Origin of the sequence: Halanaerobium saccharolyticum (genome assembly GCF_003053565.1) — a bacterium.
GTDB lineage: Bacteria > Bacillota > Halanaerobiia > Halanaerobiales > Halanaerobiaceae > Halanaerobium > Halanaerobium saccharolyticum_B.
Window position 1 is genome coordinate 1 of sequence record NZ_QAXS01000027.1, and the last position, 43,326, is coordinate 43,326.

A 43,326-nucleotide genomic window follows, 5' to 3' on the forward strand; every position below is an offset into this window, starting at 1 on the left:
ATAGGGGTGTTTTTGTATTTTTTATGACTACTTTTTTGAGCTTCTTCCTATGTTTATCAAGGTTTTATTACTAAAACCTAACGCCGAAAGTTGAGTTATTAATTAAATTAAGTCAATCATTACTGATAAATTTTTGCAAAATAATATAATAAATGTAAGATAAACTACAATTATTTTCTTTCTGCATCAGTTATATAATCAAATATTTTATGAGCCAGCTTTTCTTTTTCAAGCAGTGGCAATTTTGTACTTCCTTCTTCACTTAAAATTGTAACCTGATTTTTATCACTGCCAAAAGCTATATTTTTATTACTGATGTCATTTGCAATAATATAATCTGCCCGCTTTTTTCGTAATTTAGCCTGAGCATTTTCCAGTAAATTTTCACTTTCAGCAGCAAAACCAATTAATAACTGGCTTTTATTTTTCTTTTCCCCCAGTTCTGCAAGGATATCTGTTGTTCTTTCCAGCTCCAGTTTTAAATTACCATTTCCTTTTTTAAGTTTCTGTGCACTGTATTCCTGTGGGCAATAATCTGCTACAGCTGCTGCCATAATTATAATATCTGCTGTTTCGGCTTCCTGAAAAACCGCTTTTTTCATTTCAGCAGCAGTTTCTACCCGGCTGAGTTCGACCCCCAGAGGAGCCGCAAGTTCTGTCGGACCAGAAATCAATTTCACTTCAGCACCTCTATAGGCTGCAGCCTGAGCTAAAGCATAACCCATTTTACCGCTTGAATGATTTGTTAAAAAGCGGACCGGGTCTATAGATTCTCGGGTAGGCCCAGCTGTAATAAGAATTTTTTTATTTTTAAGATCCTTTTTGAAAAGTTCTTTTCTCACTTCTTCAACCAGTCTCTCCGGAGCAGGTAAGCGCCCCTTACCTGTATAACCACAGGCCAAATAACCTGCCTCAGGTGTAATAATTTTATAACCTAAGTCCTCTAAAGTCTTCATATTTCTCTGAACTACAGGATTCTCAAACATATGCACATTCATAGAAGGGGCAATCATAATTGGTGCTTCTGTAGCCAGAATCACTGTAGTCAGCAAATCATCTGCAATCCCGGCTGCTGCTTTGGCAATAAAGTTTGCTGTTGCAGGTGCAATTAAAAATAGATCAGCTTTATCAGCAAGTCCAATATGTTTTACCTCACTGGTAGTTGTACTGAAGAGCTCACTTTCTACCGGTAGATGTGTTAAAGAATGAAAAGTAATTGGATTAATAAATTCAGCTGCAGACTCAGTCATGATTGTGTAGACATTGTGATTTAATTTTGTTAAACTGCTTGCAACCTGCAGTGATTTATAGGCTGCTATTCCTCCGGTCACACCTAAAACAATATTTGCAGACATTTTCCTACCCCTTTATATATTAATATTTTCTCGAATTATTCTCAGCTGTAAACTACCTGCTTATAAACTGCCGATTTAATTCTGATGTCTCTTTTCATAAGTTATTTTATCTTTTTCAATTTCTTCTAAACTTCTAGAAACCAACTTATGGCTGCGGTATTCTTCTAATATTTCCTGACCGCTTTCATTAAGATGTCTTGCCCTTTTTGCTGCTAAAATAATAACTGTATATAAACTATCAGCCTTATCTACCAGCTGTTCTGCAGAGGGTTCAGTAATCATTTTGAATCTCTCCTTTTTTGTTCTTTAATAATAATTTTTTTAATTTCTCTAACCGCATCTGATAAACTATCATTAATAACTTCGTAATCATATTTATGTACTTCTTTTAATTCCTGTCTAGCATTTTTCAAGCGTAAATTTTTACTTTTGTCACTCTCTGATCCTCTTTTATCCAGTCTGTTTTCCAATTCTTCCAGAGAAGGTGGGACCAGAAAAATATAAATAGCTTCCGGATATTTTTCCCGAACCTGCTTTGCACCCTGAGTATCAATTTCCAGAATTATGTCTTCTCCCTCATCTAATTTCTGATCAACAAACTTTTTTGGAGTCCCATAATAATGACCGTGAACTACTGCACTTTCAATAAAACCATCTTCTGCCTCAATTTCCTTAAATTCTGCTTCTGAAATAAAGAAATAATCCTCTCCCTCAACTTCACCTTCGCGCCTTTCTCTGGTGGTTGCAGAAACAGAATAGGAAACTCCTTCAAAATTTTTAAATAGCTTATCCAGTACAGTATTTTTCCCCACACCTGATGGCCCGGATAATACAAATAATATACCCTTTGACATGAAATTATACCTCCACTTTATTTTTCGTCTTCTAAACGGTGTGAGACGGTTTCTGGCTGAATTGCAGACAGTACAACATGATCACTATCTGTAATAATAACCGCTCTTGTACGACGTCCATAGGTAGCATCAATTAGCATTCCTCTTTCGCGTGCTTCCTGAATAATTCTTTTTATAGGTGCTGATTCTGGACTGACTACTGCAATCACCCTGTTTGCTGCAATAATATTACCAAAACCAATATTAATCAAATTAACATCCATTATTTCTACCTCCCAAAATCTTATTTATCTAAAATAACTTCGCTCCTTATCTTTATTAATGATACCACAGCATTACTTTTTTGACAAGGGTTGAGCTCAGTCTCGTTAACAAACAGATGTTTATTTGATTGACTCTAAGCTTAGTTTCTTTTATACTTAAAGAAATATATTAAAGAATGGAGTGATCTGAATGGCCTTTGATGGTATTATGTTATCTGCACTTAAAGATAATCTAAAAGAAAAAATTATCGGTGCTCGAATTGAAAAGGCTTATCAAATAGATAAAAAATACTTAATTATTCGCTTAAGAAACAATAATCAGAACCTGGAACTGTTAATTTCTACCGATCCCCAGGGAGCCAGAATTAATTTAACTGAATTAGATTTTGATTTCCCCTCCTATCCGCCTGATTTCTGCATGATGCTCCGAAAATATTTAAAAAATTCCTATATTCAGGATATAGTCCAGCCTGAATTTGAAAGAATGGTTAGAATAGACATTGAAAAAAGAGGAAAAAAGTTTTCGCTAATTGCTGAATTAATGGGTAAATACAGCAATGTAATTCTCTTAGATGATAATGAGATGGTTTTAGATGCTATGAAGAGAATTACCGAAAAACAGAATTCAGAGCGTCAGCTCTATCCGGGAATTAATTATCAAAAGCCACCGGCACAGGATAAATTAAACCCGCTTAAGCTTGAAAACAGAGAAGAATTTAGACAGGTAATTGAAGAGGACTTTTCTCAGGCTGCTTTCCGAGCAGTAATGTATAATTTTAGAGGGATCGGCCCCTATTCGGCCCGCGAAATTGTCTTTAGAGCCGGCATAGACCCAGCCGAAAATTATAATAATTTAACTGATTCTGAAAAAAATAAAATTGCTGAGTCAATGATAAAACTTTTTTCTCAATTTAAAAAAGGGAAGTATAAACCGATAATTGCAACCGAAGCGGGAGAAGTTGATTATATTTCTGCTTTTATTCTACAGCACAGAAATCCCGAAAAAATAGAAGAATTTGATGACCTTGACCGGATGATGGATTATTATTTTAAAGAATTTTTAAAAGACAGGGAACTAAATCGAAACATTAGAGAATTAAACAAAGTAGTTAATACCTATTTAAATAAAAATCTAAAAAAACAAAAAAAATTAAGAAAACAGCTTGAAGAAAGTAAAGACGCCGAAAAATATAAAAAAATGGGAGAACTTATTACGGCAAATATTTATCAGATAGAGCGTGGTGATAAAAAAGCTGTAGTTAAAGACTATTACAGTGAAAAGCAGGAGGAAATTGAAATCAAGCTCGACCCTTCTAAATCTCCTTCTGATAATGCCCAAAAATATTTTAAAAAATATAATAAATTGAAAAAAAGTGTAAAACATTTAAAAAGAGAAATTGCAAAACTCAGACATGAGGAAAAATATTTAAAACAGGTCAGTATGAATATTGAGCAGGCTGAAACTTTAGATGATTTAGAAGAAATCAAGGAAGAATTAAAAGAAGAAAATTATATAAAAAAACAGCAGCATAACAGAAAAAATAAAGGCAGCAAAAAACTGCCGCCCCGCAAATTCATCTCCAGTGACGGCTATCAGATCCTGGTGGGGAGAAATAACAAACAGAATGACAGGTTAACCAAAAAAATTGCCAATGATGGTGATATCTGGCTGCACACCAAAGTTATTGCAGGTTCGCATGTAATAATCAAGAGAGATACCGAAAAAGATATTCCTGATAATACTCTTAGTGAAGCAGCAGCAATTGCAGCTTATTTCAGTAAGGCAAGAGAATCAACAAATGTTCCTATAGATTATACACCCGTAGAAAATGTTAACAAACCAAAAGGAGCAAAACCGGGACTTGTCTATTATGAAAAATACCAGACTATCTATATCGATCCAGCTGACAGAGAATTATTAAAAAAATTAGCAGCAGATTAATTTCTGCTGCTCCATTTATTCTTAATTAAAATAATCAGCTTAATGATAACAACTAAGCTAAAGATGGCTGTCAATATTATAATTATCCGCAGTGGATATTTTTGATAATAAGCCTGTCCTTTATTTAAAGTTAAATTTACTGTCTGACTTGAATTAACCAGCCTGCTTTTAAAAGCTGTTTTTCCTTTTTCGGTTATATAACCACTAAAGCCACCTCTGACCACTCTAATTAAGTCAGTGCTGCTTTCTGAAGCTCTAAAAACTGCAGCAGCAAAGCTCAGATTATTATAAACCCTGGATTTAAAGTCTCCCTCTGCAGCTGAATGGACAATCAAATTTCTATCCTCAGCCCTATTCTGCTTTCTGTCTACCAGCGGTATAAAAATTTCTTCTGCAAAAAGATTAAGATAGGCCAGATCATTTATATTTACTTCAGCAGTTGAAGCTGTTTTTTTGGCTGAGCCTGGATTAAAGTTTAAGTAATCAGACATCAATCCAGTTACTTCTTCCAAAAAAGGAAAGTTCATTTCTGTCATGATATTACCCTGTTTATTACTCCTTTGAATAACTTCCATTTCTTTTGATAAGAGAAACAGAGAATTATATACCTCGGATTTATAATTTTTATTTTCAGCAGCTGCTGCACCAAGCTGCAGATATGAAGCTGCTAAATTATTCTCTAATTTTGCAAAGAGCTGATCTCTGTAATAATTGTTTCTGATCAAATCAAAGCTGAGGCTCTTCTCCGGTGTAAAAATTATTTCATTTTCATTATTTTTAATCAGATTCGTTAAATTGGCAATTTCCTTTTCGATTTTTTCGAAATTATTATCAGCTGCAGCGGGCTCAGCTACCAGTAGATCAACTGACTCACTAACCACTTCTTCCTTAAAATTTATCTTTGCAAAAAAAGGAATTAATGCTAACAAAAGAAATATAAAGAGCAGCGGTATCAGCTTTTTCCAGTCCGGATCCAGATAAATTTTAACCAGATAAGAAGCGATTAAAACTGCAATAAATGAAACAAGGAAAATTCCGCCATAACCTGCGTACTGAACAATTAAAGAAAAATCACTCTGAGTATAGGCGAAATAATTAAAGGGATTAAAATTAAAAAATTCAAAACGCAGATACTCTAAAACACTCCAGCTTAAAGCAGCAATGATTGGGCTGTAAGAATATTTGGGCTGCAAAAATTTATTAATAATAACCCAAAAAACAAGCGGAAGTGCTGATATTAAAAAATAAATAAATAAAATAAATAAGTTAAAAGAAAATGGCATTTTTAAAGCAAAATTTAGCGGCTGATAAAGCCAGTGAAGTGTAAACACAGAATTCAAAAAACCAACGAGCAGGGCAATTATCAAAGAATGACTGTAATCATGTTCTCTGACAAGATAAATCAGGGGAATAAAAGCAAACCAGCTTAAAAAAAACAAAGCCGGAAAATAATAGGGTGCTGTAAATAATAAAGATGATAAAATAATTAAAATAAATTCCATATTTCTGCCTCCAGAAATTATTATATACTATAAACTAGAAAAAGGCCAGCTGTAATAGCTGGCCTCATTAATTTCTTAAAAATTTAGGACTTTTCTCTATTAACCTGCTCAATTATTTTATCACTGATATCTCCAGGAACTTTATCATAATGGGAGAATTCCATATCAAAAGAACCATAACCACCAGTAATTGACTTTAACTCTACAGCATAGTTAAACATTTCTGCCTGAGGTACCTTTGCTTTAATAATCTGAACTCCATCCTGAGGATCCATTCCTTCAATTCTACCTCGCCTTGAATTAAAATCTCCCATGATGTCTCCCATAAAATCCTGAGGCACTGTAACTTTTACAGTCATTATTGGCTCCAAAAGAACAGATCTCGCCTGAGCTAAAGCCTTTCGAAAGGCTTTAGAAGCTGCAATTTTAAAAGCCATTTCTGAAGAGTCAACATCATGATAGGAGCCATCATATAAAACAACTTTAAAATCAACTACTGGATAACCTGCGAGAGCTCCATCGTCTTTAGCTTCTACAATTCCTTTTTCAACGGCAGGTATATACTGTCCAGGAATTGCTCCACCAAAGATTTCTTCTTCAAATTCAAAACCTCTGCCTCGAGGTAGTGGCTCAACCCGCATTAGAACATGTCCGTACTGGCCGCGGCCACCGGACTGCTTTTTGTATTTTTCTTCAACATCAGCTTTTTTCTGAATGGTTTCCTGATAAGCCACCTTAGGCTCCTGAGTTGTAAAATCAACATCATATTTGCGCTGGCACTCTTCCTTGATCATAATAAAGTGAATGGTACCCATTCCATCACAAATTAATTCTTTTGTTACTTTATTATAATTAACTTTAAAAGTAGGATCTGAATCACTGTAGCGCTGTAAAGCAGAAGCCATTTTTTCTTCATCAATACCATCTACTGGATAAGCGGCCCGGCTGTACATTGGTTTTGGAAACTCCAGCTCATGATAATAAACATCTGTTTCAGGATCTCGCATAGTGTAAGAGGTTACCAGTTCATCTAATTTGGCAACAGCTCCAATCTCACCTGCAGTCAGATCATCTACATTATCCTGATCTTTACCATCAAGCTTATAAAGTTTGGTTACTTTAATTTCCTGATCAATATTTGGAATATAAATCATATCGTCACGTTCTAATTTACCGGAAAAAATTCTAAAGATCGATAATTTACCGATATAGGGATCAACCATTGTTTTACAGACCTGAGCACTAAATTTGCTCTCTGGCTCAGGAGCTAGAGCCTCTCCTGATTTAACCAGATGATCAGAATGAACCTCTGCTGCTGAAGGAAAGATTTTTGTTAAATCATCCAGGAATTTTGCCACCCCACAGTTTTCTATGGCTGAACCTGCAAACACCGGAACTAACTCCTCACTGGCAACTTCTTCTTCAAATGCTTTTGTTAATTCCTTGATAGTAATTTTTTCCCCATCGAGATATTTAATCATCAGATCTTCTTTTAATTCAACTATCTCTTCAGTGAGCTTTAGTTCATAGTCTTCAACTCTTTCCCGTTCTGACTCGGGAACTGGAAAAGCTTTTGGCTTCCCATCAACATTTTTATAAAGTTTTTCATCTAATAAATCAATTATCCCTTCAAACTTACCATCTTCATAATAAGGAATAGTAACAATCGCAAAACTATCATCATATGTAGAGCGAAGTTCTTCTACAACTCGATCAAATTCAGCATCTTCCTTATCTACTTTATTAATAAATACAGCCTTTGCCAGGTCGTTTTTTTCAGCTAGTTCCCAGACATAACCTGTATTAACCTCAATACCGGCCGCAGCATCTACCAAAAGAACTGCACTTTCTACCATTCTCAGGGCACTGATAACCTCACTGCGGAAGTCTGCATATCCGGGTGTATCAATAAAATGAAATAATTTATTATGCCATTCAAAATTAAAATAACTGTTGTGAACCGAATGTTTGTGTTCTTTTTCAACTGCACTAAAGTCGGAATGAGAATTTCCTTTATCAACACTGCCGGGTTCATCAATTACACCTGCATTGTAGAGCAGCATTTCAGACAGTGTTGATTTACCCGCACCTCCATGTGATATAAAGCAAAAGTTTCTAATGTCTTTACTAGTAATTTTACTCAACTTTTCCACCAACCTTTCATTTTATTAATGTTTATTGAATTTGATGTCAGGATAATTGGTTTAAATATTCTGACATTATACTTTAAAATTTTTTCTGTATTTTATTACTTCTACAATAGTTATTTAAATTCCTTTAATTTTTTGAATATTATTTTAAAAAAATTAATCTACTCTTGCTTAATCGAACTTAATCGAATCTGCAGGCAAAATCATACAGAAATTAAGAGTAGATTAATTTTTAATTTAACAATTCAAATCGATAATTAACATTTATCTTTAACTGTCTCCGCTACATTTTTACCTAAGAGATAACATTTTTCTAAAATATCTCCACCTGGTGCAAATTGTGATTCAATCACCGGTTCTACCAGATCACAGTGAACTGTTTCTTTAAATTCTTCCAGACGATCTAGGGCACCACCACTCCAGCTGTAGGAACCAAAAATCCCAAGCACACGATCCCTTAAATTCCTGCTTTCTAAGCTTTTCAGCAGATATTCCATCGGTGGAAAAATTTCTGTGTTATAAGTACAGCTGCCCAAAACAATCCCTTTATATTTCCAGATATCATTAATTATAAATGATATATCCTTGCGTGAAACATCAAATAATTTAATCTGTTCTATTCCATTTTCAGATAAAGAACGGGCTACTGCTTCAGCCATAATTTTTGTGTTGCCGTACATTGAACCATAAACGACAACTACCCCTTCTTCTGTCTGCTGCTGGCTCCACTTATCATACTCTTCGATAATATGAGCAGGATCCTCTCTCCAGACAAGTCCATGTGTAGAAGCAACCATTCCAATTTCCTCGATTTCATTTCTCAGTCTGGAAATAGTTTTATGCACCACCGGGCCATATTTCCCAATAATATTGGAAAAATATCTTCTAATCTCATCTTTAAAGTGCTCAACATTAACCTCATCATCAAATAAGTAGCCGTTTAAAGAACCAAAACCACCAAAAGCATCTCCTGCAAATAAGATTTTATCTTTCTGATCAAAAGTCATCATTGTCTCCGGCCAGTGAACCATTGGAGTTAAATAAAATTTAAGTGTTCTGGAACCCAAATCAAGTTCATCTCCATCTTCAATGACCATTGTACCATCAGTAATACCATAAAAGCCCTCTAAAAAATTCATCGTTTTAGCATTACCTACAATTTTCATTTCCGGATAAGCCTCACGCATTGACTTAATAGAACCTGAATGGTCAGGCTCCATATGATTAATAATTAAATAATCAACTTTTTTATCACCAATTACATCCTTTACCTTTTCTAAATATGTATCTGTATAATTGATTTTTACTGTATCTATTAAAGCCACCTTATCATCATTGATCACATAAGAGTTATAAGATATCCCTTCTGGCAGAGGCCATAAAGACTCAAATAAATCAGTTTCTTTATCATTTACTCCGACCCAGTGCACCTTTTCGCTAAGTTTAATTGAATTATACATAATAATCGCCTCCTAATTTATTTTTCTCTTAAAATTATAATTTTCCTGCAGTAATCTACTTTTCTTTTCTTAATTGACTAAGAACTGATTTGAAATCCGATTTTAATTCAGCCTCAAACTTCATTTTTTTCCCAGTAATTGGGTGAGTAATAATTAATCTTTTAGCATGTAAAAGCTGTCTTTCCGCTCCCAGTTTATTCTGAGAACCGTATTTTTTATCCCCAACAACCGGGTGGCCTAAATAAGAAAAATGAACTCTAATCTGATGAGTTCGTCCTGTTTCAATTTTAACTTCCACCAGAGTAAAATTTTTAAATTCTTCAATGATTTTAAAGCGGCTGACAGCATTTTTGCTGTGGCGCTTACGAACTGCCATTTTTTTGCGGTTATTTGGATCTCTGCCGATGGGGGCATCAATCTTCCCCTTTTTATAAGCAAGATTTCCTTCAATCAAGGCGTAATAATATTTTTCGACACTTCGATTTTTAAACTGCTGGGCCAGTCCTTTATGGCTTTTATCATTTTTAGCTACTATTAAAAGACCTGAAGTATCTTTATCAAGTCTGTGGACAATTCCCGGCCTCTTAACTCCATTGATTGCCGATAAATTATCAACATGAGCCAGCATTGCATTCACAACTGTGTCATTGTAGTGGCCTGGAGCCGGATGGACAACTCGATCAGCATTTTTGTTAATTACAATTATATCCTGATCTTCATAAACAATATCAAGCTCCATCTCAACTGCTTTAATCTCACTCTCTTTAGCCTCAACCTGAATTTTTAAAAAATCACCACTACTAATTTTATAACTTTTATCAATTTCACTATTATTTACTTTAATTTTAGTTTCTCTGATCAGTTTTTGAATAAATGAGCGAGATAAATCCTCAAATTTTTCTGCCAGATATTTGTCAATTCTCTTACCCTGATCCTCTTTTTCTACTGTAATACTGTATTCGTCCATTTAAACACCTCTATCTGCGGAAAAAATTAATTGATAAATTAAGATTAAAACTCCAAAAAATATAAATATATCTGCGATATTGATAACCGGAAGCTGGTAAAAATCAAATAAATCAAAAGCAATAAAATCAGTAACATAGTGCAGCATTATCCGGTCAATCAAATTTGCTGTACTCCCTCCCAGCAAAAAAATAAGGGCAATTCTGGCAGAAAGAGTATCTGATAATTCTTTTCTGTAAAGATAAACTATAAATATCAAAAATAATATTGTAACCAAAATAAAAAAGCTCCGCTGACCGCTTAAAATTCCGAAGGCAGCTCCCCTATTTTTAACAAAAGTTAAATATAAATAATCTTTGATAATAAATACTTTTTTAAATTGCACAAAATTACTCCGAATTAGAAATTTACTCAGCTGGTCAATCAAAATTATTAATGCAGAAAAAATAACAATATACATAGGCTCAACTCCAAATATAATTTTAACATATAGAAATAATTTAGACAATTAATAATTACTCTTTTATATTTTTAAATTATATGCTAAGATAAGAGATGGATGGTAACTTTATGTCCTCTCACATCCAAAAAATATATAAATATAAATAAAGGATGAAAGATTATGAAACTAGAATTAACTAAAAACAGCAGTAGACGAGCGAAAACGATTTTTATGCTTGCTTTACCGGCCATGCTTGAGATGTCTTTAAATACTCTTGTTGGAATGGCTGATACTATTATGATCAGCCGCTTTGTAGGTAAAGAGGCTCTAGCAGCAGTTGGCTTTGCCAACCAGATTATTTTTACTTTAATTTTTGTTTTCTCTGCTTTTAATGCAGGTGCAACAGCAATGGTTTCCCGCAGTTATGGAGAAGGCAATAAAAAAAGAATGAATAAGATTATGAATGAAAACCTGACTCTGAATCTTATTTTGGGAATCATTGTAACTTTATTTACTTTCTTTTTTGCGGATTTAATACTGAATGTTTATGATATCACAGCAGTAGTTAAAGCATTTGGAACAACTTATTTAAAATATATTGCAGTCGGGCAGGTATTTATGTTCATTTCTTTTGCTTCAGCTGCTTCCTTACGCGGTGCTGGAGATACCAAAACTCCTATGTATATTACAGGAATTGCCAACATCTTAAATATTATCGGAAATTATGTTCTAATTACAGGATTCTGGATCTTTCCTGAACTGGGTATTGCAGGTGCAGCTATTTCTACAGCTTTTGCCCGCTTCATTGCAGCAGCTCTCTATTTAGGCTTATTTGCCAGCAACCGAGGTATTTTGAAACTCCATCCCAGCTGGATGAGAATCAGCAGTAAGATCTTTAAACCGCTTATTAATTTAAGTTATGCTGCCGGGATTGAGCAGCTATTTATGCAGGTAGCATTTTTTGTTAACGGTATTTTTATTTCAAAACTGGATACTACAGCAGAGGCTTCATTTAGAATACTCTTAAATATTGAGTCTCTATCATTTATGCCGGCCATCGGAATTGCCATAGCTGCCACAACAATAGTTGGAAAACATCTGGGAGAAGATAAGGCAGAAGAATCCCTGAAAAGTGGTTTAACAGCTGCAGTTATGGGAGCATTACTGGGAAGTGGCCTTGCTTTAATATATCTTATCTTTCCTGTCTTTGCCCTCAAAATTTTTACAACAGATGCCCAGGTTATTAATTATTCGGCCCCGGTTTTAAGAATTGTTGCCTTAAACCAGGCATTTCTGGCTTTTGTAATTATTATGGTAGGAGCATTAAGAGGAGCAGGTGATACAAAAGGAGCTATGTATATCACAATAATCAGGCTCTGGCTGATCTTTATTCCACTTTCCTATTACTTAATTGTTGTTTCAGATTATGGAGTTGCAGGAGTCTGGATTGCCGAAATAATTTCATTCTTAATTATAGCCTTAATTGTACTGAGAAGATTCCTTAAGATGGAATGGGCAGAAATTGAGTTTTTTGAAGAAAATGAATTAAGTGATACAGCAGAAGAATATTAAGCAAAAAAAGCAGCCTCTTTAAAGGCTGCTTTTTTGCTAATAATATATTTTTTATTCAGATTCTATAACATCAGCACAGCGCTGACAGATGTCCTGATGTTCTTCAATTTCGCCAACTGTCTCATCATACTTCCAGCAGCGGTCACACTTTTCTCCTCTTGCTTCACTTACTTTTACTAGAACTGAACTCTCTTCACCCTGATGTGCATTTTCTGCAGTCAGCTGCTCGTTTAGTTCAGCCTGAGAAACTATAAATAAATCAGCAAGCTGATCTATTTCAGCCTCTAATAACTGCTGCTGTTCCTCATTTACTCCTTTTAATTCAACCATTGCTTCTAAAGAATTCCCTATTTTCTTTTCAGATCTGGCAATTTCAAGAGCTTTAGAAACATCTTTTCTTAAAGCCAGCAGTTTATCCCATTTATCAATTAATTCCTGGTCATAATAACTTTCCTTTACTTCCGGCCAGTCAGTTAAAAATACACTTTCCTCAGATCTCATCTTTTCTGGTAAGAACTGCCAGACTTCTTCTGAGGTATGAGGAAGTACCGGTGCTAAAATAACAACCAGACCCATCATTATATCATAAAGGGTGCTCTGAGCAGAGCGTCTGCTTAAGGAATCAGTGCCATCTGTGTAAAGACGATCTTTAGTAATATCCATATAAAGAGAACTCATCTCAACAGTACAGAAATTATGAACATCGTGATAAACACGGTGATATTCGTATTTTTCAAAAGCAGATGTCACTTTTTCGATTAAATCCTGCAGGCGGATCATAATCCAGCGGTCTAATTCTCTGCGATCTTCATATTCTACATAATTCTGATCACTATCAAAATCACTGATATTACCCAGAATAAAGCGGTAGGTATTTCTAATTCTTCTGTAAGCTTCAGAATTCTGCTTTAAGATATTATCTGATACTTTAATATCATTTTTAAAGTCAGAAGAAGCAACCCACAGTCTTAAAATATCAGCACCATACTGATCTATAACTTTATGAGGGGAAACTACATTTCCCTGAGATTTAGACATCTTATTTCCTTTTTTATCTACTGTAAAACCATTGGTAATCACTTCATTATATGGAGCTCTACCTTCGGTTGCCACAGCAGTAAGTAAGGAAGAGTTAAACCAGCCGCGATACTGATCTGTACCCTCAAGATATACCTGAGCCGGCCAGGATAAATTATCTCTTGTTTCTAAAACAGCTTTATGACTGGAACCTGAATCAAACCAGACATCCATGATATCTTCTTCTTTGGAAAAGTTCTGGCTGTCACAGTGAGGACAGCTGTATCCTTCTGGTAATAATTCTTTAGCCTCACGCTCATACCAGGCTGCAGAACCTTCTTCTGCAAAAATTGCTTTAACAGAATCTAAAGTGTCATCATTAATTACAGATTCTCCACAGTCATCACAGTAGAAAATGGGAATAGGCACACCCCATTTTTTCTGACGGGAAATACACCAGTCAGAGCGTTCAGAAATCATATTACTCATTCTTTCTTCACCCCAGGCCGGATACCAATCTACATCGGCAATAGCCTGCAGAGCTTCCTCTTTAATTGCATCAATAGATGCAAACCACTGATCAGTTGCTCTAAAGATTAGATTACCCTTACAGCGCCAGCAGTGAGGATACTGGTGATCTATAAAATCAAGATTCATCAGTAAATTCTTTTCTTTTAATTTATCAGTTACCATAATATTTGCTTCATCATAATGCTTGCCGGCAAAATCACCAGCTTCTTCTGTAAAGTAACCTTTGTTATCCATTGGTGCATAAACATCAAGGTCATATTCCTGGCCCACTACAAAGTCATCATGACCGTGACCGGGTGCGGTATGCACACAGCCTGAACCCTGTTCTAAAGTAACATGGTCTCCCAGAATCAACAGTGATTCACGATCAACTATTGGATGTTGAGCTCTTTTATTTTCCAGCTCTTTACCGCTGAATTCCTCACTAATAATTTGATATTCATCAATTCCAGATTGAGACATTACTGAATCTACAAGCTCTTTAGCCATTACCAGCTTTTCTCCCTCAGCTTCCACAACAACATACGGATAATCTGGATGGAAGGCAATAGCCATATTAGATGGAATAGTCCAGGGAGTAGTAGTCCAGATAACTATATAGCTGTCTTCACTACTCAGCTTAACACCACCAACTTTTACTTCATCAATCATTGGAAATTTAACAAAAATAGAAGGTGCTCTATCTTCACCATATTCAACCTCAGCTTCAGCCAGAGCTGTCTCACAGTGTGGACACCAGTGAACTGGTTTTTTACCGCGGTAGAAAAGATCTTTTTTTGCCATTTCACCAAAGACTTCTATCTGTTTTACCTCATAGTCTTTATTCAGGGTTAGATATGGATTATCCCATTCCCCCCAGACACCAAGACGCTTAAACTGTTCCCGCTGGCGGTCAACATATTTTAGTGCATAATTGGTGCATTTTTCTCTTAACTCTGAAATAGAAAGTTCTGCCCGCTCGTCATCACTCATCTCACTTGTAACCTGATGCTCAATCGGCAGACCATGGGTATCCCAACCGGGTACATAGGGAGAATAATAACCTCTTAAAGTTGCAAATCTGGTTACAAAATCCTTTAAAATTTTATTTAAGGCATGACCAATATGGATATCTCCATTTGCATATGGAGGGCCATCATGCAGAATAAAAGATTCGTTACCCTCTCTGTTTTCTACTGCTTTCTCGTAAACTTTATTTTCACGCCACAATTCCTGAAAATCAACTTCTCTTTCACTCAGATTAGCCCGCATTGGGAAATCTGTATTTGGTAAATTAATAGTTTCTTTATAACCCATCTACTTATATAACCTCCTGTAAAAATATATTAAAAATAAAAAAAGCCTCCTGTCCTGTAAGGGACGAGAGACCGCGGTACCACCCTAATTAAAATTAGTAAGCCACTTAATTAAAACAGCTTTAAATAACTAATTTTATCTCAGCAATCCTTAACGCAGAAATACGGGTATACTACTCCATTCATATACCGATTCCAGGGTGATTTTCTCAATTTTTTTGTTTCCCGGCTTCCACCATTTCCGGTTCGCTGTAAACTATTAAAAATTGATACTGTCCCTTTCACAATCATTTTATTCATATGACATTTTTCTCAATTATAAACTATCAATTATAATAAGTCAAGTTCAAATTGGGTGCTTCTTAAGTTAAAATTAAACTCAATTTAGTAAAAATCTAACGATTTTCTTCAAAATCAGTATTATTTTCTTCCAGTCCTTCTACTTCAAAATCAGAATCATCAAAATCTCCTCTTAAAGATTCTTCAGCTTCCTCATTCAGCATCTCCAGATGACTTTCAAGTAGGGTTTGGAAGCGAATTTTAAAGAAATTCCGCTGTTCTCTGAGCTGTTCAAGCTTTCTTTTTTCAGAAGCTACCTGATCACGCGCATTTTCTTTAATCTTTTCTGCCTTCATTCGCGCTTCTTTAATAATCATTCGAGCTTCATTATCAGCCTGCTCAACTCTTTCAGAAATTGTTCCCTGCATTGAATCAAGTGTATTCTGAAGTTTATCTTCCATATCTTCATAATTCTCTATTTTTTCTCTGAGATCCCTATTTTCTTCCTGAAGATTATTCAGATCTTTAAGCAGCCTTTCATAGGCAACCCCCACGTCATCCAAAAATTCATCGACTTGAGTAGTGTTGTAACCAAAAGTCGACTTTTTAAATTCTTTATTATATATATCGAGTGGATTTAATTTCAAAATATCCCTCCTTATTTAAATCAAGTTAATCTTTTTAAAGTTAATTTAATTCTTCCTTTATTTGAAATACCTCTATTTTCCTCAACTTTTACTCTACCCCTGCCCCGAACAGAAATTAAATCTCCAATCTCAACTTCTGCTGCCGGATCTGTTTCTAATTTCCAGTTCAATTTAACTTTTTGGCTTTCTATATCCCTTGACATTTTACTGCGAGAATCTCCAAAACCAGAACTGGCTACTGAATCCAGCCGCATCGAAGCAACCGTAGTTAAAATTTCCTTTTCATGCTGTACAGGTTGAACAATTTCTGATTCATCAATTTCTTTAACTTCTACAGGTACCTGGTGCACCTTATCAAGCTTCAGCTCAATAATATCTTCAATTTCAGCTGCAGTGATAATCTGGGCAAAATCTGAATGAACTAGAATATCACCGATCATTTTTCGTTTGAGACCTAAACCCATTAAAGCTCCCAGAAAATCTCTGTGAGTCAATTTTTGAAAAGCAAAATTACCATCAAGCTGATAGATTTTTATCTGCTTTTCTACTAAATCTGGAAAAAGATACTCGGGAAAAATAACCAGCCTTTTTCTTTCAGCTCCAGGATAGCCTCCCTCTTTTTTAAAATTAATTTCAGCAATTTGTTCAATCAAAGGTACTGCAATTTCAATCTGATAGGGATTGAGAAAATCTGTTGCCTGAGTTTTATGATATTTTAAAACCTGTTCACACTTATCTAAAATATGTGATCCCAGCATTCTATCTTCTTCTCTATATAAATGATTTAATAACTTTTCTTCGTCAAACATAAGCCCCCACCTTAAATTACAATATTAATTAAAAAGTTTCTAATTATTGAAAGCGCAAACAGAGCAATTAACGGCGAAATATCGATACCTAAAATTCCACCTCTGGGCAGAAGTTCTCTAATTGGTCCCAAAATTGGTTCAGTCACATCATAAATAAACTTAATTATTTTTCTCCAGCGCATATCACTGGGATTTGGCCTGACCCAGGAAATAATAACCCGGCCTATGATCAATAAATTTAAAATTTCAAAAATAGCACTAATTGTTCTTGCTAAAATAAACATTATTCTTCCTCCAGATTCTAATATTCTCTTTCTCCAAAAATTGCTGTTCCGACACGAACAATAGTTGCTCCCTCTTCCACAGCAATCTGATAATCATTAGTCATCCCCATTGATAGTTCACTTAAAGGAATTACTTCTTTTGAAAGTTGATCAAATAATTTCTTCATTCCCTTAAAATATGAACGCAGTTCTTCTGAATCATCTAAATAAGGCAGAACAGTCATTAATCCTTCAACCTTAAGATAATCAAAATTATTTATTTCCTGCAAAAATTCCTTAGCTTTATCAGGGGTTATTCCAAATTTGTTTTCATCACCTGCAATATTAATTTCAATTAAAACAGGAATTTTTCTTCCATTTTTTTTAGCCCTTTTGTTAACTTCTTTGGCGAGCCGGAAACTATCAATAGATTCAATCATCCGGCAATTTTCCATTCTCATTAGATATTTTACTTTATTTCTCTGTAAATGTCCAATGAAATGCCAGTCCAGCTCAATATTTTCTGCTAATAACTTCTCATTTTTTTCTTCAAGCTCCTGAACCCGATTCTCACCAAAAAATTTTACACCGGCTTCAGCTAAAATTTTAATAGCATCAATATCCTGATTTTTACTTACAGCAAGCAGCTTTATTTCTCTAAAATCTCTCCCAGCTTTAGCTGCTGCTTTTTTTATATTTTTTTTGACCTGGTTTAAATTATTAGTTAATTTTTCTTTCTGCATTAATCTAAGCCTCCCTGCCGTAATCGAAGTCTTCAGGATTTGTAATAACTTCTTCTCCAATTTCTAAACCGCTGACAATCACATATTCGTCATTTCCATTAATAATTACTACTTCCTGAAACTCATATTTATTATAGCCGCTCACTTTGAGTACACCTCTTCCAGAAGGTTGATTAAAAACAGCCCTGCGGGGTATCTTTATTCCACGATAAATATTTTTTATAATATTTAAATCAATTCTTCTCCTATTTATCCAGCGGGGAATAAATTGTTCCACTTCTATAAAAAAGAAGGTACTGTCAAGGTTTTGACGAATATCAACAATTTCAGCTTCAATAAGTTTATCCGAATTTTTCTGCTCTAAAAATATTAATTCATTAATTCTAAATCTATCAGTCTGTGATTCTGGAATCTCTGCTATTAAATAAAGTTTAAAATTATTAATAATTCTGTATAAATTTTCATCTTTTTTGACCCGATCTCCTGATAAAAGATGTTTATAATTTCCATTTAAATCCTCAAAATTTGACAGATCAATTTGATTTAACTTATCAAGATTCACTTCATTTTCCAGTCCGTCAACAGCAAAACTAACCAGACCTGCTTTTTTATTAAATATCTTCTGCTGCTGATTAGATGCTTTGATTTCTGCCAGTTTTATTCCTGAGGCGAGTCGGTCACCCTCTCCAGCGAACAGTTCAACTTTACCTGCTACCGGTGCTTTAACGACTTCCTCATCTCTTACTATTAACACATCTGACCAGAAACCATCAATAACTTCTCCCTGAGCAGCCAGTATTGTTTCAAATCTTGCTGCACCAAAGAGTTGGACCCCAATAATTAACGCAATTATTAAAATAAATAGTATTACAAAGGGTTTAAAATTAGTAGAATTGTTTTTTGTCATCAGCATCACCTTAAAAGAAAAAGATAATTTAAATCCTGATGCTTTTACATCAGGATTTAATTATTATTATCCTTTTTTATTTCTTAAAAAAGCCGGGATATCAAGATCATCGCCAGAAAAACTCTCCATCTCAAATTCCTCTTCCGGCATTTCTTCTCCAGTAGAACTGGAACTATTCTCAATTCGTTTTTTAGGAGAACCAGAATCAAAACCAGTTGCTATAACTGTAACTTTGACTTCACTATCTAATTCTTCGTCAATTACAGCTCCCAGAATAATATTTGCATCTGGATCTGCCACTTCCTGAATTACTCTAGCTGCTTCATTAGCTTCATGAATACCTAAATCCATTCCACCGGTAATATTCAGTAATACACCACGAGCTCCATCAATAGAAGCTTCAAGTAATGGAGAAGCAATAGCAAGTTTTGCAGCTTCAGTAGCCCGATTATCTCCATCAGCCTTACCAATTCCCATTAAAGCAGAACCAGCATCAGTCATTATAGTTTTTACATCTGCAAAGTCAAGATTAATAATACCTGTAATAGTAATTAAGTCAGAAATACCCTGCACACCCTGTCTTAAGACATTGTCAGCAATTTTAAAGGCATCCATTAAACTAGTCTGCTTTTCAGCAACTTCCAGCAAACGATCATTTGGAATTACAATTAAGGTATCAACCTTATTTTTTAATTCTTCAATACCTGAAATAGCATTGTTCATTCTTTTTTTACCTTCAACAGTCAGTGGCTTAGTTACAACTCCAACTGTAAGGGCACCCTGTTTTTTTGCTGCTTCTGCAACTACAGGAGCTGCTCCAGTACCGGTTCCACCACCCATACCAGCAGTTATAAATACCATATCAGCACCATCAATAGCCTGAGCAATTTCTTCCACATTTTCTTCTGCAGCTTCAAAACCTATCTGAGGATCAGAACCTGCTCCCAGACCTCTAGTTATCTTTTCGCCAATTCTAATTGTGACACCAGCATTAGAAGCCATCAAAGCCTGAGCATCAGTATTGACTGCTACAAACTCGACACCATCTAATCCTTCTTCAATCATTCTATTAACGGCATTATTGCCGCCACCACCTACACCAACTACTTTTATATTTGCAAACTGTTCAATTTCTGTTCCAATATCAAACACTAATTTTCCCTCCCCGTTAAGGATAATATGTAAGCTTTAATTTTTTGGCTGACCTGCTTTTAGAAAAATTCACTAAACCAGCTCTTTAATTTACTGAAAAATCCACTTACAATTTCTTTACTATTATTACTACTATTACTTCTAAGGTTATTATTCTTTGCATCACCATTTTCTAGAGCAAATTCTATCAAACCAACAGCTGTAGAGAATATTGCTCGTGGTATGGTATCACCCTTTTTTATATATACGGGATTATCAATAACATTTGAAAGTCCACTAACATAATCCGGTTCTCCAATCCTTACCGGTAGTTCAGTAATATCAGAGGCCAATTTTTCAGAACCCTCCAATAGTGATGCTCCACCAGTTAGAATCATTCCTGCTGGCGTAAGATCAGCAGAACCTGCACTATTCAATTCTTTTTTGATCATTGAAAAGACTTCGGTCATTCTTGGCTCAATCACCTGGCATAACATTTTACGTGATAATTTTTTTCTTTCTTTACCACTGGCTGCCAGAACCTCAATTTTCTCCTGCTCATCAATTTCTCTTGGTAAGACTGAACCGTGCATAATCTTAATTTTTTCAGCTTCTGAAACAGGAGTCCTTAAACCTACGGCAATATCATTACTTACATGATTACCACCAACAGGTAAAACTGAAGTATGAGCTATACTGCCTTCATGAAAGACTATAACATCAGTTGTTCCACCACCAATATCAACTAAAACTGCTCCAAGGTCTTTTTCATCATCAGATAATACTGCCTGACTTGAAGCTAGAGGTTCTAAAACCACTTCATCTACACTTAATCCAGCTCTTAAAACACTTTTAACCAGATTTTGAATTGAAGTGGAAGCACCTTTAATAATATGAGTTTCCACTTCCAAACGCACCCCAGACATACCAAGGGGATCCTGAATACCTGGACTTCCATCCACTATAAATTCTCTGGGAAGAACATGTAAAATATCTTCCTCAGCTGATACAGGAACTATCCTAGCTGCATCAATAACTCTTTTTATATCACTTTCTTTTATTTCTTTTTCATCTCCAGTTACTGCAACTACTCCATGACTGTTGATAGACTTGATATGTGAACCAGCAATACCAACATAAGCGGAATCAACCTTCTGACCGGCCATTCTTTCAGCTTTCTGAACAGCACTTTTTATTGCATGGCTGGTTTTATCTATATCTACTACAATTCCCTTGCGGAGGCCGTTAGATGGAGCTAAACCAATCCCGATAATCTCTATATTATTTTCTCCACTTACTTCTGCTATTAGTGCACAAATCTTGGTAGTACCGATATCAAGTCCGGTAACTATTTTTCTTCTCTTCACAACAGTCTACCTCCTTTCTTGTCCAAACATATATTATAGTTATTTATTAATTAGGCTCAATTTAAATAATTCAATATAAATTATATTATTCCTTTATTCTAAGCAAAATAATCTTTATTTTAATTTAATAACCGGGTGTTTAGTAACCTGTAAATTAATATAATCAATTTCATTGTCCTGATTATTCTTCAAAATTGAATTTAAAATAGCGAACTTTTCTTCAAGTTCATTATTTCTACCCAGATTAACTCCTCCACCCCGCTTCAGATAAAGTTTATAGATATCATCTTGATAATTAACTTTTTTTATCTTTGCTAAAAAATCAAAACCAAGGTCATTTAAAACTTTTATTATGTCATCTGTATAATGAGGGAACTCCAGTTTGTTATTGCTGAAATAATAAGGAGAATTTTCAAATTGAGGCACAGCCAGTTCTTCATTTAAATCTACTTCTCCTAAAATAATCCCATCAGCGGAAAAGATTAATTTCTGGTCATTATTTTTCAGCCAGGCTACAGCCTTTCTTTCCTCAATTACAACATGGATGGTTGATGGAAATGATTTTTCTACCTGAACTGAAGAAATCAAGTCATGTTTTAATAAGCTGTTTTTTAATTCATCTTCATTTAAAAATAATAAATTCTTACCATAAAATTTATTGATGCTGCTTCTTAACTCATTTTTATTAAATTCAGTTCTTGAATGAAAAACAAAATCCCTGACATCAAAAAAAGGAGAAAAAAGAAAGGAAATAAAAGTTAAAAGTATAAAAAGCAGAATTAATAACACTACCTGATATTTTTTCTCCATTAGTATCCCTCACCTAATTAAAATCAAAATAAACTAATCTTTTTTTAAAAGCAGATCTGAAAGCTCAGTAATATCTCCTGCTCCAACACAAAGAATAATATCTCCCGCTTCAGATTCAGCTAATAATTTATCTGCTATTTCATCAAAATCAGCAAGGTGCTGACATTCAACATTAGAGTTTTCAGCAATCTCGGCTGCAAAGTCAGTTAGAGATATTTGATGGTTATTTTTTTCAGATGCAGAAAAAATGTCTGTTAAATATACCTGATCAGCATCACTAAAGGAAGCAGAAAACTCATCCATGAATTTCCAGGTTCTGCTGTACCTGTGCGGCTGAAAAACCACTCTAATTTTTTTATAATCCATATTTTTTACTGTTTTTAAAAGTTCTTTAATTTCAGTAGGATGATGAGCATAATCATCTACCAGATCAACCTGAGAGTTCTTAATTCTTCCCTTTAATTCAAATCTGCGGCCTACACCACTAAAATCTTTTAGAGCGGATTTGATTGCTTCAATTTCTATATTTAAGCTGTAAGCAGCTGCAGCTGCTCCAAGTGCATTATAGAGATTATATTCGCCTGGAACTGAAAGTTCCATTTGAGCCAGCAAACTATTTTGATGATAAAAAGCAAAACTGCTTTTAAAGTTATCATATTCAATATCTCTAGCAGTAAATTCTCCTTTTTGTAGAGAAAAACTAAGACTCTTTTTGCGGTTTTCAAAGAGAGAATTCAAATTTTTGTCGTCTCTATTATATAATAGAATTGACTGCTTGTCATTCTTATCAGCAAATCTTTTAAAAATATTCATAAATTGATCCAGATCCTGATAAAAATCAGGGTGATCAAGTTCCAGATTATTTAATAAAAGTAAATAGGGATCAAAATAAAGAAAAGAACCATCACTTTCATCGGCTTCAGTGATAAAATAATCTCCTTTACCGTCAGCAATATTACCGTTAAGTTCCTTTAGAAAACCTCCCACCATCACTGCAGGATCTTTTTTTGCTTTCTTAAAAATTGCAGCCAGCATAGCAGTGACTGTAGTTTTTCCATGAGTACCAGCAACAGCAATAGTTTTTTTATCTTTCATTAAGTAAGCAAGCATCTCTGCTCTTTTAACTATTTTGAGCCCCTTTATTTTTGCTGCTTTAATTTCGGGATTATCAGCAGGAATTGCACTTGTTTTTACTATTAGGTCTGCTCCTTCAATATTAGGTGCAGCATGACCTATAAAAAGATCAACATCATATTTCTCCAATAGTTCAAGATATTTGCTCTCTTTTAAATCAGATCCACTTACTTTATATCCCCTCTCAGCAAGGATCTCTGCAATACCGCTCATCGAAACCCCACCAACACCAATTAAATGAACATGTGAATTTTTATTTAACAAAATAATCACCCTAAATCATGTTTTATAAGCCAAATTACTTTACTCTCTACTTAACTCTTCAATTACTTCAATCAATTTCCCGAGAGAATCTTTTTGTGAAAACTCAGCAGCTGCTTTTGACATTGACTGCAGCAGATTGTCATTTTCAATAATTTCTTTAACTTTCTCTAGTAACAGCTCCTCATTAAGTTCAGATTCCCTAATCATCACTGCTGCTCCACCCTTCTCCAGCGCCTGTGCATTAATCAGTTGATGGTTTTCGGCAGCTTTGGCAAAGGGAATTAAAATTGATGCTTTGGCGGAACTTGTAATCTCAGCCAGACCTGTTGCCCCTGCTCTAGAAATAATTAAGTCAGCAGTCTTGAGTGCATATTCCATTTCATCCAAATAATCAATAATCCTGAGCAGAGAATTTTCTGGGGCAATATTATTTTTTCTAAGCTGATTTGTAAGCAGATTGTAATTTTTTTTGCCAGTTAAATGAACTATCTGGATTCTATTTTGAATTGCATATTTATAAACTTCTACTACATTCTGATTTATAACTTCAGCACCAAGGCTGCCGCCGGTAATTAAAATTGTTTTTAAGTCAGGATTTAAATCTAATTCATGATAAGCCAGATTGCGGTCTACATTCAATATTTTTGGTCGAACTGGATTACCTGTAATTTTTATTTTTTTTCGACTAACTTTTAAATACTCTGCTGCTTCCGAAAAATTTAAGCAAACTCGGTCAACTACTCTGGCCAGTAATTTATTTGTGATTCCAGGATAAGCATTTTGCTCGTGAATAATTGTTTTTTTGCCGAGCAGAGCTCCAGCCAGAACAACAGGTCCTGCTACAAAACCTCCAGTCCCAATAATCAAATCAGCTTTAAATTTATTTATTATAATAAGAGCTTTAATAAATGCCTGAAAATTAAAGAATATCGAGCTGGCAATTTTAGTTGAAACTTTTCGAGGTAGTGGTCTTACACTAAGACCTCTAAAATCAAAACCTGCAGCTGCTACAATATCTGCTTCCATCCTATAATCAGACCCGATATATAGAATGTCCCAGCCCTTTTCTTTTAATTTTTCAGCAACAGCAAGAGCCGGGTAAATATGTCCACCTGTGCCTCCACCTGTAATAACTGCTTTCATAATTTATTCATCCCTCAACATAACGTGATATATTTAATAATAAACTAAGTGCCACCAGATTTATAACAAGTGATGAACCACCATAACTAATTAGAGGCAGAGTAATACCGGTAACCGGCATTAATGAAGTTACAACTGCCATATTAATCAGAGCCTGAATAACTATCATTGAAGTTATCCCAACCGCAAGCATTGAAGCAAAAGCATCATCCACTTTTGCTGCAATCTTTAACCCCCTCCAGGCAAGCAAGAAATATAAACTTATAATAAATAAAGTACCCAAAAGGCCAAATTCTTCTCCCAGAACTGCAAAAATAAAATCAGTTCCCGGCTCAGGTAAATATAAAAACTTTTGGTGGCTGTTGCCTGCACCTACACCGAAAAGCCCCCCGGATCCCAGGGCAAGCAGTGACTGAATAATATGGTAGCCGCTATCTAAGGGATCACTCCAGGGATCTAAAAATGTAAGCAATCTTTCCCGCCGATAAGGTTCAATTAATATTGCTCCCAGAGCCAGCAGAACGGAGATTATCCCCAGTGCGATAAATGTTAAAATTTTAATTCCACCAACTAAAATCATAACTGCAGCAACCATCGCCAGGGTAACAGCTGTACCCAGATCAGGCTCCATTAAAATTAGAAAAGAAATTGAAGCAATTACTAAAAGCGGTGGCAGAATTCCCTTTTTAAAATTTTTCATTTTGCCCTTGTTTTTATCTATATAAGCAGCCAGATAAAGAATAATAGTCAATTTTGCCAGCTCAGAAGGCTGAAAACTAATCGGACCCAAAGGAAGCCAGCGTCTGGATCCACCAGCCATTCTTCCCACTCCTGGAATTAAAACCAGAATTAATGTCCCCAGTGAGATTAAAAGCAGATAAGGAGCAAGTTCCTTTAATTTTTTATACTTCAATTTATAAATAACTGCTGATAAAACCAGAGCAACAGCCAGATATTTTAACTGATTTATAAAAAAATAATAACTATTAGAAAAAAGTTGCTCTGCTTTAACAGAGCTGGCCGAAAGGATCATTATCAGACCGCTCAGCACCAGAGCTAAAATTGTAAATGATAAAATTAAATCAGGCAGCTTTTTTCTCATATTTTCTCCTTAATCAACATTTTTTAAAACAGTCTCCTTGAAAATTTTACCGCGCTCTTTATAACTTGCAAACATATCCCAGCTTGGACAGGCAGGAGATAAAAGTAGAGTATTATTCTGATTTAATCTTTCAACTCCAAATTCTGCCGCTTCTATCATATTTTCTGCCCTAATTAACTCCAGCTCATCATTTTTAAATAACAGGGCCAGTTTTTCAGCAGTTTCTCCAACCAGAATTAATGTTTTAACCTTCTTTCTGATTAGCGAAGCCAGATCACTGAAATCAGCATTTCTATCCTGACCCCCGGCAATTAAAATTATATCCTGATCCAAACTCTTTAAAGCCTTAACAGCAGCATCAGGATTAGTGGCCTTAGAATCATCAATAATTTTGTATCCCCTCTTATTGTTAATATATTCCATCCGATGTGACTGCAGTTTATATTCTGCAGCTGCCATTTGAATTTTTTCCAGGCTCTGACCGGCCAGATAAGCAGCCAGAGCTGCAAAAGCAGCATTTTTACGGTTATGCTCTCCAGGTAAATCAATTTTTCTGAAATCAAGTAAATTAACATTATCTTTTTGATAATATGCTCTTTTATGATCGATTATTAAATCTGCATCCTGCATTTTAGAGCTCAATCCGATAACATCTGCCTCTAATTCCTCTTTGAGCTGATAGAGATAGGGGTCATCAAGATCAATAATTGCATAATCATTTTCTTTTTGATTTAAAAAGATATTTTTCTTTGCCTTTTTATAATTGAATTCATTATGATGTCGATCCAGGTGGTCTGGACTGTAATTTAAATAAAGAGCAGTCCGAGCCCTAAATTTCTTAACTGCCTCCAGCTGAAAAGAACTCAATTCTAAAATAACCTTTTCTCCAGCCTGAAGTTGATCGATAATTGAAATAAAAGGGATTCCAATATTCCCGGCAATTTCAACTTTTTTGCCATCCAAATCACTCATCATAGCACCCAGCATTTCTGTGGTAGTAGTTTTACCGTTTGTCCCAGTAATCCCAATAATTTCGGCATCAGACTGTCTGAAGGCAAATTCGACCTCACTGATCGTTTCAATTCCCTTTTCCCTTGCAGCTTTTAAAACAGCAAGATCATATGGAACACCGGGGCTTAGAATTATTAGATCACTTTTTAAAATTTTATCTCCACTACCCCCAAGATCGAAGGTGATATTTTTACTGTCAACCTGAGCTATCAAAGTTTCCAGTTCTTCTCTAGCTTTTGAATCCACAACAATAATTTCCAGATTAAATTTTGAAAGATATTTGACAAGTGCCAGTCCAGTTCTTCTGCTAAAACCAAAAACTGCTACTTTTTGATAATCTAAACTCAATAACATCTAGCTCCTTTAAAATTTATAGTAATTAAAACAGAGAACTCACAGCAAACAGTGATAATAATATCGTAATAATTACAAAGCGAAATACAATTTTATTTTCTGCCAGTCCACTTAATTCAAAATGATGATGAATTGGTGTCATCTTAAATACTCTTTTTCCTCCAGTAATTTTAAAATACGGTACCTGAATCATCACTGAAAGAGTTTCTATCACATAAATACCACCGATAATCAGTAAATATATTTCGGAAGCTGTTAAAACGGCTGTCGCCCCTAAAAAACCTCCAATTGCCAGAGAACCAACATCTCCCATAAAGACTGAGGCAGGATTAGCATTAAACCAGAGAAAGGCAGTTGTAGAGCCAGCCATTATTAACATTAAAAGACTGTAATTATTAAGTCCCTGCAAATAGAAGATAGCCGCAAAAGCAGCTGAAACAACGGCAGTCACACCTGCTGCCAGACCGTCCAGTCCATCTGTTAAATTAACAGCATTGGAACTTCCTATAACAACGATAAAAGCCAGGATGAATTTAAAAATTTCTCCTGTTTGGAGATCACCCCAAAAAGGGATTATTAAACTGTGCTGTTTAACAACAAAAACTGCAGTTACTGCAGTTACTAAAGCTGCAGCTGTCTGTAAAATAATTTTCTGCCAGGCCTTCAACCCTAAAGAGCGCTCAAACTTAATTTTTAAAAAATCATCTAAAAACCCTGTTAAGGCCATGATAAAAGTTGTCAGCAGCAGGGCAGTATATTCGATATTGAGCGGTACAAAAAATAATGAGAAAATCAAAAAAACTGAGATAATTAAAAGCCCACCCATAGTTGGTATTCCAGCCTTTTTAAGATGGCTTTCCGGTCCATAATCTCGTACCTGCTGACCAAAATTTATTTTTTTTATATAATTGATAAAATAATTTCCACTAAATACAATTATTAATAGTGGCAAAATATATGCTAAAATATATTGCATTTTAAAGCTCCTCAGTTTTCAATGCAGCAGCTATTTCTTCTAAATGATTGGCGCGTGAGCCTTTTATTAAAATTAAATCTCCCTCATTAATTTTAGCTGCAAGTAATTCAATACATTCCTGATTATTTTTTAAAGTAATAATTCTATCTGACGGCATCTTCCCAGCTGCACCAGCTGCAATTTCTCTAGCTTCTGAACCTATTGTTACCAGCAGATCAACACCTTTTTCAGCTGCATAAAGCCCAACCTCACGATGTTTAGCCTGACTCTGCTCTCCCAACTCCAGCATTGAAGCTAAAACAGCTATTGTTCTCTGAGACTGATGTTCTATTAAAACATCAAGAGCTGCCTTAACTGCCAGGGGATTGGCATTATAGCTATCATTAATTATTCTGACCCCTGATTTTAATTCAATAAAATCCATTCGGTTTGAAGAAAATTCAGCCTGATCCAATCCCTGCTGAACTTCAGCAGAACTCAGTCCATACTCTAAACCAGTTATAATAGCAACCACTGCATTATAAATATTGTGTTTTCCAGCTTTATAAAATTTGAAAGAATAATTTTCATTTTTATACCTGATCTTAAAATTTAAAATCTCATTTTTGGTGTCAAAATTATACTCTAGAGTCTGCAGATCAGCACCCTTTTCAAAACCAAAATATATCACTTCTGCAGTAGTTTCTTTTCCCATTTTTCTGGTATAAAAATTATCATAATTTAAAATCGCTTTATTTGAAGGTTTCAACTGGTCGATCAGCTCTTTTTTTGCGCGGGCAATATTTTCTAAACTTCCCAGCTGCTTTAAATGTGCTTCTGCGACATTTGTAACAATACCGATATCTGGTTCTGCAATTTCTGCCAGCAGTTTAATTTCTCCCAGAGCACTCATCCCCATTTCAAGAACAGCAAAATCTTCTGCAGCTGTTAATCTCAATAGAGTTAGAGGTAGTCCGATATGATTATTATAATTACCTTCTGTTTTTAAACAGCTATATTTTTGCTTCAAGACTGAATAAATTAAGTCTTTAGTAGTTGTTTTACCGGCACTACCTGTAACAGCAATCACTTTTAAGTCAACAAAAGACTTTCTATAATTATGAGCAATATCCTGCAGAGCTCTAGTAGTATCATCAACTTTTAAAATGGCTGTATCAGAAGCTTTAATAAAATTGTCCTCTATTTCCCGATCAACAATCACTGCTCCAGCTCCATTTTTTACTGCCTCAGATAGATAAAGATGTCCATCCTGATTTTCACCAATAATTGCTATAAACAAATAATTATCTTTAACTTCTCTGCTGTCAATAACAATTTCTTCAATTACCTTATCTGCATCTCCCTGCAGCAATTCTGCGCCAGAAAAATCAATTATCTCAGCTAAATTTAAATTCTGCATTTAAATCCCTTTCAATGCTGAAGCCGCCTGATAAGCTACCTGACGGTCATCCAACTCTATTTTTTTATTATTTAAAATTTGATACTGCTCATGACCTCTACCCAGCAGCATGACAAGATCATCTTCTTCAGCAATTTCAACTGCTCTTTGTATTGCCAGTTTTCGATCAGCAATAATTTCGTAATCAGCAAAACTTTCACTAAAACCTGATTTGATTTCAGTAAATATTTTTTCCGGATCCTCACTGCGGGGATTATCATTGCTTACAATTGTATAGTCTGCATATTTTTCTGCCAGTTTAGCCATAGCAGGTCTTTTACTCCGGTCTCTATCACCACCACAACCAAATAGCACAATTAATCTATTTTTATCCATTGCTGCAGCAGTTTCTAAAACATTCTTCATTCCATCCGGGGTGTGGGCATAATCAACAACAATTTGAAAGTTTTGGCCGGCATTGATAATTTCAAAACGACCCGGAACAGAATCAACCTCAGCCAGAGCCTTTTCTATACTCTCCGCTTCAACCCCCAGCAGATTAGCTGTCAGTATTGAAGCAAGAGAATTATAAATATTAAATATCCCGCCCAGTCTTAACTTGAAAAGAGATTCTATTCTGCCACCACTTTTATATTCCATACCTCTTTGATGGAGTTTGAAATTTTTTGTATATAAATCAGCAGCTTCAGAATCCAAACTATAAAAATACTTCTTGCCGCCAGATTTTTCTTTAATATAATCAGCATTTGGATCATCAAGATTGATTACCGCAAATTTATCCTGAGCAAGCTGAGAAAATAACCTTGACTTAACTTCACGATAATTTTCCAGTGTTTTATGATAATCTAAATGTTCAGGACTTATATTGGTAAAAACTGCAGCCTCAAATTTCATTCCTGCAACCCGATATAAATCTAGAGCATGAGAAGAAACCTCCATAACTCCATATTTTACCTCTTCTTCTCTCATTTGAGCAAAATATCTGTATAAATCAATTGATTCTGGAGTTGTTCTACTTGAAGCGAGTTCCTGATTTCCAATTATATTTTTAATTGTTCCAAATAAAGCAGCTTTTCCAGCCGCCTCTTTTAAAATATTATATAATAAATAAGCAGTAGTTGTTTTACCATTGGTTCCAGTAATTCCAATCAGTTTTATTTCGCTAAGTGGATCTTCAAAAAAATTCTTCCCCAGTTCAGCCATGGTCTTTCTGCTGTTATTCACTTTAATATAAGTAATACCACTCTCATATTGAGGAATATCTTTTTCAATTATAATAGCTGTGGCCCCATTTTTAATGGCCTGAGAAATAAATTGATGACCATCCACTTCAAAACCACTGACGGCGATAAACATATTATCTTTTTCTACTTCTCTTGAATCATATTTTAGTTCAGTAATCGTTTTGTTTAAACTGCCTTTTTTTAATTCAAAATCTATATTTTTTAATAATTTTTTTAACTCCATATTTATTAACCTCCAAAATCCAGATCTCAATTTTAAACTAACGGAGTTTTAAATTTATTTGATTTGTACTTTTAATTCTCCTGCCCGGATAAACTGATTGTCCAATCACTTTACCTGAACCAGACAGTGTAACTTTTAAACCTTTTTGTTCTGCCAGTTTTACTGCAGCATTTCCCTGCAGACCCCTAAAATCTGGTACTGCAATTAAGATTTCCTCTTTAGCTTCTTTTTCACTAAATAGCCAGACAGTAGAATTATAATTACTTTCTATACCGGCAGCTGGAAGTTGATCTTTTACTATCTTTCCATCTCCAATTAGTTTAACATTAAATCCTTTTTCTCTCAAACTAGTTTCAGCACTCAAAAAACTTTCGCCTATTAAATTAGGTATCTCAATTTCCTGTTCATTGTTTTGATAAGAAAATTCATCTTTAGTATCCGGTTTAATATTTAAGTAATTTAAAATATTAGCTGTTAAATTTTTAAAAACAGGGGCAGCTGTCTGACTGCCGTAGTATGTTTCACCTTTGATGTCATATAAAATCGTTAGGACAACCAAATCCCTATCACCTGCAGGTACTATCCCAATAAAAGAAGAATCATAAATGTCCTCATTATAGTGTTTGGCTGTACCGGTCTTTCCGCCAATTTCGTAACCCTCAATTGCTGCTTGAGTCCCGGTGCCGCTCTCTACCACCTGTTTTAATAATTCCTTTGTTTTATCTGCAGTACTCTTTGAAATAACCTGTCTCACTATCTGAGGTTCGTTGATTATATTTTCAGACCTGCTTCCTGTATCTACTTCTTTAACAAGTCGGGGCTGCATTAGTTTTCCTCCGTTAGCAACTGAAGAAATAGCTGCTGCAAGCTGAATCGGTGTTACAGAAATCCCATGACCAAAAGAAAATGTTGCCAGCTCCACCGGACCAATTCTGTCATATTCTGGAATAATCCCCCTGGCTTCAGCCGGAAGTCGAATTCCACTCTGTTCTCCAAAACCAAAGGCTTTGATGTAGGAATAAAAAGTTTCTTTATCCATTTTCAGTCCAACTTCTACAAAACCGGGATTACAGGAGTTTTTAACAACTTCAGCAAAGGTCTGACTTCTATGACCTCTATTGCTCCAGCAGTTAATCTCCTCATTTTCTACATAGATATGCCCGGGATCTGTTAAAATATCATTTTCAGTTATTACGCCTTCTTCTAAAGCAGCTGCTGCTGTTATGATCTTAAAAGTCGAGCCCGGTTCAAAAACATCATTGATCGCTCGATTGCGCCAACTTTCTTCTGAATAATCCCCAAATTGGTTGGGGTTATAAAGAGGTGTGTTGGCCATAGCAAGCAGATCACCATTGGATGAGTCCATGACGATTACTGAGCCACCAGAAAAATCAAACTTCTCAGCAGCATTTTTTAGTTCTTTTTCTGCCATATATTGAATTACTTCGTCTATTGTTAGATGAACATTATATCCGTCTCTCCCAGGTACAGCTTCTCGAATCCCATTAGGAATAGTTTTACCCTGGGCATCTCTTTCAATAATCATTTTCCCTGCTTTACCGCTTAAATAATTATTATAAGATAGCTCCAGACCACTTAAACCATTATTATCTACACCTGTAAAACCAATTATATGAGAAGCAAGTTCTCCCTCTGGATAATATCGTTTGCTTTCTTCAGTAAATGTAATGCCCTTTAAGTTTTTTGCTTCAATCTGCTCATACAACTCATTACTAACTTTTCTCTGCAAAAAAATTGCAGCAGCATCTGAAGTGATTCTTCTATAAATTGTATTATAACTAATATCAAGCAGCTCAGTCAGTTCTGCAGCCGTTTTTTCGGGATTAATAATATTATCCGGCAGAGCAACTACAGTCTTAGCTGGTAGGCTGACTGCAAGTTTCCTGCCGGTATTATCATAGATTATTCCTCTTTCTGAGTTAACCACAAACTCCTTTATTCTCTGATTTAAGGCTTTATGCTCATATTCAGCACTATTAATTACCTGAATCCAGACAAGCCTAAGTGCCAGAATAATAAAAAGTATAAATATTATTGCGAAATAGAATATTATTCTATTTTTTTTACTTTCTTCAAATTGCTGCAAATTTAATCCTCCTACTCAAGTGATTCAGCCTGAACAGTAGTAACTTCTTTTACTATTTTATCATAAATTTGCGCTAAGAAAAACTTTTCTTTTGGAATATCTGCCATAAATTTTTCTTCTCTTTTAATTTGATTATTATAGACAAGTGTTTCTTTTTCACTGGCATCTACCATATTCAATTCATTCTTTGCAATTCTTTCCACCTGCGCCAGAGAAGTTTTACTGGCAAGTTTAACTTCCAACCTTTCATTTTTTGATCTAACTGCTTCCAATCTGTCTTCCAGTTCAAGCAGTTTAGAACTACTCTGATTGATATTTAATACTTGAGAAACATATAACAAAATTGAAATACTTACAAAAACCAGCATGAATATGTATAATATTGTGAAGGCCTGTTTTTTAACATTAGTAAAATTATAGGATGATTCATTTAGATAATTGCTTTCTGAAGCCAAATTTATATAATCCTGACCCTGATACATTTTACTACCCCCTTTTATTAGTTAAATCTTCTCAGCTACTCTCATTTTTGCACTACGTGAACGTGGATTTGCTTCTTTTTCGGTTTTAGAAGCCTGAACCGGACTTCTGGTTATAACTTTTACTTCCGCTTCTTTGTCACAAACACAGATTGGAAAATCTGGTGGACAGGTACAGTCATTTGCCAGATCTCTAAATTTGTGTTTTACTATTCGGTCTTCCAGTGAATGAAAAGTAATTATTACCAGTCTTCCACCTGGATTTAAATAAGAAACTGCCTTATCAATTAAATTTTTTAACTGTTCTAACTCATTATTAGTTTCAATTCTTAAAGCCTGAAAAGTTCTGCGAGCAGGGTGTCCACCACTTCTCCTAACAGCCTTTGGAATAGCAGCTTTAATAACTTCTACCAGATCAGCGGTAGTATTAATTTCATTTTCTTTCCTCATTTTTACAATAAATTCTGCTATTCTGGCAGCCCAGTTTTCCTCTCCGTATTCTGTAATTATTTTTTCTAACTGCTCCTGAGAATAATTGTTTACTATATCTTTTGCCGTTAATTTCTGCTCCGGGTTCATTCTCATATCAAGTGGACCATCCTTTTGATAGCTAAACCCGCGCTCCGGATTATCCAACTGAGGAGAAGAAACTCCTAAATCAAATAGCATCCCGTCAACAGCTTCAATCCCCAGTTTGCCAAAAACCCGATCAAAATCCTGAAAATTAGAATGTTCTAAAACAAGTCTCTTTTCATTTGGAAATTTTTCTCTGACCGCTTTAATAGCAGCGGTATCTCGATCAACTGCTATTAATTTTCCCTGTTCAGAAAGATTTTTCAAAATTTCTGAACTGTGGCCGGCTCTACCCAGAGTCCCATCCAGGTAAATCCCGTCTTCTTTTATATTTAAATATTCAACTGCTTCGTTTAACAATACTGCCTGATGTTCAAAATCCATATTTATCCTTTCTAGATTCCAAGTTCTTCCATTGCATCTGCAATGTCTTCATAAGAATCTTCTACATCATCCATGTAGCTGTCCCATTTTTCTTTGGCCCAGAGTTCGATTCGATTTGCCAGACCAATTATCACAATTTCATGTTCAAAATCTGCATAGTCTCTTAAATTTATTGGAAGGGAAACTCTTCCCTGTTTATCTAATTCACATTCGTTGGCTCCTGAAAAGAAAAAGCGGACAAAATTACGGGCGTTTTTACTGGTCATCGGTAAGGAAGTTAACTTTTTTTCTAATTCTTTCCACTCATCCATTGGATATAAAAATAAACAGTTGTCCAGTCCTCTGGTAATGACAAACTGCTCACTCAAGTCATCTCTGAGCTTAGAAGGAATAATTAAACGTCCTTTTTTATCCATATTATGAGTGTATTCTCCCATAAACATAATATCACTTCCCACTTTCCACCCTTTTGCTCCACTTTCCACCACTTAATAATTTTATTCTACATCGAAGAGAAAAGTCCTTTATATTTTCCAAAAAAATTATAAATTTTTACCATTTGAAAATAATTACTGATAAAATAGAAAAAACCCACCAAATGGTGGGTGATTAATCATCATTATTTAAATAAAGTTTTCGAGCTCGCGAAATTTTATCAAACCCATATTTTCTCTTTAGCTGATCAATAGTTTGGTCAAGCTGATCCTCATTTTCACCTGCAAATAAATTTAACTGCTCCTGTCCCTCCTGGCATAAATTTGAAACTCCCAAACCGAGTAAGCGAAGAGGCTTAGTTAATAAATTATTTTGAATTAATAATTCTTTTGCTCGCTGATAAATTTCTTCACTGCTGTTTACAGCAACTTTAAGAGATTTCTGCCTGCTGTAGGTGCTGAAGTCTGAATATCTTACCTTGATAAAAACGGTTGAACCCTTAAGAGAATTACTGTGGAGGCGAAAAGATACTTTTTCGCTCATTTTAAATAAATATGCAAAAAGCTTATCCTGATCACTTATATTATCAGCAAAAGTTTCTTCGTGACTGACTGATTTAATTTCACTCCTGCTTTTTACATCTCTGTTGTCTATACCCCGTGATAGAAAAAACAGCTTTACACCTGCTTTGCCATAGTTCTTTTTTAATTCTTCTAGAGAATATGGCCAGATATCACCTGCTTTGTAAATGTTTTTCTCGGCAAGTTTAGCAGCAAAAACATCACCCACTCCCCAGATTTTATCAATATCCAGGTGGCGCATAAAACTTTTAATATCTTTTTTTCTAATAACAGTCAGTCCATCAGGCTTATCAAAGTCAGAAGCTAGCTTAGCTAAAAACTTATTAACAGATACACCAACAGAAATTGTTAGGTCAGTTTTCTTTTTTACTTCTATTTTAATTTTTTTAGCTATTTCTACAGGATTACCATATAATCTTTCACAGCCTCTAACATCCAGAAAAGCCTCATCAATAGAAAGTTTTTCAACTAGCGGAGTATATCTCTTTAAAATTGAAAAAACTTCTCTTGAAGCAGCTTTATAAAGCCCGTGTCTGGCTGGCAGATAAATTCCATCCGGACAGAGTTTTTTTGCCTGAGCAATTGGCATTGCCGAATGCACTCCAAATTTCCTGGCTTCATAGGAAGCAGTAGACACAACTCCGCGGTTACTTAAGTTTACACCACCAACGATTACAGCCTTACCCTGAAGTTCAGGGTTTTCTCGCTGTTCAACAGCTGAAAAGAAAGCATCCATATCTGCATGTAATATCTGAAGTTTATCCATTTAGTTATCCTTTTTTAAAGCAAGCTCTACCAGTTTATCTAAAAGTTCAGAATAACTAATTCCACTTTCTTTAAACAGCAGTGGGTACATGCTGAACTTTGTGAATCCAGGCATTGTATTGATTTCATTAACCAAAATTTCTTCATTTTTCTCATTAACAAAAAAATCAAGCCGTGAAATCCCTTCTGCATCAACAGCACGAAAAGCCCGGGCTGATAAATCTTTAATTTTTTCTCTGCTGGCTGCTGAAATATCAGCTGGAATAATCAGCTCTGTACTCTGATCTTCATATTTAGCCTGATAATCATAAAAATCATGGGTAGAGATAATTTCACCAGCAGCTGATACTTTAAGCTCAGCACCAGTCCCCAGTACAGCAGATTCGATTTCCCTGCCCTCAACACTGCTTTCTAAAATCAATTTTTTATCATATTTAAAAGCTTCAGCAATCCCCTTTTTAAAAGAAGCTAAATCATTAACTCTGCTGATTCCTATACTTGATCCCATATTAGCCGGTTTAATAAAAAACGGCAGCCCCAAATTTTCAGCCAGATTCCCAAAAAATTGAGACTCATCTTTAATTATATATTCAGCTTTTTTCAAAATTTCAAATTTACTCTGAGGAATATTATTATAAGCAAAAATTTGTTTCATAACTGCTTTATCCATTCCTACTGCCGAAGCTTTTAAATCACAACCAATATATTTTATATTTAAAACATCTAAAAAACCCTGAATTTTACCATCTTCACCAAAAGGTCCATGCAGTACTGGAAAAGCCAGATCAATTTCTTTTTCTAAAAGTTTTAATATTTCTTGAGGTAAAATGTTTTTTCTATTTACTTCGGGAACTGATTTTAAATCACTAAATAAAATCTTTTTTGAAATATCTAGTGATCTAAAAAATCCATTTTTGCTAATGGCAACCGGAAAAATATTATATTTCTCCTGGTCAAAGGCCTGAAAAATAGAGCGGGCAGAAAGCAGTGAAACTTCATGCTCCGCTGATCTCCCGCCAAAAAACAGGGCAATATTTATCTTTGATTCCAACAATAAAATCCCCCTCCAAATTTACTTTTTAAAGTAATCGATTTTCATAACTTCTCTAACTTTTTCCATTGTTTTTTGAGCTTCTTCTCTTGCTTTTTCAGTACCTTCCATTAATATCTTGTCAACAAGTTCTGGGTTTTCAAGATACTTCTTTCTTCTTTCCCGCATTGGATCCAGAAAAGCATTTAATTTTTCAGCCAGGCGTTTTTTACAGGCCACACAGCCAATTGTTCCTGCTCTGCATTTTTCCGCAATCTCGTCAGATTCCTCACTGTTAAAAGCTTCATGATAATGGTAAACAGTACAAACTTCTGGATGACCGGGATCATCTTTATGAATTCTGGCAGGGTCAGTTTTCGCCTGCATTATTTTTTGCTGTACTTCATCCTTGCTGTCACTTAAATAAATTGCGTTATTTAAACTTTTACTCATTTTATTTTTGCCGTCAAGTCCCATTAATCTTGGGAAATCACTGATTAAAGCCTCCGGTTCTGGGAAAACTTCTCCATACATATTGTTAAATTTACGCACAATTTTTCTAGTCTGTTCGATATGAGGAATTTGATCCTCACCAACTGGAACCAGATTAGCCTGACAGAAAGTAATGTCTGCAGCCTGGCTGACCGGGTAACCTAAAAATCCATATGACATTTCCTTATAACCATACTGTTCAGCCTCAGATTTAATTGTTGGATTATGACGCAGCTGATTTACTGTAACTATCATTGAATAAAAAACAGTTAGTTCGGCAATCTCTGGCACGAGTGACTGCACAAAAATAGTTGTTTTTTCTGGATCAATACCAGCAGCTAAATAATCCCTTGCAACCTGTCTTACATCCTCACTCAACTTTTCAGGTTTATCAAAATTTGTAGTTAAAGCCTGAACATCAGCAATTATCAAAAATGTGTCATATTTATCCTGCAGTTCAACTCGATTCTGCAAACTACCAACATAGTGGCCCAAATGTAATTTACCAGTAGGCCTGTCTCCTGTTAATATCCTTTTATCTTTTTTCTTTGTCAATATTATCACCCTTTTTATATATAATAAATTTTACTTGAATATCCAAATAATATCTGCTAAAATTAAACTATAGATAATAATGATTATTAATTAAGTTTAGGAGGAATAAGATGAGCAAGAAAACTAGAATGACTAAACAGCGTAAGGCAATATTGAGAGTTTTAAAAAGTACGAAATCTCATCCTACTGCTGATTGGATATATGAAAAAGTAAGAGAGGAAATACCCAATATCAGTCTGGGAACTGTTTATCGAAATTTAAATGTTTTAGCAGAACACGGTAAAATCAATGTTTTAGATTACGGAAGCAACCACAGCCGCTATGATGGTAATCCTGATCATCATTATCATTTCCGCTGTCAAAAATGTGGTGGAGTCTATGATTTAGATCTTGATTTAAGTTCAGATTTAAATAATAAAATAAATACGGAAACAGAATTTATCGCTCATTCTCATCGTTTAGAGTTCAGCGGTATCTGTCCAAAATGTCAGCAGAAAAATTAAATTTTTTCTGCTTCTTTTTTTGCCAGACTATCAACTTCCTCATTATATTGATCACCACTGTGGCCTTTAACTTTCTGATAACTCAATTCAAATTTTGAACTAAGTTCATCCAGTTCCTGCCATAAATCTTGATTGGCAACTGCATTTTTGCTTGAGGTTTTCCAGCCATTTTTCTTCCAGGCTTCAACCCAGCTTGATAAACCATTTAAAACATAACTGGAATCACTGTGAAGCTCAATTTTTTTATTTTCCGGAATAATTTTTAAAGCTTCTATTACTGCTTTTAATTCCATCCGATTATTTGTAGAATCTTTTTCTGCTCCGGAGATAGTTTTTAATTTTTTTAAATCTGAATTTAAAATAACTGCTGCATATCCCCCTGGGCCTGGGTTACCAAGACAGGCTCCATCTGTATAGATTTTAAGTACTTGATAATTATCTAAACTTATCTCTTCCCCACTCTCAGAAATATCATCATCTTTTTGAGGCTGGTTATTTTTTTCTTGACTGGCTTCAGTTTTCAGCTCTTCTAAAAGTTCAGCTGCCCTTCTCATATGGGGAATTACAATTGAACCACCAACTATAAGGGCAACATTCATTGCTTCATAAATTTCTGCCTTTGTCCAGCCAGCCTGATAGGATTCTATAATATGGTATGTTATACAGTCATCACACCTTAATACCATTGAAGAAACAAGTCCAAGTAATTCTTTAGTTTTAGCAGGTAGTTTTCCATCCTGATATACTTTATGGTCGAGATTAAAAAATCTTTTTGTATCTAAATTACCTTCATCCAAAATTATATCATTCATTTTTTGACGAAATTGATTAAATTCTTCTGTTTTTTTGCTCATCAAAACACCTCTAACTATATCATTTAAAATCAGTAAAAGTTTAAAAGAAACCGGACAGCAAGAGCCGTCCGGGTTATTTAAATATTAATATTCAATTTACCAGCATTTGATTATTTTTTTATCTTATTTAAATAATCTTTTACTTCAGAAACTGTTCCCAGATTAAGTACTTCTCTGCTTACTTCCTCTGCCTCTGCAAGAGTCCACTTAGTTAGGATCTCTTTTATTTTCAGAATTGAAACAGCACTCATACTGAACTCATCAAGTCCAGCTCCAAGTAAAAACGGAAGTAATAATTCTTCTCCAGCTGCTTCTCCACACATACCAACCCAGATATCTTCTGCATGAGCTGCTTCAATAGTCTTTTTAATCAACCTCAGCACTGCAGGGTGATATGGGGTATGCATTTCAGCAATCTGCTCATTCATCCTATCTACAGCAACAGTATACTGAATTAAATCATTAGTTCCGATACTGAAGAAATCAACCTCACTGGCTAATTTATCAGCAATCATAACAGCTGCTGGAATCTCAATCATCATTCCCAGATCAATGTCTGCATTATATTCTAATCCCTCTGCTTCAAGTTCTGCTTTCGCTTCTTCAACTTTTTCCTTAGCAAGCATTAGTTCATTTAAAGAAGAGATCATAGGGAACATAATTTTTAAATTACCATAAACACCAGCTCTTAATAGAGCTCTCAGCTGGGGTTTGAAAATGTCATCTCTTTCCAGACAGACCCTGATGGCTCTATATCCTAAAAATGGATTCATTTCTTCGGGAAAGTCTAAATAAGGCAGCTCTTTATCTCCACCTACATCAAGAGTTCTAATAACTACCGGTCTATCTCCCATTTTTTCTGCAACATCTTTATATACCTTAAACTGTTCTTCTTCAGTTGGGAGTTCATCGCGATCCATATATAAGAATTCACTGCGGAAAAGACCAACACCTTCTCCACCGTTGGCAAGAATAGGATCTACGTCTTTTAGATTACCCATGTTACCGACAACTTCTACCCGGTGACCGTCCTCTGTTTCAGCTTTTTTATCTTTAAAAGCCTTAAGTCTTTCCTGCTCAGCTTCATATTCTTCTAATTTAACTTCATATTCGTCCAGTGTAGATTGATCAGGGTTAAAGTAAATATTACCGCTGTTTCCATCTACAATAATTTCCATTCCATTCTCAGCCTTTTCAATTAACTCACTGCCAACTCCTACAACTGAAGGGATCCCCAGCGAGCGGGCCATAATAGCTGAGTGAGATGTTCTAGATCCTTCCTTAGTTACAAAAGCTAAAACCTTATCTGTATCCAGCTGAGCTGTATCAGAAGGTGTCAGATCCTCAGCAATTATAATAACTTCTTCGTCCATTTTATCAGCTATATCTTCAATACCAAGTAAATTTTTAATAACTCTCATACCAACATCTTTGATATCAGAACCACGTTCTCTCAAATATTCGTCATCCATTGCCGCAAACATTGCCGCAAATTCGTCAATAACTTCTTTTACCGCTGCAGCCGCATTCAGCTTATTATCTTTGATCTTATTTTCGAATGCAGGAATTACCTCGGGGTCATCTAAAATCATCAGATGAGCAGCAAAGATTTCTGCCTTTTCCTCACCGAGTTTTTCAGCAGTTTCTTCTTTCAGCTGTTCTAATTGTTTTTTTGATTCAGTTAGAGCATTATGTAACTTCTCAATTTCCTGCTCTACCTGATCATCAGCAATATTCTCTTTATCAATTTCAATTTCTTTCTCTAGTTTGAGTAATGATTTTCCAATAGCAATACCAGGGGAAGCAGCAATTCCTTCCAATAAAATCACTATTCGTCCTCCTTTGCCATTTCAACCTCAATGAAATCAACAAGTTCTTTTACTGCCTGATCGGCATCAGCACCATCTGCTCTAACAGTAATTTCGTTTCCTTTTCCTACTCCCAGGCTCATTACACCCATAATACTCTTTGCATTAACCTCTTTTTCTTCAAAAACTATTTCAATTTTTGAATCAAATTTACCTGCTTTCTGCACAAATTGAGCTGCAGGCCGGGCGTGCAGACCGGTCTTATTAGTGATTATAACCTTCTTTTCTTCTACCAATCTGATCATCCTTTCAAAATTTTTTATTAATACTACTCATTTATATATTTTAACACAAATCTTACCTAAATTTCATCCTTTTTTAGAAATTATTTTTATTTATGATCGATTTTTTTTCGATTGCCGCCAGTACTTCATCCAGTGTTTTGCCCAAACTTGCTTCAACAGCACCTAAAACTGCACCTTCTACAAGCGGAGCATCAGCCAATTTGATCTTCTTTTGTTTTGCTTCTGGCAGCCATTCTTTTACCATATTAAAACTCATTACCGCACTTCCAAGGTCAGCCAGAACTACAATACCATCCTCTGAATCCATATTTTCTAATTTTTGCCGGATCAAATCAGCATCAGTTCCAAGCTTTCCACCACTTGTTCCTCCAGCTATCTGAATATCAATATCAGCCTGTTTCATCTCTTCAGCCAGTTCTTTAGTACCTTCAGCTATTTTAAAGCTGTGGGATATTATTAGAATATTAACCATCTCTACACCTCAAATTATTATTTTAAAGAATTTTCTATAAAAGTTTTAATCATTAAATAAGCGGAAGTAGCTCCAGGATCCTGGTGACCAATACTTCTTTCTCCAAGATAACTTGCTCTACCCTTTGTAGCCTGCATTTCAATCGTATTTTCCATTCCTTCTGCTGCTGCCTGCAGACAATTATTTAAAGCTGTATTTAAATCAAGATTATTTGCACGACTATTTTTTAGAGATTCTGCTGCGGGAATAATGGTATCCAACATCGTTTTTTCTCCTGCTTCTGCCTTGCCTCTTTTTTGAATCCCGGCAATAGCCTCTTCAGAAATATCTATTAAGTCATCCAGGCTGAGTTCATTTTCTGAAATAACCTTAGAAATATTTAAGAAAGCTGTGCCATAAAGTGGACCTGAAGCCCCACCTACATTAGATATGAGAGTCATTGCAGTTAATTTAAATAATTCACTTCTACTTTCGAAACTCTCAGCTTTAAGTTTTTCTTTCAGTTTATTAAATCCTCTAGCAAGATTAACTCCGTGGTCGCCATCACCAATAGCTGCATCCAGTTCTGTTAAGTAATTTTTGTTTTCGATTATTATATCTGCTGTTTTTATAAATAATTCCGGTTGTATAATTAATGTTGTGAAGAAAAAACTGTAAATCTAAAAAAATCTAAATAAAAAAGGCATTTGCCTGGCTCCGTTGAATTAATTAGTTACAGACCAAAAATTCAATAAAGGAGTCAAGCAAATGCATAATAAGTTTATCACAGATTTAATGAATTTACCAGACCTGGTTGCAACAGATTTAATTCAAACTGAAGAATATTTA

Annotated in this window: 40 protein-coding genes, 1 pseudogene and 1 other annotated feature; of the genes and pseudogenes, 3 read left to right on the forward strand and 38 right to left on the reverse strand. The window is 35.0% G+C overall.

Features of this window, described 5'->3' with window-relative positions:
- Positions 1 to 170 precede the first annotated feature (170 nt).
- The 4 genes from coaBC to remA form a co-directional block, all read right to left on the reverse strand.
- A complete protein-coding gene (gene coaBC, locus C8C76_RS10445) occupies positions 171 to 1,355 on the reverse strand; it encodes a bifunctional phosphopantothenoylcysteine decarboxylase/phosphopantothenate--cysteine ligase CoaBC (protein WP_108141402.1) in 1,185 nt (394 codons plus the stop codon).
- Between the two features lie 75 nt (positions 1,356 to 1,430).
- Entirely contained in the window at positions 1,431 to 1,637 is a 207-nt protein-coding gene (gene rpoZ, locus C8C76_RS10450) for a DNA-directed RNA polymerase subunit omega (RefSeq protein WP_108141404.1), read from the reverse strand.
- Positions 1,634 to 2,209 (reverse strand): guanylate kinase, encoded by a 576-nt coding sequence (gene gmk / locus C8C76_RS10455; protein WP_108141406.1) that lies wholly within the window; start codon positions 2,207 to 2,209, stop codon positions 1,634 to 1,636. Before gmk ends, rpoZ begins: the two co-directional genes overlap by 4 nt.
- A 17-nt stretch (positions 2,210 to 2,226) precedes the next feature.
- Entirely contained in the window at positions 2,227 to 2,472 is a 246-nt protein-coding gene (gene remA / locus C8C76_RS10460; RefSeq protein ID WP_076545060.1) for an extracellular matrix/biofilm regulator RemA, read from the reverse strand.
- A gap of 190 nt (positions 2,473 to 2,662) precedes the next feature.
- On the opposite strand from remA, the gene C8C76_RS10465 reads away from it, so the two are divergent.
- The gene (locus C8C76_RS10465) at positions 2,663 to 4,414 is read left to right on the forward strand and encodes an Rqc2 family fibronectin-binding protein (RefSeq protein WP_108141408.1); all 1,752 of its coding nucleotides are present in this window, start codon (positions 2,663 to 2,665) and stop codon (positions 4,412 to 4,414) included.
- Here the strand turns inward: C8C76_RS10465 and C8C76_RS10470 are convergent.
- From C8C76_RS10470 to lspA, 5 genes are all read right to left on the reverse strand, one after another.
- Positions 4,411 to 5,916, reverse strand: a complete 1,506-nt coding sequence (locus C8C76_RS10470) for a copper homeostasis protein CutE (protein ID WP_108141410.1) — start codon at positions 5,914 to 5,916, stop codon at positions 4,411 to 4,413. The genes C8C76_RS10465 and C8C76_RS10470 overlap by 4 nt on opposite strands.
- An 83-nt stretch (positions 5,917 to 5,999) precedes the next feature.
- The gene (gene fusA, locus C8C76_RS10475; protein ID WP_108141412.1) at positions 6,000 to 8,060 is read right to left on the reverse strand and encodes an elongation factor G; all 2,061 of its coding nucleotides are present in this window, start codon (positions 8,058 to 8,060) and stop codon (positions 6,000 to 6,002) included.
- Between the two features lie 263 nt (positions 8,061 to 8,323).
- Positions 8,324 to 9,526, reverse strand: a complete 1,203-nt coding sequence (locus C8C76_RS10480) for an FprA family A-type flavoprotein (protein WP_108141414.1) — start codon at positions 9,524 to 9,526, stop codon at positions 8,324 to 8,326.
- A 55-nt stretch (positions 9,527 to 9,581) separates the two neighbouring features.
- Positions 9,582 to 10,493 carry an RluA family pseudouridine synthase gene (locus tag C8C76_RS10485; RefSeq protein ID WP_108141416.1) on the reverse strand — a complete coding sequence of 304 codons (912 nt, stop codon included), beginning with the start codon at positions 10,491 to 10,493 and terminating at the stop codon, positions 9,582 to 9,584.
- Positions 10,494 to 10,952, reverse strand: a complete 459-nt coding sequence (gene lspA / locus C8C76_RS10490) for a signal peptidase II (RefSeq protein WP_108141418.1) — start codon at positions 10,950 to 10,952, stop codon at positions 10,494 to 10,496. It lies immediately after the preceding gene.
- Between the two features lie 162 nt (positions 10,953 to 11,114).
- On the opposite strand from lspA, the gene C8C76_RS10495 reads away from it, so the two are divergent.
- Complete coding sequence (locus C8C76_RS10495) at positions 11,115 to 12,506, forward strand: MATE family efflux transporter (RefSeq protein ID WP_108141420.1); 1,392 nt, start codon at positions 11,115 to 11,117, stop codon at positions 12,504 to 12,506.
- A 51-nt stretch (positions 12,507 to 12,557) separates the two neighbouring features.
- Here the strand turns inward: C8C76_RS10495 and ileS are convergent, their stop codons facing one another.
- The 23 genes from ileS to trpS all read right to left on the reverse strand — a co-directional run bounded on the left by ileS (position 12,558) and on the right by trpS (position 38,556).
- Entirely contained in the window at positions 12,558 to 15,350 is a 2,793-nt protein-coding gene (ileS, locus tag C8C76_RS10500; RefSeq protein ID WP_108141422.1) for an isoleucine--tRNA ligase, read from the reverse strand.
- Between the two features lie 56 nt (positions 15,351 to 15,406).
- Positions 15,407 to 15,643, reverse strand: a binding site (T-box leader).
- A gap of 101 nt (positions 15,644 to 15,744) precedes the next feature.
- A complete protein-coding gene (locus tag C8C76_RS10505) occupies positions 15,745 to 16,275 on the reverse strand; it encodes a DivIVA domain-containing protein (RefSeq protein WP_108141424.1) in 531 nt (176 codons plus the stop codon).
- Positions 16,276 to 16,295: 20 nt separating this feature from the next.
- Positions 16,296 to 17,084 carry a YlmH family RNA-binding protein gene (locus C8C76_RS10510; RefSeq protein ID WP_108141426.1) on the reverse strand — a complete coding sequence of 263 codons (789 nt, stop codon included), beginning with the start codon at positions 17,082 to 17,084 and terminating at the stop codon, positions 16,296 to 16,298.
- 11 nt (positions 17,085 to 17,095) lie between these two features.
- Entirely contained in the window at positions 17,096 to 17,368 is a 273-nt protein-coding gene (locus tag C8C76_RS10515) for a YggT family protein (protein ID WP_108141428.1), read from the reverse strand.
- Between the two features lie 17 nt (positions 17,369 to 17,385).
- A complete protein-coding gene (locus C8C76_RS10520) occupies positions 17,386 to 18,090 on the reverse strand; it encodes a YggS family pyridoxal phosphate-dependent enzyme (RefSeq protein ID WP_108141430.1) in 705 nt (234 codons plus the stop codon).
- A 4-nt stretch (positions 18,091 to 18,094) separates the two neighbouring features.
- Entirely contained in the window at positions 18,095 to 18,997 is a 903-nt protein-coding gene (locus tag C8C76_RS10525; protein WP_108141432.1) for an HlyD family efflux transporter periplasmic adaptor subunit, read from the reverse strand.
- A 66-nt stretch (positions 18,998 to 19,063) separates the two neighbouring features.
- Entirely contained in the window at positions 19,064 to 20,149 is a 1,086-nt protein-coding gene (gene ftsZ, locus C8C76_RS10530; RefSeq protein WP_108141434.1) for a cell division protein FtsZ, read from the reverse strand.
- Positions 20,150 to 20,208: 59 nt separating this feature from the next.
- Positions 20,209 to 21,495, reverse strand: coding sequence for a cell division protein FtsA (ftsA, locus tag C8C76_RS10535; protein ID WP_108141436.1), 1,287 nt, complete (start codon positions 21,493 to 21,495; stop codon positions 20,209 to 20,211).
- 114 nt (positions 21,496 to 21,609) lie between these two features.
- Positions 21,610 to 22,305, reverse strand: coding sequence for a cell division protein FtsQ/DivIB (locus tag C8C76_RS10540; RefSeq protein WP_108141438.1), 696 nt, complete (start codon positions 22,303 to 22,305; stop codon positions 21,610 to 21,612).
- A 33-nt stretch (positions 22,306 to 22,338) separates the two neighbouring features.
- Positions 22,339 to 23,712 (reverse strand): UDP-N-acetylmuramate--L-alanine ligase, encoded by a 1,374-nt coding sequence (gene murC / locus C8C76_RS10545; protein WP_258222516.1) that lies wholly within the window; start codon positions 23,710 to 23,712, stop codon positions 22,339 to 22,341.
- 30 nt (positions 23,713 to 23,742) lie between these two features.
- Positions 23,743 to 24,846, reverse strand: a complete 1,104-nt coding sequence (gene murG / locus C8C76_RS10550) for an undecaprenyldiphospho-muramoylpentapeptide beta-N-acetylglucosaminyltransferase (RefSeq protein WP_108141440.1) — start codon at positions 24,844 to 24,846, stop codon at positions 23,743 to 23,745.
- A 7-nt stretch (positions 24,847 to 24,853) separates the two neighbouring features.
- Positions 24,854 to 25,948 (reverse strand): putative lipid II flippase FtsW, encoded by a 1,095-nt coding sequence (gene ftsW, locus C8C76_RS10555; protein ID WP_108141442.1) that lies wholly within the window; start codon positions 25,946 to 25,948, stop codon positions 24,854 to 24,856.
- Between the two features lie 9 nt (positions 25,949 to 25,957).
- Positions 25,958 to 27,307: a UDP-N-acetylmuramoyl-L-alanine--D-glutamate ligase gene (murD, locus tag C8C76_RS10560; protein ID WP_108141444.1), complete on the reverse strand. Its 1,350-nt coding sequence runs from the start codon at positions 27,305 to 27,307 to the stop codon at positions 25,958 to 25,960.
- A 31-nt stretch (positions 27,308 to 27,338) separates the two neighbouring features.
- Positions 27,339 to 28,289 carry a phospho-N-acetylmuramoyl-pentapeptide-transferase gene (gene mraY / locus C8C76_RS10565; protein ID WP_108141446.1) on the reverse strand — a complete coding sequence of 317 codons (951 nt, stop codon included), beginning with the start codon at positions 28,287 to 28,289 and terminating at the stop codon, positions 27,339 to 27,341.
- Between the two features lies 1 nt (position 28,290).
- Entirely contained in the window at positions 28,291 to 29,688 is a 1,398-nt protein-coding gene (locus tag C8C76_RS10570) for a UDP-N-acetylmuramoyl-tripeptide--D-alanyl-D-alanine ligase (RefSeq protein ID WP_108141448.1), read from the reverse strand.
- Positions 29,689 to 31,155 carry a UDP-N-acetylmuramoyl-L-alanyl-D-glutamate--2,6-diaminopimelate ligase gene (locus C8C76_RS10575; RefSeq protein WP_108141450.1) on the reverse strand — a complete coding sequence of 489 codons (1,467 nt, stop codon included), beginning with the start codon at positions 31,153 to 31,155 and terminating at the stop codon, positions 29,689 to 29,691.
- Between the two features lie 37 nt (positions 31,156 to 31,192).
- Positions 31,193 to 33,262, reverse strand: a complete 2,070-nt coding sequence (locus C8C76_RS10580) for a penicillin-binding transpeptidase domain-containing protein (protein WP_108141452.1) — start codon at positions 33,260 to 33,262, stop codon at positions 31,193 to 31,195.
- 11 nt (positions 33,263 to 33,273) lie between these two features.
- Positions 33,274 to 33,744: an FtsB family cell division protein gene (locus C8C76_RS10585; protein WP_108141454.1), complete on the reverse strand. Its 471-nt coding sequence runs from the start codon at positions 33,742 to 33,744 to the stop codon at positions 33,274 to 33,276.
- 21 nt (positions 33,745 to 33,765) lie between these two features.
- Positions 33,766 to 34,698, reverse strand: a complete 933-nt coding sequence (gene rsmH, locus C8C76_RS10590) for a 16S rRNA (cytosine(1402)-N(4))-methyltransferase RsmH (protein ID WP_108141456.1) — start codon at positions 34,696 to 34,698, stop codon at positions 33,766 to 33,768.
- Positions 34,699 to 34,709: 11 nt separating this feature from the next.
- A complete protein-coding gene (mraZ, locus tag C8C76_RS10595; RefSeq protein ID WP_108141458.1) occupies positions 34,710 to 35,141 on the reverse strand; it encodes a division/cell wall cluster transcriptional repressor MraZ in 432 nt (143 codons plus the stop codon).
- 166 nt (positions 35,142 to 35,307) lie between these two features.
- The gene (locus C8C76_RS10600) at positions 35,308 to 36,480 is read right to left on the reverse strand and encodes a DNA polymerase IV (RefSeq protein ID WP_108141460.1); all 1,173 of its coding nucleotides are present in this window, start codon (positions 36,478 to 36,480) and stop codon (positions 35,308 to 35,310) included.
- Positions 36,481 to 37,530 (reverse strand): D-alanine--D-alanine ligase family protein, encoded by a 1,050-nt coding sequence (locus tag C8C76_RS10605; RefSeq protein ID WP_258222518.1) that lies wholly within the window; start codon positions 37,528 to 37,530, stop codon positions 36,481 to 36,483.
- Between the two features lie 21 nt (positions 37,531 to 37,551).
- Positions 37,552 to 38,556 (reverse strand): tryptophan--tRNA ligase, encoded by a 1,005-nt coding sequence (gene trpS / locus C8C76_RS10610; RefSeq protein WP_108141464.1) that lies wholly within the window; start codon positions 38,554 to 38,556, stop codon positions 37,552 to 37,554.
- 110 nt (positions 38,557 to 38,666) lie between these two features.
- Between trpS and C8C76_RS10615 the strand changes: the two genes are divergently transcribed.
- A complete protein-coding gene (locus C8C76_RS10615; RefSeq protein ID WP_108141466.1) occupies positions 38,667 to 39,059 on the forward strand; it encodes a Fur family transcriptional regulator in 393 nt (130 codons plus the stop codon).
- Here C8C76_RS10615 and rnhA read toward each other — a convergent pair.
- The 6 genes and pseudogenes from rnhA to dhaL form a co-directional block, all read right to left on the reverse strand.
- Positions 39,056 to 39,508 carry a ribonuclease HI gene (gene rnhA / locus C8C76_RS15520; RefSeq protein ID WP_375135315.1) on the reverse strand — a complete coding sequence of 151 codons (453 nt, stop codon included), beginning with the start codon at positions 39,506 to 39,508 and terminating at the stop codon, positions 39,056 to 39,058. The two genes, C8C76_RS10615 and rnhA, sit on opposite strands and share 4 nt — an antisense overlap.
- Positions 39,509 to 39,607: 99 nt before the next feature.
- Positions 39,608 to 39,913 (reverse strand): annotated as a pseudogene (locus C8C76_RS15525) (carboxymuconolactone decarboxylase family protein); the annotation flags it as partial.
- A gap of 110 nt (positions 39,914 to 40,023) precedes the next feature.
- Positions 40,024 to 41,742: a phosphoenolpyruvate--protein phosphotransferase gene (gene ptsP / locus C8C76_RS10625; RefSeq protein ID WP_108141470.1), complete on the reverse strand. Its 1,719-nt coding sequence runs from the start codon at positions 41,740 to 41,742 to the stop codon at positions 40,024 to 40,026.
- A complete protein-coding gene (locus C8C76_RS10630) occupies positions 41,742 to 42,017 on the reverse strand; it encodes an HPr family phosphocarrier protein (RefSeq protein WP_181248197.1) in 276 nt (91 codons plus the stop codon). The genes ptsP and C8C76_RS10630 overlap by 1 nt, the downstream gene beginning before the upstream one ends.
- An 82-nt stretch (positions 42,018 to 42,099) precedes the next feature.
- Positions 42,100 to 42,498 carry a dihydroxyacetone kinase phosphoryl donor subunit DhaM gene (dhaM, locus tag C8C76_RS10635; RefSeq protein WP_108141474.1) on the reverse strand — a complete coding sequence of 133 codons (399 nt, stop codon included), beginning with the start codon at positions 42,496 to 42,498 and terminating at the stop codon, positions 42,100 to 42,102.
- Positions 42,499 to 42,515: 17 nt separating this feature from the next.
- A complete protein-coding gene (gene dhaL, locus C8C76_RS10640) occupies positions 42,516 to 43,130 on the reverse strand; it encodes a dihydroxyacetone kinase subunit DhaL (protein WP_108141476.1) in 615 nt (204 codons plus the stop codon).
- Positions 43,131 to 43,326: the final 196 nt, after the last annotated feature.

Excerpts from the sequence above, each read along its gene's own strand:
- coaBC (WP_108141402.1), bottom strand. The coding sequence starts at position 1,355 with ATGTCTGCAAATATTGTTTTAGGTGTGACCGGAGGAATAGCAGCCTAT.
- rpoZ (WP_108141404.1), bottom strand. The coding sequence starts at position 1,637 with ATGATTACTGAACCCTCTGCAGAACAGCTGGTAGATAAGGCTGATAGT.
- gmk (WP_108141406.1), bottom strand. The coding sequence starts at position 2,209 with ATGTCAAAGGGTATATTATTTGTATTATCCGGGCCATCAGGTGTGGGG.
- remA (WP_076545060.1), bottom strand. The coding sequence starts at position 2,472 with ATGGATGTTAATTTGATTAATATTGGTTTTGGTAATATTATTGCAGCA.
- C8C76_RS10465 (WP_108141408.1), top strand. The coding sequence starts at position 2,663 with ATGGCCTTTGATGGTATTATGTTATCTGCACTTAAAGATAATCTAAAA.
- C8C76_RS10470 (WP_108141410.1), bottom strand. The coding sequence starts at position 5,916 with ATGGAATTTATTTTAATTATTTTATCATCTTTATTATTTACAGCACCC.
- C8C76_RS10480 (WP_108141414.1), bottom strand. The coding sequence starts at position 9,526 with ATGTATAATTCAATTAAACTTAGCGAAAAGGTGCACTGGGTCGGAGTA.
- C8C76_RS10485 (WP_108141416.1), bottom strand. The coding sequence starts at position 10,493 with ATGGACGAATACAGTATTACAGTAGAAAAAGAGGATCAGGGTAAGAGA.
- lspA (WP_108141418.1), bottom strand. The coding sequence starts at position 10,952 with ATGTATATTGTTATTTTTTCTGCATTAATAATTTTGATTGACCAGCTG.
- C8C76_RS10495 (WP_108141420.1), top strand. The coding sequence starts at position 11,115 with ATGAAACTAGAATTAACTAAAAACAGCAGTAGACGAGCGAAAACGATT.
- ileS (WP_108141422.1), bottom strand. The coding sequence starts at position 15,350 with ATGGGTTATAAAGAAACTATTAATTTACCAAATACAGATTTCCCAATG.
- C8C76_RS10510 (WP_108141426.1), bottom strand. The coding sequence starts at position 17,084 with ATGTTTGACGAAGAAAAGTTATTAAATCATTTATATAGAGAAGAAGAT.
- C8C76_RS10515 (WP_108141428.1), bottom strand. The coding sequence starts at position 17,368 with ATGTTTATTTTAGCAAGAACAATTAGTGCTATTTTTGAAATTTTAAAT.
- C8C76_RS10520 (WP_108141430.1), bottom strand. The coding sequence starts at position 18,090 with ATGCAGAAAGAAAAATTAACTAATAATTTAAACCAGGTCAAAAAAAAT.
- C8C76_RS10525 (WP_108141432.1), bottom strand. The coding sequence starts at position 18,997 with ATGACAAAAAACAATTCTACTAATTTTAAACCCTTTGTAATACTATTT.
- C8C76_RS10540 (WP_108141438.1), bottom strand. The coding sequence starts at position 22,305 with ATGGAGAAAAAATATCAGGTAGTGTTATTAATTCTGCTTTTTATACTT.
- murG (WP_108141440.1), bottom strand. The coding sequence starts at position 24,846 with ATGAAAGCAGTTATTACAGGTGGAGGCACAGGTGGACATATTTACCCG.
- ftsW (WP_108141442.1), bottom strand. The coding sequence starts at position 25,948 with ATGAGAAAAAAGCTGCCTGATTTAATTTTATCATTTACAATTTTAGCT.
- mraY (WP_108141446.1), bottom strand. The coding sequence starts at position 28,289 with ATGCAATATATTTTAGCATATATTTTGCCACTATTAATAATTGTATTT.
- C8C76_RS10570 (WP_108141448.1), bottom strand. The coding sequence starts at position 29,688 with ATGCAGAATTTAAATTTAGCTGAGATAATTGATTTTTCTGGCGCAGAA.
- C8C76_RS10575 (WP_108141450.1), bottom strand. The coding sequence starts at position 31,155 with ATGGAGTTAAAAAAATTATTAAAAAATATAGATTTTGAATTAAAAAAA.
- C8C76_RS10585 (WP_108141454.1), bottom strand. The coding sequence starts at position 33,744 with ATGTATCAGGGTCAGGATTATATAAATTTGGCTTCAGAAAGCAATTAT.
- rsmH (WP_108141456.1), bottom strand. The coding sequence starts at position 34,698 with ATGGATTTTGAACATCAGGCAGTATTGTTAAACGAAGCAGTTGAATAT.
- mraZ (WP_108141458.1), bottom strand. The coding sequence starts at position 35,141 with ATGTTTATGGGAGAATACACTCATAATATGGATAAAAAAGGACGTTTA.
- C8C76_RS10600 (WP_108141460.1), bottom strand. The coding sequence starts at position 36,480 with ATGGATAAACTTCAGATATTACATGCAGATATGGATGCTTTCTTTTCA.
- C8C76_RS10615 (WP_108141466.1), top strand. The coding sequence starts at position 38,667 with ATGAGCAAGAAAACTAGAATGACTAAACAGCGTAAGGCAATATTGAGA.
- dhaM (WP_108141474.1), bottom strand. The coding sequence starts at position 42,498 with ATGGTTAATATTCTAATAATATCCCACAGCTTTAAAATAGCTGAAGGT.